At 67.6% G+C, this 56716-nt stretch carries 58 protein-coding genes and 1 tRNA gene (2 of these 59 cut by a window edge); 43 read left to right on the plus strand and 16 right to left on the minus strand.

Annotated elements, in window-relative coordinates:
- From ACZY0X_RS11555 to ACZY0X_RS11575, 5 genes are all read left to right on the plus strand, one after another.
- On the plus strand, nt 1-1388 hold the 3' portion of the coding sequence (locus tag ACZY0X_RS11555) for a sensor histidine kinase (protein WP_463770402.1). Its footprint begins 304 nt before the window's first position; only the last 1388 of its 1692 coding nucleotides appear in the window; its start codon lies off the left edge, out of view; its stop codon occupies nt 1386-1388.
- 50 nt (nt 1389-1438) lie between these two features.
- Nucleotides 1439-3361, plus strand: coding sequence for an ArnT family glycosyltransferase (locus tag ACZY0X_RS11560; RefSeq protein WP_463770646.1), 1923 nt, complete (start codon nt 1439-1441; stop codon nt 3359-3361).
- A 62-nt stretch (nt 3362-3423) separates the two neighbouring features.
- Entirely contained in the window at nt 3424-4671 is a 1248-nt protein-coding gene (locus ACZY0X_RS11565; RefSeq protein WP_463770404.1) for a bifunctional glycosyltransferase family 2/GtrA family protein, read from the plus strand.
- A 17-nt stretch (nt 4672-4688) separates the two neighbouring features.
- Nucleotides 4689-6611 (plus strand): ArnT family glycosyltransferase, encoded by a 1923-nt coding sequence (locus ACZY0X_RS11570; RefSeq protein ID WP_463770406.1) that lies wholly within the window; start codon nt 4689-4691, stop codon nt 6609-6611.
- A 53-nt stretch (nt 6612-6664) separates the two neighbouring features.
- Nucleotides 6665-7165 (plus strand): beta-class carbonic anhydrase, encoded by a 501-nt coding sequence (locus ACZY0X_RS11575; protein ID WP_463770408.1) that lies wholly within the window; start codon nt 6665-6667, stop codon nt 7163-7165.
- 48 nt (nt 7166-7213) lie between these two features.
- Here ACZY0X_RS11575 and ACZY0X_RS11580 read toward each other — a convergent pair whose 3' ends face one another.
- Nucleotides 7214-7627 (minus strand): PaaI family thioesterase, encoded by a 414-nt coding sequence (locus ACZY0X_RS11580; RefSeq protein WP_463770410.1) that lies wholly within the window; start codon nt 7625-7627, stop codon nt 7214-7216.
- Nucleotides 7628-7791: 164 nt separating this feature from the next.
- On the opposite strand from ACZY0X_RS11580, the gene cysD reads away from it, so the two are divergent.
- The 5 genes from cysD to ACZY0X_RS11605 all read left to right on the plus strand — a co-directional run bounded on the left by cysD (nt 7792) and on the right by ACZY0X_RS11605 (nt 12726).
- On the plus strand, nt 7792-8718 hold the full coding sequence (cysD, locus tag ACZY0X_RS11585; RefSeq protein ID WP_463770412.1) for a sulfate adenylyltransferase subunit CysD: 927 nt from the start codon (nt 7792-7794) through the stop codon (nt 8716-8718).
- A complete protein-coding gene (gene cysN / locus ACZY0X_RS11590; protein ID WP_463770414.1) occupies nt 8718-10568 on the plus strand; it encodes a sulfate adenylyltransferase subunit CysN in 1851 nt (616 codons plus the stop codon). The genes cysD and cysN overlap by 1 nt, the downstream gene beginning before the upstream one ends.
- On the plus strand, nt 10565-11314 hold the full coding sequence (locus tag ACZY0X_RS11595) for a 3'(2'),5'-bisphosphate nucleotidase CysQ (RefSeq protein ID WP_463770416.1): 750 nt from the start codon (nt 10565-10567) through the stop codon (nt 11312-11314). The genes cysN and ACZY0X_RS11595 overlap by 4 nt, the downstream gene beginning before the upstream one ends.
- 96 nt (nt 11315-11410) lie before the next feature.
- Nucleotides 11411-11776, plus strand: a complete 366-nt coding sequence (locus ACZY0X_RS11600) for a BlaI/MecI/CopY family transcriptional regulator (protein ID WP_463770418.1) — start codon at nt 11411-11413, stop codon at nt 11774-11776.
- A complete protein-coding gene (locus ACZY0X_RS11605) occupies nt 11773-12726 on the plus strand; it encodes a M56 family metallopeptidase (RefSeq protein ID WP_463770420.1) in 954 nt (317 codons plus the stop codon). Before ACZY0X_RS11600 ends, ACZY0X_RS11605 begins: the two co-directional genes overlap by 4 nt.
- Here ACZY0X_RS11605 and ACZY0X_RS11610 read toward each other — a convergent pair.
- The gene (locus tag ACZY0X_RS11610) at nt 12706-13146 is read right to left on the minus strand and encodes a hypothetical protein (RefSeq protein ID WP_463770422.1); all 441 of its coding nucleotides are present in this window, start codon (nt 13144-13146) and stop codon (nt 12706-12708) included. The two genes, ACZY0X_RS11605 and ACZY0X_RS11610, sit on opposite strands and share 21 nt — an antisense overlap.
- Nucleotides 13147-13326: 180 nt before the next feature.
- Between ACZY0X_RS11610 and ACZY0X_RS11615 the strand changes: the two genes are divergently transcribed.
- The 3 genes from ACZY0X_RS11615 to ACZY0X_RS11625 are packed head-to-tail and all read left to right on the plus strand — an operon-like array spanning nt 13327 to nt 15543.
- Nucleotides 13327-14091: a DsbA family protein gene (locus tag ACZY0X_RS11615; protein ID WP_463770424.1), complete on the plus strand. Its 765-nt coding sequence runs from the start codon at nt 13327-13329 to the stop codon at nt 14089-14091.
- Nucleotides 14088-14936 carry a cytochrome c biogenesis CcdA family protein gene (locus ACZY0X_RS11620; RefSeq protein ID WP_463770425.1) on the plus strand — a complete coding sequence of 283 codons (849 nt, stop codon included), beginning with the start codon at nt 14088-14090 and terminating at the stop codon, nt 14934-14936. Before ACZY0X_RS11615 ends, ACZY0X_RS11620 begins: the two co-directional genes overlap by 4 nt.
- Nucleotides 14937-14946: 10 nt before the next feature.
- Nucleotides 14947-15543 (plus strand): isochorismatase family protein, encoded by a 597-nt coding sequence (locus ACZY0X_RS11625; protein ID WP_463770427.1) that lies wholly within the window; start codon nt 14947-14949, stop codon nt 15541-15543.
- A gap of 28 nt (nt 15544-15571) precedes the next feature.
- Here the strand turns inward: ACZY0X_RS11625 and ACZY0X_RS11630 are convergent, their stop codons facing one another.
- The 3 genes from ACZY0X_RS11630 to ACZY0X_RS11640 form a co-directional block, all read right to left on the minus strand.
- The gene (locus ACZY0X_RS11630; protein ID WP_463770429.1) at nt 15572-16801 is read right to left on the minus strand and encodes an NRAMP family divalent metal transporter; all 1230 of its coding nucleotides are present in this window, start codon (nt 16799-16801) and stop codon (nt 15572-15574) included.
- 5 nt (nt 16802-16806) lie between these two features.
- Nucleotides 16807-17643, minus strand: coding sequence for a magnesium transporter (locus tag ACZY0X_RS11635; protein ID WP_463770431.1), 837 nt, complete (start codon nt 17641-17643; stop codon nt 16807-16809).
- A 68-nt stretch (nt 17644-17711) separates the two neighbouring features.
- Nucleotides 17712-18080, minus strand: coding sequence for a SpoIIAA family protein (locus ACZY0X_RS11640; RefSeq protein WP_463770433.1), 369 nt, complete (start codon nt 18078-18080; stop codon nt 17712-17714).
- A 121-nt stretch (nt 18081-18201) separates the two neighbouring features.
- Here ACZY0X_RS11640 and ACZY0X_RS11645 point away from each other — a divergent pair, with 121 nt between their 5' ends.
- Entirely contained in the window at nt 18202-18855 is a 654-nt protein-coding gene (locus tag ACZY0X_RS11645) for a pyridoxamine 5'-phosphate oxidase family protein (RefSeq protein WP_463770435.1), read from the plus strand.
- Nucleotides 18856-18906: 51 nt separating this feature from the next.
- A complete protein-coding gene (locus tag ACZY0X_RS11650) occupies nt 18907-19377 on the plus strand; it encodes an Rrf2 family transcriptional regulator (protein WP_463770437.1) in 471 nt (156 codons plus the stop codon).
- On the opposite strand, the gene ACZY0X_RS11655 is transcribed toward ACZY0X_RS11650, so the two are convergent.
- Entirely contained in the window at nt 19374-19994 is a 621-nt protein-coding gene (locus ACZY0X_RS11655) for a TetR/AcrR family transcriptional regulator (RefSeq protein ID WP_463770439.1), read from the minus strand. The two genes, ACZY0X_RS11650 and ACZY0X_RS11655, sit on opposite strands and share 4 nt — an antisense overlap.
- Nucleotides 19995-20071: 77 nt before the next feature.
- Here ACZY0X_RS11655 and ACZY0X_RS11660 point away from each other — a divergent pair, with 77 nt between their 5' ends.
- Entirely contained in the window at nt 20072-20974 is a 903-nt protein-coding gene (locus tag ACZY0X_RS11660) for an alpha/beta fold hydrolase (protein WP_463770441.1), read from the plus strand.
- On the plus strand, nt 20961-21617 hold the full coding sequence (locus tag ACZY0X_RS11665) for a maleylpyruvate isomerase family mycothiol-dependent enzyme (RefSeq protein WP_463770443.1): 657 nt from the start codon (nt 20961-20963) through the stop codon (nt 21615-21617). Before ACZY0X_RS11660 ends, ACZY0X_RS11665 begins: the two co-directional genes overlap by 14 nt.
- Here the strand turns inward: ACZY0X_RS11665 and ACZY0X_RS11670 are convergent.
- Nucleotides 21589-21978: a VOC family protein gene (locus tag ACZY0X_RS11670; RefSeq protein WP_463770445.1), complete on the minus strand. Its 390-nt coding sequence runs from the start codon at nt 21976-21978 to the stop codon at nt 21589-21591. The two genes, ACZY0X_RS11665 and ACZY0X_RS11670, sit on opposite strands and share 29 nt — an antisense overlap.
- Nucleotides 21979-22033: 55 nt before the next feature.
- Between ACZY0X_RS11670 and ACZY0X_RS11675 the strand changes: the two genes are divergently transcribed.
- Nucleotides 22034-23056 carry a nitronate monooxygenase gene (locus ACZY0X_RS11675; RefSeq protein WP_463770447.1) on the plus strand — a complete coding sequence of 341 codons (1023 nt, stop codon included), beginning with the start codon at nt 22034-22036 and terminating at the stop codon, nt 23054-23056.
- Between the two features lie 17 nt (nt 23057-23073).
- Here the strand turns inward: ACZY0X_RS11675 and ACZY0X_RS11680 are convergent, their stop codons facing one another.
- From ACZY0X_RS11680 to ACZY0X_RS11690, 3 genes are read right to left on the minus strand one after another with little or no spacing between them, the layout of a single operon-like run.
- Complete coding sequence (locus ACZY0X_RS11680) at nt 23074-23988, minus strand: DUF4097 family beta strand repeat-containing protein (RefSeq protein ID WP_463770449.1); 915 nt, start codon at nt 23986-23988, stop codon at nt 23074-23076.
- A 21-nt stretch (nt 23989-24009) separates the two neighbouring features.
- Nucleotides 24010-24654, minus strand: coding sequence for a response regulator transcription factor (locus ACZY0X_RS11685; protein WP_463770451.1), 645 nt, complete (start codon nt 24652-24654; stop codon nt 24010-24012).
- The gene (locus tag ACZY0X_RS11690; RefSeq protein WP_463770453.1) at nt 24642-25955 is read right to left on the minus strand and encodes a sensor histidine kinase; all 1314 of its coding nucleotides are present in this window, start codon (nt 25953-25955) and stop codon (nt 24642-24644) included. Before ACZY0X_RS11690 ends, ACZY0X_RS11685 begins: the two co-directional genes overlap by 13 nt.
- A gap of 152 nt (nt 25956-26107) precedes the next feature.
- Between ACZY0X_RS11690 and ACZY0X_RS11695 the strand changes: the two genes are divergently transcribed.
- Nucleotides 26108-26533, plus strand: a complete 426-nt coding sequence (locus tag ACZY0X_RS11695; RefSeq protein ID WP_463770455.1) for a DoxX family protein — start codon at nt 26108-26110, stop codon at nt 26531-26533.
- Nucleotide 26534: 1 nt separating this feature from the next.
- Here ACZY0X_RS11695 and ACZY0X_RS11700 read toward each other — a convergent pair whose 3' ends face one another.
- Nucleotides 26535-26948, minus strand: coding sequence for a VOC family protein (locus ACZY0X_RS11700; protein WP_463770457.1), 414 nt, complete (start codon nt 26946-26948; stop codon nt 26535-26537).
- Between the two features lie 64 nt (nt 26949-27012).
- On the opposite strand from ACZY0X_RS11700, the gene ACZY0X_RS11705 reads away from it, so the two are divergent.
- Nucleotides 27013-27894 carry an LLM class flavin-dependent oxidoreductase gene (locus tag ACZY0X_RS11705; RefSeq protein ID WP_463770647.1) on the plus strand — a complete coding sequence of 294 codons (882 nt, stop codon included), beginning with the start codon at nt 27013-27015 and terminating at the stop codon, nt 27892-27894.
- Nucleotides 27895-27906: 12 nt separating this feature from the next.
- Here the strand turns inward: ACZY0X_RS11705 and ACZY0X_RS11710 are convergent, their stop codons facing one another.
- Nucleotides 27907-29409, minus strand: coding sequence for a PucR family transcriptional regulator (locus ACZY0X_RS11710; RefSeq protein ID WP_463770459.1), 1503 nt, complete (start codon nt 29407-29409; stop codon nt 27907-27909).
- 143 nt (nt 29410-29552) lie between these two features.
- Here ACZY0X_RS11710 and ACZY0X_RS11715 point away from each other — a divergent pair, with 143 nt between their 5' ends.
- The 4 genes from ACZY0X_RS11715 to ACZY0X_RS11730 all read left to right on the plus strand — a co-directional run bounded on the left by ACZY0X_RS11715 (nt 29553) and on the right by ACZY0X_RS11730 (nt 34256).
- Nucleotides 29553-30914, plus strand: a complete 1362-nt coding sequence (locus ACZY0X_RS11715; RefSeq protein ID WP_463770461.1) for an MFS transporter — start codon at nt 29553-29555, stop codon at nt 30912-30914.
- Nucleotides 30915-30966: 52 nt separating this feature from the next.
- Nucleotides 30967-31980 carry an agmatinase gene (gene speB / locus ACZY0X_RS11720; RefSeq protein WP_463770463.1) on the plus strand — a complete coding sequence of 338 codons (1014 nt, stop codon included), beginning with the start codon at nt 30967-30969 and terminating at the stop codon, nt 31978-31980.
- A gap of 105 nt (nt 31981-32085) precedes the next feature.
- Nucleotides 32086-32934: a cutinase family protein gene (locus ACZY0X_RS11725; RefSeq protein WP_463770465.1), complete on the plus strand. Its 849-nt coding sequence runs from the start codon at nt 32086-32088 to the stop codon at nt 32932-32934.
- A gap of 74 nt (nt 32935-33008) precedes the next feature.
- Entirely contained in the window at nt 33009-34256 is a 1248-nt protein-coding gene (locus ACZY0X_RS11730) for a hypothetical protein (protein ID WP_463770467.1), read from the plus strand.
- An 11-nt stretch (nt 34257-34267) separates the two neighbouring features.
- Here ACZY0X_RS11730 and ACZY0X_RS11735 read toward each other — a convergent pair whose 3' ends face one another.
- Complete coding sequence (locus ACZY0X_RS11735) at nt 34268-35107, minus strand: thioesterase family protein (RefSeq protein ID WP_463770469.1); 840 nt, start codon at nt 35105-35107, stop codon at nt 34268-34270.
- A gap of 78 nt (nt 35108-35185) precedes the next feature.
- Nucleotides 35186-35258 (minus strand) — tRNA-Arg (locus ACZY0X_RS11740).
- 149 nt (nt 35259-35407) lie between these two features.
- Between ACZY0X_RS11740 and argS the strand changes: the two genes are divergently transcribed.
- The 6 genes from argS to rho all read left to right on the plus strand — a co-directional run bounded on the left by argS (nt 35408) and on the right by rho (nt 44287).
- Nucleotides 35408-37060 carry an arginine--tRNA ligase gene (argS, locus tag ACZY0X_RS11745; RefSeq protein ID WP_463770471.1) on the plus strand — a complete coding sequence of 551 codons (1653 nt, stop codon included), beginning with the start codon at nt 35408-35410 and terminating at the stop codon, nt 37058-37060.
- Between the two features lie 80 nt (nt 37061-37140).
- Nucleotides 37141-38481, plus strand: a complete 1341-nt coding sequence (gene lysA / locus ACZY0X_RS11750; RefSeq protein WP_463770649.1) for a diaminopimelate decarboxylase — start codon at nt 37141-37143, stop codon at nt 38479-38481.
- Nucleotides 38478-39794 (plus strand): homoserine dehydrogenase, encoded by a 1317-nt coding sequence (locus ACZY0X_RS11755; RefSeq protein WP_463770473.1) that lies wholly within the window; start codon nt 38478-38480, stop codon nt 39792-39794. The genes lysA and ACZY0X_RS11755 overlap by 4 nt, the downstream gene beginning before the upstream one ends.
- Nucleotides 39791-40861 carry a threonine synthase gene (gene thrC / locus ACZY0X_RS11760; RefSeq protein WP_463770475.1) on the plus strand — a complete coding sequence of 357 codons (1071 nt, stop codon included), beginning with the start codon at nt 39791-39793 and terminating at the stop codon, nt 40859-40861. The genes ACZY0X_RS11755 and thrC overlap by 4 nt, the downstream gene beginning before the upstream one ends.
- Nucleotides 40862-40876: 15 nt before the next feature.
- A complete protein-coding gene (thrB, locus tag ACZY0X_RS11765; RefSeq protein ID WP_463770477.1) occupies nt 40877-41821 on the plus strand; it encodes a homoserine kinase in 945 nt (314 codons plus the stop codon).
- Nucleotides 41822-42121: 300 nt separating this feature from the next.
- Nucleotides 42122-44287: a transcription termination factor Rho gene (gene rho, locus ACZY0X_RS11770; RefSeq protein ID WP_463770479.1), complete on the plus strand. Its 2166-nt coding sequence runs from the start codon at nt 42122-42124 to the stop codon at nt 44285-44287.
- A gap of 67 nt (nt 44288-44354) precedes the next feature.
- Here the strand turns inward: rho and ACZY0X_RS11775 are convergent, their stop codons facing one another.
- On the minus strand, nt 44355-44963 hold the full coding sequence (locus ACZY0X_RS11775) for a TetR/AcrR family transcriptional regulator (protein WP_463770481.1): 609 nt from the start codon (nt 44961-44963) through the stop codon (nt 44355-44357).
- 138 nt (nt 44964-45101) lie between these two features.
- Between ACZY0X_RS11775 and fadD1 the strand changes: the two genes are divergently transcribed.
- Nucleotides 45102-46700: a fatty-acid--CoA ligase FadD1 gene (gene fadD1, locus ACZY0X_RS11780; protein ID WP_463770483.1), complete on the plus strand. Its 1599-nt coding sequence runs from the start codon at nt 45102-45104 to the stop codon at nt 46698-46700.
- Here the strand turns inward: fadD1 and ACZY0X_RS11785 are convergent.
- The gene (locus ACZY0X_RS11785; RefSeq protein ID WP_463770485.1) at nt 46681-47115 is read right to left on the minus strand and encodes a MarR family winged helix-turn-helix transcriptional regulator; all 435 of its coding nucleotides are present in this window, start codon (nt 47113-47115) and stop codon (nt 46681-46683) included. The genes fadD1 and ACZY0X_RS11785 overlap by 20 nt on opposite strands.
- 69 nt (nt 47116-47184) lie before the next feature.
- On the opposite strand from ACZY0X_RS11785, the gene ACZY0X_RS11790 reads away from it, so the two are divergent.
- The 12 genes from ACZY0X_RS11790 to atpA all read left to right on the plus strand — a co-directional run.
- Nucleotides 47185-47817 (plus strand): maleylpyruvate isomerase family mycothiol-dependent enzyme, encoded by a 633-nt coding sequence (locus ACZY0X_RS11790; protein WP_463770487.1) that lies wholly within the window; start codon nt 47185-47187, stop codon nt 47815-47817.
- Nucleotides 47818-47971: 154 nt separating this feature from the next.
- Nucleotides 47972-48229, plus strand: a complete 258-nt coding sequence (gene rpmE, locus ACZY0X_RS11795) for a 50S ribosomal protein L31 (RefSeq protein WP_463770489.1) — start codon at nt 47972-47974, stop codon at nt 48227-48229.
- Between the two features lie 76 nt (nt 48230-48305).
- Complete coding sequence (prfA, locus tag ACZY0X_RS11800) at nt 48306-49379, plus strand: peptide chain release factor 1 (protein ID WP_463770491.1); 1074 nt, start codon at nt 48306-48308, stop codon at nt 49377-49379.
- Nucleotides 49380-49395: 16 nt separating this feature from the next.
- A complete protein-coding gene (gene prmC / locus ACZY0X_RS11805) occupies nt 49396-50244 on the plus strand; it encodes a peptide chain release factor N(5)-glutamine methyltransferase (RefSeq protein WP_463770493.1) in 849 nt (282 codons plus the stop codon).
- 13 nt (nt 50245-50257) lie between these two features.
- The gene (locus ACZY0X_RS11810) at nt 50258-50911 is read left to right on the plus strand and encodes an L-threonylcarbamoyladenylate synthase (RefSeq protein ID WP_463770495.1); all 654 of its coding nucleotides are present in this window, start codon (nt 50258-50260) and stop codon (nt 50909-50911) included.
- A gap of 32 nt (nt 50912-50943) precedes the next feature.
- Nucleotides 50944-52146, plus strand: coding sequence for a glycosyltransferase family 4 protein (locus ACZY0X_RS11815; RefSeq protein ID WP_463770497.1), 1203 nt, complete (start codon nt 50944-50946; stop codon nt 52144-52146).
- A 245-nt stretch (nt 52147-52391) separates the two neighbouring features.
- Nucleotides 52392-52838 carry an ATP synthase subunit I gene (locus ACZY0X_RS11820; protein WP_463770499.1) on the plus strand — a complete coding sequence of 149 codons (447 nt, stop codon included), beginning with the start codon at nt 52392-52394 and terminating at the stop codon, nt 52836-52838.
- Between the two features lie 22 nt (nt 52839-52860).
- Complete coding sequence (atpB, locus tag ACZY0X_RS11825; RefSeq protein WP_241403998.1) at nt 52861-53631, plus strand: F0F1 ATP synthase subunit A; 771 nt, start codon at nt 52861-52863, stop codon at nt 53629-53631.
- 74 nt (nt 53632-53705) lie between these two features.
- A complete protein-coding gene (locus tag ACZY0X_RS11830) occupies nt 53706-53960 on the plus strand; it encodes a F0F1 ATP synthase subunit C (protein WP_163924093.1) in 255 nt (84 codons plus the stop codon).
- A gap of 9 nt (nt 53961-53969) precedes the next feature.
- Nucleotides 53970-54470, plus strand: a complete 501-nt coding sequence (locus tag ACZY0X_RS11835; protein ID WP_463770501.1) for a F0F1 ATP synthase subunit B — start codon at nt 53970-53972, stop codon at nt 54468-54470.
- Nucleotides 54471-55805 (plus strand): F0F1 ATP synthase subunit B/delta, encoded by a 1335-nt coding sequence (locus ACZY0X_RS11840; RefSeq protein WP_463770503.1) that lies wholly within the window; start codon nt 54471-54473, stop codon nt 55803-55805.
- Between the two features lie 47 nt (nt 55806-55852).
- On the plus strand, nt 55853-56716 hold the 5' portion of the coding sequence (atpA, locus tag ACZY0X_RS11845) for a F0F1 ATP synthase subunit alpha (protein WP_463770505.1). Its footprint extends 783 nt past the window's final position; 864 of the gene's 1647 nt are visible here — the first part of the coding sequence; the start codon lies at nt 55853-55855; its stop codon lies beyond the right edge, outside the window.

Raw genomic sequence — 56716 nt, forward strand, 5'->3', positions numbered from 1 at the left:
CTGAAGGCGAACCCCCGCACTCCGGACCGTCCGGCCGGCGGGTCGTGATCATGCCGGTGGGACCCGACGCCACGATCCCGTTCCGTGAGCGCTTCGACCCGGAGACGGGTCCCGGCCCCGGATTCCTCAACGCGCCGGGTCAGGCGGCCCGGACCGTCGGCGCGGTCATCTCGCCGGACGGATCGGTGGACGCCGGTGTGATCACCGCCGACGGCAGCCGCGCGGAGATCAGCGCCGCGGCCGCCGCCCAACTCGCGACGGTGGCACCCGACCGCAGACCGGAGACCATCGACCTCGATGGACTCGGTCGCTACCGGGTCATCGGGCTGCACTCGCACCGCGGCGGACAGGCAATCGTGACGGGACTGCCCACCGCCGTCGTCGATGACACGCTGCTGTGGGTGCTCGGCATGTTCTGTGTGGTCGCCGCCATCGCCCTGCTCGCCGCGACCGTCGCGGGGATGCTGGTCATCCGGCGCCAACTCGCCCCGCTGTCGCGGGTTTCCGCCGCGGCACGCGAGGTCGCCGACCTCGAACTGGACCGCGGGGAGGTGCGACTGCCGACACCGATCGTGCGGGTCGACCCGGCGGGCGCGCACACCGAGGTGGGGCAGCTCGGCTCGGCGTTGAACCGGATGCTCGACCGCATCGCCGGCGCACTGTCGGCGCGGCACGCCAGCGAGACCAGGATCCGGCAGTTCGTCGCCGACGCCAGTCACGAACTGCGCACCCCGCTGGCGGCGATCCGCGGCTACACCGAACTCGCGCAACGCAAGCGCGATCAGCTGCCCGAGGACGTCGCCCACGCGATGAGCCGCGTCGAGTCCGAGACGCAGCGCATGACACAGCTGGTCGAGGACATGCTGCTGCTGGCGCGCCTCGACGCCGGCCGGCCCCTGGAACGCGAGACCGTCGACCTGTCGCGACTGGTGGTGGACACCGTGAGCGACGCGCACATCGCCGGGCCCGACCACGCCTGGTCGCTAGACCTTCCCGAGGAGCCCGTCGTGGTGGTCGGCGACGAGGCGCGCCTGCACCAGGTACTGGGCAACCTGCTCGCCAACGCCAGGACGCACACGCCCGCGGGAACGACCGTGACGACCTCACTGGCCACCACCGGCGACGGTGCGGTGCTGAGGGTCGCCGACAATGGCCCGGGGATCCCGGCGACACTGCGGCCGGAGGTCTTCGAGCGGTTCGCGCGTGGAGACTCATCGAGGTCGCGGCGCGACGGCAGCACCGGTCTCGGCCTGGCCATCGTCGCCGCGGTGGTGAAGGCACACGACGGCACCATCGACGTGACGAGTGAGCCGGGCAGTACGGAGTTCGTGGTGTACCTGCCCGACGGTTCACAGCGCAACCACAGCGCGAACAAATCTGGCGCCTAGCCACCTGCCGCACACTCGAACGGGTGACTGCCGTACTCCCGCGCGCGCCGATGCTCCCGAGCGACAAGGGATCCTGCGGCCCGTCGCGCTCGGTTGTCGCGCACCGCATCGGATTCTGGCTCCTGCTGACTATCACCGCCGTGCTCTACCTGTGGAACCTGTCGGCCAGCGGCTGGGCGAATGCGTTCTACTCCGCCGCGGCACAGGCGGGCGGCTCCGACTGGACCGCGATGCTGTTCGGCTCCAGCGATGCGGGCAACGCCATCACCGTGGACAAGGCTCCTGCCGCGCTCTGGTTGATGGACGTCTCCGTGCGGCTGTTCGGGCTGAGCTCGTGGAGCGTGCTGGCCCCGCAGGCGGTGGCGGGCGTCGCGGCTGTCGCGGTGCTCTACGCCGCGGTCCGTCACGCCGCTGGACCGAATGCGGCACTGCTGGCGGGTGTGGTGTTCGCGTTCACACCCGTTGCGGCGCTGATGTTCCGGTTCAACAACCCCGATGCGCTGCTGGTGCTACTGCTCGTCGCCGGCGCGTACTGCGTGCAGCGCGCGTGTGAGCCCGACGCCAGCCGCTGGTGGATGGTCGGCGCGGGTGTTGCGGTGGGTTTCGGGTTCCTGGCCAAGATGCTGCAGGCCTTCCTCGTGTTGCCGGCGTTCGCCGCGGCCTATCTGATCGCCGCCTTCGCGCCGTTGCGTGTCCGACTGAGACGGCTGGCTGCCGCGACGGCCGCACTGGTGGTGTCGGGGGGCTGGTATCTGCTGCTCGTCGAACTCTGGCCGGCGTCGTCGCGGCCCTATATCGGCGGCTCACAGCAGAACAGCATTCTCGAACTCGCACTGGGCTACAACGGTTTCGGGCGCATCACCGGTAACGAGACCGGTGGCCTGGGCAATCTCAACTTCGACGTCGGCTGGGACCGCCTGTTCGGCAGCGGTATGGGCGCCTACATCGCCTGGCTGCTGCCGGCGGCGTTGGTGTGCCTGGTCGCGGGACTGCTCCTGACCAGGCGTGAACCCCGCACCAACCCGGCACGCGCAGGCCTGCTGCTGTGGGGTGGCTGGCTGGTGGTCACGGCCCTGGTGTTCAGTTTCGCCAACGGGATCGTGCACGACTACTACACCGTCGCACTCGCACCGGCGATCGGCGCGGTGCTTGGGATCGGCGCAACGATGCTGTGGCGCAACCGATCCGACGTCCGGGCCGCTATGGTCATGGCGGCGACGGTCGCGGGCACCGCCATTCTGGCGGCGGTCCTGCTCGCGCGCCACGACGACTGGCTGCCGTGGTTGCGTGGGGTCATCGCCGCCGGGGGAGTTCTCGCGGCGGTCCTGCTGCTGGTGATCGGTCGGCTACCGCGCCGAGCCGCGACGGCGGTGGGTGCGCTTGCTGTGCTCGTGTGCCTGGCGGGACCGGCTGCGTACGCGGTGGTGACGGCCGCGACCCCGCATACCGGCGCGATACCTTCGGTCGGACCGGCCCGCAGCTTCGGTCACTTCGGTGGCTCTGGTCATTTTGGCGGCCCCGGTGGCCCCCGCGGGATCGGCGGACCTGGTGGGCTCGGTGGACCCGGTGGCGGCAAGGGCGGCGGACTGCTCGCCTCACCCACCCCGGGTGTCGGGCTGACAGCACTGCTGGCCGCCGACGCCGACCAGTACCGCTGGACGGCGGCCGTGGTGGGGTCGAACAATGCGGCCGGCTATCAGCTGGCCGCCGGCGCACCCGTGATGGCGGTGGGCGGCTTCAACGGCACTGACCCCGCGCCGACGCTGGCGGAGTTCCAGCGCTACATCAGCGAGGGAGACGTCCACTACTTCGTGCGCAGCGCGATGATGGGCACCTTCGGCGGCCACACTGCCACCGGCAGTCGCGAGGCCGCCGATATCGCGAAGTGGGTGCAGACCCACTACGCCCCAATGACCCTCGACGGGGTCGTCGTCTACGACCTCACCGCGGCTCCGGCGGTCCGCGCGCCGTGACTCATAGCCGACGCATAGCTTGGTCCCACCGCCTCCACAACGCGGAGTTCGACGATGAGGTCATGACGGACATCGACCTCGCAGACGACCTCGATCAGTTGCCAAGCTTCGGGCTTCGGCCCAACGCGGCACTGCAAGCCACCGCGAACGGCGTGCCCGTGCTCGACGTCGTCATCCCGGTCTACAACGAGCAGGTCGCGCTCGCCGACTCCGTGCGCCGGCTGCACCGCAACCTGACCGACACCTTTCCGTACACGGTGCGCATCACCATCGCCGACAACGCCAGCACCGACGAAACACCGCGCATCGCAGCCGAACTCGCCGAGCAACTCACCGATGTCCGGGTGGTACGCATCGAGCAGAAGGGTCGCGGCCGGGCACTGCACGAGGTGTGGTCGCAGTCGGACGCGGCGGTGCTGGCCTACATGGACGTTGACCTGTCCACCGATCTCGCGGCGCTTGCGCCACTTGTCGCACCACTGATATCCGGCCACTCCGACCTCGCCATCGGAACACGGCTGGGCCGCGGTTCGAGGGTGGTCCGCGGCGCCAAGCGCGAGATCATCTCGCGCTGCTACAACCTGATCCTGCGCTCGACGCTGGCGGCCCGCTTCTCCGATGCCCAGTGCGGCTTCAAAGCCATCCGCGCCGACGTCGCACGCCGACTGCTGCCGCACGTGTCCGACACCGGGTGGTTCTTCGACACCGAACTCCTGGTGCTCGCCGAGCGCAGTGGACTGCGCATCCACGAGGTGCCGGTCGACTGGGTCGACGATCCCGACAGCCGCGTGGACATCGTCAGCACCGCCGTCGCCGATCTAAAGGGGGTGGGGCGGTTGCTGCGAGGATTCGCCAACGGATCCATACCGGTCAATGCCATTGCCGCACAGTTGGGTCCGTCCCGGGCCGCCCCACGCGCGCTGCTGCGGCAGGTGGTCCGGTTCGGTGTCGTCGGCATCGCGTCCACGGTCGCCTATCTGCTGCTGTTCCTCGCCCTGCACGGCTCGATCGGAGCCCAGGCCGCGAACCTGGTGGCCCTGCTCGTCACCGCGGTGGGCAACACGGCCGCCAACCGGCGGTTCACCTTCGGCGTCGGTGGCAACGCCGCACGCCACCACTTCGAGGGCCTGATCGTCTTCGGCATCGCCCTGGCGATCACCAGTGGCACACTGGCGGGTCTGCACGGCTTCGTCGACCAACCCCAGCGCTGGCTCGAACTCACGGTGCTGGTGGCGGCCAATCTGATTGCCACCGCTGTTCGTTTCGTTCTATTGCGGGGCTGGGTGTTTCACCCCCGCCGATCCCGCTGACCTGAGAGACAGAATTCATGACACTCATCGCAGAGGCTGAGCCGCGCGCGCTCACCGAACCGGCCAGACCAGCCGACCCGCGCTGGACCCGTCCCGGCCTGTGGGTCCTGCTCGCGGGTACAGCTGTGCTGTACCTGTGGGGCCTGGGCTCCTCGGGCTGGGCCAACGATTACTACGCCGCCGCCGCGCAGGCGGGGACGCAGGACTGGAAGGCGTGGTTGTTCGGCTCGCTGGACGCGGGTAACGCGATCACCGTCGACAAGCCGCCCGCCGCGCTGTGGCTCATGAGCCTGTCCGGCAGGCTCTTCGGTTTCAACGCCTTCACGATGCTGCTGCCGCAGGCGCTGCTGGGTGTGGCCGCCGTCGCCCTGCTGTACCTGGCGGTCAAGCGGTGCAGTGGCCCGGGCGCGGGTCTCATCGCGGGGCTGGTCCTCGCGGTGACCCCGGTCGCGACGCTGATGTTCCGGTTCAACAACCCCGATGCGCTGCTGGTGCTGCTGCTGGTCGCCGCTGCCTACTGCACCGTGCGGGCCATCGAGAACGGCGGCTACCGCTGGATGGCGCTCGCCGGATCCGTCATCGGCTTCGCCTTCCTCACCAAGATGCTGCAGGCGTTCCTGCCACTTCCTGCCCTCGCACTGGCGTTCCTCATCGCGGCGCCGACCTCGATGTGGAAGCGGTTGGGCGCGTTGCTGATCGGCGGGCTCACCATGGTGGTGTCGGCCGGGTGGTACATCGCGCTGGTCAGCTTCTGGCCGGCCGACTCACGGCCCTACATCGCGGGCTCGACGGACAACAGCCTGCTGCAACTGGCATTCGGCTACAACGGACTGCAGCGCATCGTCGGCGGCGTGGGTCCCGGCGGTGGCGGTGGCCCCGGGCCGGGCGGGGGACCGGGCGGTGGTGGCCCTCCCGGCGGAAATGTCTTCTTCGGTGGCGATCCGGGAATCACCCGGATGTTCGGCCAGTCCTTCGGGGTCGAGGCGTCCTGGCTGCTGCCCGCCGCGCTGATCGGCCTGGCGGCGGTCCTGTTCCTGACGTGGCGCACCCCGCGCACCGATCGGGTCCGGGCCAGCGCGGTGCTCTGGGGCGGTTGGCTGCTGGCCACCGGTGTGGTGTTCAGCTTCATGGACGGCATCGTGCACCCGTATTACGCGGTGGCGCTGGCACCGGCGATCGCTGCGCTGGTCGGCATCTCGGTCGCAGAGTTGGTCCGGCGCAGGCAGCTTTGGCAGGCCCGCGTCGTGCTGGCCGTGATGCTCGCGGTGACCGGCGCGTGGACCTTCGCACTGCTCGGCCGTACCCCCGACTGGTGGCCCATGCTGCGCTGGGTGATCCTGATCGGAGCAGTGGTGCTGGCCGCGGTGCTGGTGCTGGGGTTGCATCGCCTGGGCCGGGCAGCGGGCGTGGTGGCGGTTGCGGCCGCGTTGGTCGGTCTCGGCGGGCCGGTGGCGTTCTCGATCTACAACGCCGCCCAGACGCCCAGCGGGCCGGGCACGATGTCGGGGCCGGCACGCCAGGAGGCATTCGGACCCGGCGGACCCGGCGGACCCGGCGGGCCGGGCGGGCCTGGCCGTTCGCGTGATGACACCGCGCTAGTGGATCTGGTGAAGGGTGTCGACAACCGCTGGGCCGCAGCCGGTATCGGGTCGATGACGGTGAGCGACCTCGAACTGAAGTCCGGTGCGTCGCTCATGGCGATCGGCGGCTTCACGGGCAGCGACCCGTCACCGACCTTGGCTCAGTTCCAGCAGTACGTGTCCGACGGCCAGGTGCGCTACTTCATCGCATCCGACCGGGGCGGCCCGCCCGGGCACCGCGGCGGCACCGCGGCGCAGATCAGTGCATGGGTGGAGCAGAACTTCACCAAGCTCGACGTCGGGGGCACCGCGGTCTATGACCTCGAATCACCACGATTCTCACCATCGCAGAGCGGGTAGCGCTTCACTAGCGTTGGACCCTGGCGTATGCCCTGAGACAGGAGAATCCCGAGATGTCGGTGACCGACGAGTACCTGCGGAACAACGAGGCCTACGCCGCTGAATTCAAGGGGCCGCTACCACTGCCGCCGAGTAAGCACGTCGCGGTGCTGGCCTGCATGGACGCTCGGCTGGACGTGTACCGGGTCCTGGGTCTGGCCGAGGGGGAGGCGCACGTCATCCGCAATGCGGGTGGTGTCGTCACCGATGACGAGATCCGCTCGCTGGCGATCAGTCAGAGGTTGTTGGGCACCAAGGAGATCATCCTCATCCACCACACCGACTGCGGCATGTTGACGTTCACCGACGACGACTTCAAGCGGGCGATTCAGGACGAGACGGGCCTCAAACCGCAGTGGGCCGCCGAGTCGTTCAACGATCTCGACGAGGACGTCCGCCAGTCGCTGCGGCGCATCGAGGCCAGCCCGTTCGTGACCAAGCACGAGTCGCTTCGCGGATTCGTGTTCGACGTCGCCACGGGCAAGCTCAACGAGGTCACCCCCGCCACCCCCTAGCGATTTCGGCGCGCTAACCGTCGCTCAGCGAACGAAAGCGCGCCGAAGTCACCCGATCTTGTAGGTGGCGATGGCCTTGGCGACCAGATCGCCATCGGGCGTCATGATCTCGGCCTCGCAGTTGACCAGCGATCGGCCGCGCCGCAGCACACGGCCGACACCGATCAGGTCGGTCGAACGGGCGGGCGCCATGTAGTCCAGGGCCATCGACACCGTGACGCCGCGGAGGTTATCGGGCGCCTGCGCGCCACACCATGCCGCCGCCATCACGGTGAGATCGGCCAGCGTGGCGATGGCTCCGCCGTGCACCATGTCACCGACCGTGGTGTTCGACGGACTCCACGGCAGCCGCAGGCGCACCTCGCTGTCCTCGAGTCTGTCTGCGATGACGCCCAGCTTGGCGACGAACGGGGACTGGGGGAGGAACTGGGCGATGACCTCGGCGCCGGTGGGAGTGGCCACCCTGACGAGTGTCGTCGGCCAGGGTGCGGAGATTCAATTACCTGCCAGATAATCGCCCTGATCTCAGGGGTTGCCCGCCGGCGTTGACATGTTTCGGCGGCTCAGCGTAGATTCCTGGCCATGCGTGTAATGCTGGCCAACTCGACCAACTTAAAGAGGAAGTCGTGACGACTCAGGAACTGGACACCTCCGCCGGAAAGTACGAGCTGAGCCACCTGCGCTCGCTCGAGGCCGAGGCCATCCACATCATCCGTGAGGTCGCCGCGGAGTTCGAGAAGCCGGTGCTGCTGTTCTCCGGTGGCAAGGACTCCATCGTGATGCTGCATCTGGCGCTCAAGGCGTTCCGGCCGGGCCGGCTGCCGTTCCCGGTGATGCACGTCGACACCGGCCACAACTTCGACGAGGTACTCCAGGTCCGCGACGAGTTGGTCGCCGAATCCGGTATCCGCCTCGTCGTGGCCAAGGTGCAGGACGATATCGACGCGGGCCGCGTTGTCGAGACCATCCCGTCGCGTAACCCGATGCAGACGTTCACACTGCTGCGCGCCATCCGCGAGAACAAGTTCGACGCGGCATTCGGCGGTGCCCGCCGCGACGAGGAGAAGGCCCGCGCCAAGGAGCGGGTGTTCAGCTTCCGCGACGAGTTCGGTCAGTGGGACCCCAAGGCGCAGCGCCCCGAGCTGTGGAACCTCTACAACGGGCGACACCACAAGGGTGAGCACATCCGGGCGTTCCCGATCTCGAACTGGACCGAGTTCGACATCTGGTCCTACATCGGCGCCGAGAAGATCAAGCTGCCGTCGATCTACTACGCGCACCAGCGCAAGGTGTTCGAGCGCGACGGCATGCTGCTGGCCGTGCACAAGTACCTGCAGCCCCGCAAGGACGAGGAGATCGTCGAGAAGACGGTTCGCTTCCGCACCGTCGGCGACGTCACCTGCACCGGCTGCGTGGAGTCGCTGGCGGGCACGGTGTCCGAGGTGATCGCCGAGACCGCCGTGTCGCGGCTGACCGAGCGCGGCGCAACCCGTGCCGATGACCGGATCTCCGAGGCAGGCATGGAAGACCGCAAGCGAGAGGGCTACTTCTGATGGCGACGTTATTGCGACTCGCGACCGCCGGATCGGTCGACGACGGCAAGTCGACGCTCATCGGGCGACTGCTGTTCGACTCCAAGGCCGTCATGGAGGACCAGCTGGCCTCGGTCGAGCGCACGTCGAAGGAGCGTGGGCACGACTACACCGACCTGGCTCTGGTCACCGACGGCCTGCGCGCCGAACGGGAACAGGGCATCACGATCGATGTCGCCTACCGCTACTTCGCCACGGCCAAGCGGAAATTCATCATCGCCGACACCCCGGGCCACGTGCAGTACACCCGCAACATGGTCACGGGAGCGTCGACGGCGCAGTTGGTGATCGTCCTCGTCGACGCCCGCCACGGGCTGCTGGAGCAGTCGCGGCGGCACGCGTTCCTGGCGTCGCTGCTCGGCATCCAGCACATCGTGCTGGCCGTGAACAAGATGGACCTCGTCGACTGGAGCCAGGAGGTCTTCGAGAAGATCCGCGACGACTTCCACGAGTTCGCCGCACGCCTCGACATCCACGACGTGACGACCATTCCGCTGTCGGCGCTCAACGGCGACAACGTGGTCACGAAGTCGGATGTGGCGCCCTGGTACGAGGGCCCGGCACTGCTGAACCACCTCGAAGAGGTCTACATCGCCGGTGACCGCAACCTGGTCGACGTGCGCTTCCCGGTGCAATACGTGATCCGTCCACAGACCCGCGAGCACGCCGACCACCGCAGCTACGCGGGCACGATCGCCAGCGGCGTCATGCGGACCGGCGACGAGGTCGTGGTGCTGCCCGCCGGTAAGACCAGCCAGATCACCGCGATCGAGGGCCCCACGGGTCCCCTCACCGAGGCATTCGCATCGATGGCGGTGTCGATAAGCCTCGCCGACGACATCGACATCTCGCGTGGCGACATGATCGCGCGGCCCAACAACCAGCCGCACGTCACGCAGGACTTCGACGCGACGGTGTGTTGGATGGCCGACGAGTCCGCACTCGAACCGGGCCGCGACTACATCATCAAGCAGACGACGCGGACCACCCGCGCCAGAGTGACGGCGCTCGACTACCGGCTCGACGTCAACACGCTGCACCGCGACAAGAGCGCAACGGCGTTGAAGATCAACGAACTTGGCCGCGTCACGCTGCGCACCCAGGTGCCGCTGCTACTCGACGAGTACTCCCGCAACGCGGCGATCGGATCGTTCATCCTGATCGACCCGGACACCAACGGCACGGTCGCCGCGGGCATGGTCCGCGACACCACGCCCGCCGCGACACGCACCGCGAGCCCCAATGCCGTCAGGCATCAGAACCTGGTCACGGCCGAGGACCGGCTGTCACGGGGATCCACGATCTGGTTCACCGGACTGTCGGGTTCTGGCAAGTCGTCGGTGGCGATGCTCGTCGAGCAGAAGCTGCTCGAAAGTGGCCGTCCCGCATACGTGCTCGATGGTGACAACCTGCGGCACGGGCTCAACGCCGATCTTGGCTTCTCGATGGCCGATCGGGCCGAGAACCTGCGGCGGCTGGCGCACATCGCCACGCTGCTCGCCGATTCCGGACAGATCGTGCTGGTGCCCGCCATCAGCCCGCTGGAGGAGCATCGGGCTCTGGCCCGCAAGGTGCACGCCGATCAGGGCTACGACTTCTACGAGGTGTTCTGCGACACCCCGCTGGAGGATTGTGAGCGTCGAGATCCCAAGGGGCTCTACGCCAAGGCACGCGCGGGTGAGATCACGCACTTCACCGGTATCGACAGCCCGTACCAGCGTCCGAAGAATCCGGACCTGCGGCTGACCTGCGATCAGCAGGTTGACGACCTCGCCCAGCAGGTCATCGACATGATTGACGCGAAGCGGTGACCGAGTCCGATCATCAGTTGGCGGCGCGGCTCGCCACCGAGGCCGGTGAACTCCTGCTCGGTGTGCGCGCCGAACTCGCGGACGCCGATGCCAAGGAGCGGAAGGCGGCGGGGGACAAGCGATCCCACGACTTCCTGATGGCGGCGTTGGCCGCCGAGCGTCCCGGTGACGCGGTGCTGTCGGAGGAGGGTGCCGACGACCGCATCCGGCTGACGTCGGAACGGGTGTGGATCGTCGACCCGCTCGATGGCACCCGGGAGTTCTCGGAACTGGGCCGCGAGGACTGGGCCGTGCACGTGGCGCTGTGGGTGCGCGACGGCGATCACGGTGAGCTCGTCGCCGGTGCCGTCGCACTGCCCGCGCAGGGTGTCACGCCGGCCACACCCGACGTGGCGCTACCGCCTCCCGCACCGGCCACGCCGCGGGTCGTGGTGTCCCGCACTCGGCCACCGGAGGTCGCACTGGCAGTGCGCGACGCGCTCGGTGGAACGCTCGTGGAGATGGGCTCCGCGGGAGCCAAGGTCGCAGCGGTGGTGCAGGGCCTCGCCGACGTCTACGTGCACGCGGGCGGGCAGTACGAGTGGGACTCGGCGGCACCCGTGGCCGTCGCCCGTGCCGCCGGGCTGTTCACGTCGCGCATCGACGGCTCGCCGCTGCGCTACAACCAGTCCGACGTGCTGCTTCCCGACCTCATCGTGTGCCGGCCAGAGCTGGCCGACGCCGTGCTGGCCGTCACCACTCGCTGAGGCCTTCGCCTCACCCACGCCGATCTACTGTCGAACTACGTAGACTGTCGCTCTAAGGCGCGCGGCAGCGCATGGGTCCGGTCAGGGAGGCGCACGGTGGCGTTCGGCGAGTTGGAGACGGTCATCATGGACCTTCTCTGGGCACGCGATGACCCCGCGACGGTGCGCGATCTTCACACCGAACTCGCCAGCCGCCGCCAAATCGCCTACACCACCGTGATGTCGACGATGAACAACCTGCACCACAAGGGCTGGCTGACACGCAGCCGCACCGGACTGGCGTACGCCTACTGGCCGTCGATGAGCCGTGAGGAGCACTCCGCGGCATTGATGCGTGCGGCGCTGGAATCCGGTGGGGACGCCGATCTGGTGCTGTCGTTCTTCATCGATCAGATGGGTGAGGTCGAGTCGGCCAAGCTGCGGGAGGCCGTGCAGCGCGCCGCCCAGAGGCCGGCCCCGTGAACGCCGCGTCCCTGATGTTCGGCTGCGCCCTGCTCGTCACATGGGGCGCACCCGCCGTCATCGAACGTCTTGCGTCCTCGGGGATCAGTCCGCGCTGGGGTGTGACAGCGTGGCTCACTGCTGTCGGTGCCGCGCTGGCGTCGTGGCTTGCCGTCATCGTCCTCGCCGGCGGTGCGGCGATCCGGAGCCTCGCCACGGGGTCGCAGTTGACGATCTGCGGTAAGCCCGTCCACGCCATCGGTCCCGTCGACCTGCCCGCACCGCTGACCACAGTGCTGGTCGGCGGTTTCGCGGCGCTGGGAATGGTCGTCTACCTGCTCACCGTCTACCGAGTGGGCGCCGCCGCACGCCGCGGCCGCGCAGGCAACCGCGAGCACGCGTCCGCGGCCCGCATCCTCGGCCAGCCCGTGATCGCGGGCGGCACCGCGGTGATCATCACCGCGGCCCAACCGGCTGCCTACTGCGTGGCGGCGGGGCGGCGCGACACCATCGTGCTGACCAGCGCTGCCATGGATCGGTTGGACGACGCGGGGGTCGCCGCCGTCATCGCCCACGAGAACGCGCACCTCCGCGGCCACCACCCGCTGATCACCGCCGTGCTGTCCGCACTCGCCGACGCGCTGCCGCGGTTCACGGTGCTGACTGCCGCGGCACGCGCGGTTCCGCCGCTGTTGGAGATGTGCGCCGACGACACCGCCGTTGGCGTGCACGGTCGCGGCGCCCTGCTCGACAGTCTGGTGGCTCTCGCCTGCGCGCCGGCGGCCTCGCGGGTGGCGCCGGAGGGAGTGCTACAGGCCGCGGCGGTGGCCGTCGTCGCGCGCGTGACACGACTGGTCACACCCGCCTCGGCACGCCACCGCTGGCGCGAACGCACCGCGCTGTCGGCGATCATCGGTGTCACCGCGGCGATGCCGGCACTGGCGATCCTGCTATGTGACGTGCTCGGCTGATCGGACCTCGGTGCCGCAGTCGCCGGACGCGCAGGGTCGGCGACGCCATCGCAGGACGACGAGAGCGAACAGCAGCGCAACCGACACCCCGGCCAGGACGGGCTGCAGGGGCGCCCAGAGCCCGAGAGCGCCAGAGGTGCCGATCGCGAGTAGCACGAGTTTGTTGCAGACCGGGCACCCCACGGCGAAGGTCGTCAATGCCAAACCTGAGGCCAGCGCTCCGCCGTTGCGCCCAGGCCCCGCGATCCCGAACCACGCGGCCGTCAGCACGCCGGTCGCGATCAGCACCGGGTACTCCCACCAACGAACCGGCACCTCCCTGCTGAACCACGGCGTGTCGATGATGTCAGTGGGTATCGCCATCACCACCACGGCCAGCACTCCGAAAAATGCCGCCCGCACAAGCCGATTCGCCGTCATAACTTGCATCATAGGACTCCCATGGGCTAGACAGAGATGTACCTACGTATCTACTACGTAGGTACATAGATGTCCAGCGGTGTCTCGATTAGCAAGCTGCGTGGCCGAAGCAAATGCATTGCTCCCAAAGCCTTTCGCGTTGCGTCGAAGAGCCAACACCATGCCAAAGGAGGCACCCACATGCCGCAGACGCCACCGATCACCAAGCCGCGCCGACGCGACCTGACGCTGCTGGGCCTGGCCGTCCTCGTGGCTGTCGGCCTTGTGGTGCTACTTGTCGTTCGGCAGGGCGGCAGCGACCCCGAGGCGTCTCCATCGCCCACGTCGGCCACGAGCGCGCCCAGTGCCGCGGAGGCCTCAGCGACAGCCCCGATCGGGCCGTTGGGTGACCTCGCCCGCCGGCAGGCCGATGACCCGATGGCTCTGGGCTCGCCGACCGCGCCCGTCGTCCTCATCGAGTTCGCCGATTTTCGCTGCCCGTTCTGTGCTCAGTTCGGCCGTGACACCAAACCGGTCCTGATCGACCGCTACGTCGACAAGGGGGTGCTGCGGATCGAATGGCGTGACATGCCCATCTTCGGTCCGGAGTCCATGTCCGCGGCGCGGGCAGCCCGCGCCGCCGCTGCGCAGGGTCGGTTCTGGGAGTTCGTCACTGCCGTTTACGACAAGGCGCCAGCACGCGGGCGCGCCACCTTGACTACCGAAGCGCTGCGCGGGTTCGCCGAGACCGCAGGGGTGCCCGACCTATCCCGCTTCGACGTCGACGCCGCCTCTCTCGCGTTCGACGACGCCATCAACGCAGACCTGCAGGTGGCCCAGGCCCTGGGAATTCCCTCGACACCGGCGTTCTCGCTCAACGGCGAGCCCGTCCTTGGCGCCCAGCCCACCGACGTCTTCACCGCGATGATCGACAACCTCGCTGCCGGCGAGCCCGCCAACTCGTGACTCAGATCGGGATCCTCGGCGCGTTTCTGGGCGGCCTGCTCGCGATCGTGAGTCCCTGCTCAGCGCTGCTGCTGCCGTCGTTCTTCGCCTTCGCGTTCACCGGATGGCGCAGCCTGCTGGCACGAACCGGAATCTTCTACCTCGGCATGGCGGCCGTCCTGGTGCCACTCGGCGCGGGTGTGGGTGCCATCGGCTCGGCGATCACGGCCTACCGCTCCGAGACGACGTTCGTGGCCGCACTGGTCATCATCGGGCTCGGCGTGCTGATGATGTTGGGCAAGGGCTTCACCATCGGCGGTGCGCAAAGGGCCGCCGGCTCGGTCCGCATCGGCACGCCGCTGTCGGTATTCGCCCTCGGCACCGTCTACGGGTTGGCCGGGTTCTGTTCCGGCCCGCTGCTTGGCGCGGTGTTGACCGTCGCCGTCGCTGGCGGTGACCCTGGTTACGGCGCACTGCTGATGGCCCTGTACGCAGCCGGGATGACCGTCCCGCTTGGGATTCTGGCGCTGCTGTGGGACAGGTGGCAGCTCGGCAGCAGGCAGTGGCTGCGGGGCAGGCCATTGCGCTTTGGTCCGATCCACACCCACAGCACGTCGTTGATATCCGGGCTGATCTTCGTCGGCATCGGCGTGCTGTTCCTCAGCACCGCCGGCACCGCGAACCTCGGCGGCCTGGTCACAGCCGACACCGAGGTCGCCATTCAGGGCTGGCTTGCCGATATCACCGGCCACACGAGCAATCTCGTTGTCGCCCTGGCGGTGACGCTGATCATCATCGCCGTCTTGCTCGTACGAGTGTTACGTCCCAGGTCGTCAAACACGGCGGCCGGTTCGTCGGCTGACTAGGCTGCGAGGTATGACGAGACCCACTTTGCGCGAACTGACCAGCCTGCCCAGTCAGCCCGCAGCGCTGGCCGACTCGACACTGATCCTCATCGACTGTCAGAACACCTACACCCAGGGCGTGATGGAACTTGACGGTGTGGCGGCCGCCCTCGACGAGGCCGCCGCACTGCTGGACCGCGCGCGCTCGGCGGGCATCCCCGTCATCCACATCCAGCACAATGGTGGGCCCGGCTCGCCGTACGACATCGAGGCCGAGATCGGCGCGATCGTCGGTGTGGTGGCACCCCGCGAGGGTGAGGCCGTGGTGGTCAAGCAGTACCCGAACTCATTTGTGGAGACCGACCTCGATGACCGGCTCAAGGCGCTCGGCGCACGCAATCTGGTTCTGGCCGGGTTCATGACGCACATGTGCGTGAACTCCACGGCCCGCGGTGCGTTCAACCTCGGCTATGCGCCGACGGTCCCCGCCGCGGCGACGGCCACCCGTACGCTTCCCGACGTCAGTGGGAACCCGGTGCCCGCGGCGGTCATGCAGGCCGCCAGCCTGGCCGCGATCGCCGACCTCTTCGCCGTCGTGGTGCCCGGCGGCTCGGCCATCCCGGACTGAAACCGTGATGCCGCCGCGCACGGCTTGGTCAACTGGTCAACGTCGTCACCGCCAGCGCACCGACACATGCCAGAACTACCGCGGTGACCAGTGCATGGGTAGCCGTCCCGGCACGACTCAGCGTGAACTCGCCCATCAGATCGGCGTCGCGAGCGAGGCCGATCATGACGAACAGCAACGGAATCAACAGCACGGCGTTAAGGACCTGGGTGCCGACAAGGATCGTCACCAACGGAGCACCCGGAATCATCACGATGAGGGCACCGGCCACGGTCACCAGCGCGAACGTCAGGTAGAAGGTCTTGGCCTCACGATAGGGGTCATCGAGAGCGGCCTCCACGCCGGCGAACTCGCACACCGAATAGGCGGTGGACAGCGGCAGGATGGACGCCGCCAGAACCGCTGCGCCGATCAGGCCGACGGCGAACAGCGTCGAGGCCGCTTGCCCGGCGAGTGGTTGTAGCGCCGTCGCGGCGTCGGCGGCGTCGCTGATCGACCGGCCGTCGCGGTGCAGTGTGGCGGCACACGCCACCACCACGAAGAAGCCGATCACACCTGTCAGCACGGCCCCCGTCACGACGTCGATGCGCTCCATGGTCAGGTCCTCGGTGCGCAGTTTCTTATCGACGGCATAGGACTGGATGAAGGACAGTCCCCACGGGGCGAGCGTGGTGCCTACGGTGGCGGTGACGATGGCGATGGCGTCGCTGTTGACGGGCATCGTCGGGATCACCAAGCCCTCCGCGGCGGCGCCCCAGTCGGGGTGCGCAAGGATGCCTGACGCGATATAGGCGAGGAACACCGTCGACAGCAACAGCAGTAGATGCTCGATTCGGTGGAAACTGCCGCGCAGCACCAGCAATGAGACGATGAGTGCGGCCGCGGGAACGCTCAGGTGGCGGTTGATCCCGAATAGTTCGAAACCGGCTGCGATGCCGGCGAATTCGGCGCACGTCGTGCCAACATTGGCCACCACGAGTGAGGCGAGGACTGCGGCACCCCATCGCACGCCATAGCGTTGGCGCACCAGGCCGATCAGTCCCTGACCGGTGACGACCCCCATACGTGCCGCCAGCGCGTGGAACATCACCAGCGCGACGGTCGATAGCAGCAACACCCACAACAGCTGGTAGCCGTAGTCGGCTCCGAGCACTGAATACGTCGTGATGCCGGCGGGATCGTCGTCGGACAGGCCCGCGAGCAGGCCGGGGCCCAACACCGTCAGCAGCGCGCCGAGCTTCAGGGCGCGGCCCCTCACCGGATTCATCCCCCCGGTTCGTGGCGGCGGCGCGGCCAGACGCGTGACCGCAGCAGGGGGCGGGCAACCCGCGGGTCGGCAAGGCGACCGCGCCAATGTCTGGCATGGTGTTCGGGCATGGCCGAGAGTATTTCTGCCGCATGGGTTTCGGGCATCGCGTGCAGCACCCGCATGCCGACGGCCCCAGGACTGGCACGGATCACGTCGGCGGCCAGCCGGGGTTCCTTCGCGGCAAGGACTTCGGCGGCGGCTTCCGTACCGAGTCGGGCGATGAGAATCGCCAGACCACGTGCATCAAGAAGGTGCACGGCTGAGCGTGGCGTGGCGAGCTGCACGGCGTGCCCGCGAGCTGACGTCAGGTGCAGTTCATCCCATGCGACCGCATCGCCGCGCAGTCTTGCGCCGAGCGCATCGAAGCCGAGTCGTCGTAGTACTGCACCGAAGCCGATCTCGGCACCAACGAGTTCGACACGGCCGTCGGAACGACGGGCAAGCAGTACGTCGGCGACACGGGCCACACGCTGACCGGCGATGTCGACGATCTGCGTGTCGAGAACGTCACGGACCAGCAGGATTTCGTCGGCGTCGAGTTCCTCGGAAATCGAGGTGACCGTGCGCGCAGTCCTGTCCGACGTCAGGTGGATCTGTTTGTGGTGATTGGATTCGATGGTCACCCACGGTAGGAGCACGTCGCGCTGGCCCCTGCGCTGCACAACAATCCGATTGACCAGGGACACACCGTCGTGCTCGCCGAGCGTCACGGTCAGATCGGCGAGGCGACCCAGCACTAGACCGTCTGGGCTGCGCACTTCCTGGCCGATCATGCGGCTGAGCAACAGCACGTTTGAACTATGCCGCACCACGGGCCGGAAGGTGGCCGTCCCGCTGATGAGCGATGACGTTCCGGCGCTCAGCCCGCGGCCCACTCCTTGGCGCGGTCGAGATCGTCGATACCGAACACGGCCAGTTCGCCAGGGACCATCCACGCCAGTGCATGCAGCGTGTGGCTGACCCACTCCTTGTCGGAGACGACCGCGATTCGCTTGAAGGCCGAGTGGTGCTGGAAGAGCGCGCCGAAGCCCAGCTTCAGATCCTCGGCCAACCCGCCCGGCCCAAAGCCCTCGTAATCGGAGGCTATGACCTCCACGATCCTGATCTCGCCGGTGCCAAGGCTCTCCTCCATGGCCGGCCTGAACGCGCGTAGGTCGTCCCCGGCCAACCGGCCGGATACCCGGATGCCGGTCACGCCATCCGGCATGTCGGGCAGAATCTCAATCATCTCAAAACCCTAGTCCGGTGACCGAGGGTGTCGCACAGAACTGCGGCAGCGGACGAGATGCATTTGTGGGCGGGATCGAGCAGGATCGATCGATGGGCACAGTGAACTGCGAACCGATTCGATGACTCAACCCTCGACGCGTGTCACGCGGCTCGACGAGTTGCAGACCACCTCCCGCGCCAGCCTCGACGAGCTGCTCGCCAGCACGCCACTGGCCACCGTCGCCCTGGTGCGTGACGGACATCCCGTCGTCTTCCCGACCGGGTTCGCGCGTGTCGCAGACGATCTCGTCATCCACGGCTCCACAGGTTCGCCGTGGCTGCGGGCACTGGCCGCAGGTGCGCCCGCGGCGGTGTCGGTCACAACGCTGGACGGTGTCGTGGTGGCGCGTAGTGCGTTCGAGTCGTCGTTCCGCTACCGCAGCGCCGTCTTGTTCGGTGTCTTCGAGCCGGTACCCGCGGCCGACCACGTCGCCTACCTCGAGGCGCTCACCGATGCGTTCATCCCCGGCCGCGTCGCCGAGCTTCGGGCCAGCAACCGCAAGGAACTCGCGGCGACACTGGCGCTGCGGATGCCGATCGCCGAGGACAACTGGTCGCTGAAGGTCAGCGATGGTTGGCCCGATGACCCCGACGAGGACGTCGCGGGCGACGCATGGGCCGGGGTGGTGCCGATGACGGTCGGCTACGGGGCGCCACAGGCGGCACCCGATCTCACCCCGGGAATCGCCGTGCCGGCCTCGATTCGTGCGATGACAGAGCGGCCAAACCGGTAGCGAGGTCCGCGCCTGCCCGATTCGTGGCCCCGCGGTGGCACAATGCGCAGCATGCGGATGTCGGCCAAGGCGGAGTATGCCGTTCGGGCGATGGTCCAGCTTGCGACCGTCGACGCCGACGCGCTGGTCAAGACCGACGATCTGGCCAAGGCGCAGGGCATCCCGGCGCAGTTCCTGGTCGACATCCTGACCGCACTGCGCACGGACCGGCTGGTCCGCAGCCACCGTGGCCGTGACGGCGGGTACGAACTGGCGCGGCCGGCCGCTGAGATCAGCATCGCCGACGTGCTGCGCTGCATCGACGGCCCGCTGGCCAGCGTGCGCGACATCGGACTGGGCGACCTGCCGTACTCGGGACCCACGGCCGCACTGACCGACGTGTGGCGCGCGTTGCGCGCCAGCATGCGGTCGGTGCTGGAGGAGACCAGCCTGGCCGACGTCGCGACGGGTTCGCTACCCGCGCACGTCGCCCAGATGGCGGGTGCCTACATCGATCAGGAGGAGAAGCGCGGGCACGCCTAACGGGCCCGCGCCGCGATCCCATCGATCAACATCCGTAGGCCACCGTCGAAGTCGTCTGCGACCGGAGTCTGCATCGCGACCTTCGACAGCGCCTCGATATGAGGGAAGGCGCCGCCGGCGACAGCCCCGATGCGGCCGGCCGCCTCCGAGGCGCCGCCCGTCAACGGTCCCGCGAGTTCGGCCTGCGCCGCGCCGGTGACCAGGCCGAGCACCGCGTGAAATGCCGACAACCGGTCGCGGTCGTCCAGGCCCGCGCGGACTAGGGCCTCCACCAGCGCGTCGGCGATCGCGAATCCGGTCGCCGAGGCCATTCGGCGGGTGAGCACCAGCGGTATCGCCGCGGGGTGGGCCCGCACGCCGCGCCACATCGTGGTCGCGACGGCGTGCACGTCGTGCCGCCAGTCGTCAGTCGGGTCGGGGACGGCGATATCGGCCACGACCGCGGCGACGACGAGTTCCTCGAGACCCTCCTTGTCGGCGACGTAGTTGTACATCGTCATGGGGCCGGTGCCCAGTGCCGAGGCGAGCGACCGCATCGACAGCGCGCCAAGCCCCGACTCGTCGACGATCCGCAGAGCGGCCGCCGCGATCGCATCCCTGCTGAACCGTGCCCGCAACGTTCACTCCTTGACAAGTACGTCGTACCTATTGCAGCCTAGCTCATACGTACGCCGTACCTATAAAAGGAGATTTCATGGCTGAGACGAGCGAGACGCAGCGCATCGACATCCGCTCCCGCGGCACCCGCTGCGCGGCCTGGCTGACCCTGCCGGTCGGTACGGGCCCGCATCCCGGCGTTGTGCTCGTCCACGGACTGGGGGCGACACACGACATGATGCTGCGCCAGTATGAGCAGCACTTCGCCGCGTCGGGAATCGCGACCCTGGCCTTCGACTATCGACACACCGGGGAGTCTGACGGTCAACCGCGCCAACGTATCTCGATGACACGGCAACGTCAGGACGTGCACTCCGCGCTGGACGTCCTCAAGCGGTACCCCGACGTCGACGCGTCGCGGTTGGGTCTCTGGGGCACAAGCCTCGGCGGCATGCACGTCGTGCGGGTGGCCGCCGAGCGGTCGGACGTCTCCGTCGCCGTCGTGCAGTGCCCGATCGTGCACGGGCCGGGCGCCGCAGGCAGCCTCGGTGTGCGCGGACCACTGCGGTTGACCCCGGCCGTCGTCGAGGACGCGGTGCGGGGCCTGTTGCGGTGCGGGCGTCGTTACATCCCGATCGTCGGGGCACCCGGCACGCTCGCGATGGTCACCGCGCGGGGAGCCGAATCCGGCTGGAACTCAACCGTGGAGCGCGGTGGGCGGTTCGACAACCGCATCGCCGCGGCGGATGCGGTCCCGATGGTCGCGACCTCGGCGTTGCGGCATGCCCGCAAGGTGGCGGCGCCACTGCTGGTGTGCGTGTGCGACCGGGAGAACCTGATGGATCCGCGGTACGCGGCGACCGTCGCGCGCCACGCGCCGCGCGGTGTCGCCCGCCACTACGACTCGGATCACTTCGCGATCTACCACCCGCCGTTGGTCGCCGGTGTCCTCGCAGACCAGACCGCCTTCCTCGCCGAGCATCTCCGTGTCAACGCGTGACCTGCTGCGCGGCAACGACATACGCTTCCAGTGCGTCGCCGCCACCTTGACCGACGAGGAGTGGGCGGCGTCGAGCCTGTGCTCGGCATGGACCAACCACGAGGTGCTCGCGCACCTGGTCATCGGTTACGGTTCCGGGCCCGGGAGCGTTGTCGCGGGCATGTATCGCCACCGTTCGTTCGACGGCGCCAACGCCGAGCTGTCGCGGGCACTGGCGGCGCGGCGGACTCCCTCGCAGTTGTTGGACGACTTCGTCGGATTCACTCACCGGCCGGCCGGTATGGGCCGCTACTTCCCGCGCGCCCTGCTGCTCGGCGACCACGTCACCCACGAACTCGACATCCTGTTCGCCCTCGAGCGAGAGCCGACAATCTCGCCCGCCGCGCTGATCGCGGTGCTGAACACGCAGGTGTCACTGCCTAATCCGTTCGTACCCGCATTCCGCAACAGTCGCGGACTGCGCATCTGTGCCACCGACGTGGAGTGGGCGCACGGAGAGCGGGGGCCCGCGGTGCACGGCCGGGCCGCCGATCTGGTCTCCGTGCTGGGGCACCGGCCGCGGGCGCTCCGTCGCCTGCACGGTGACGGGGTGACAGTGCTCGCCGAGCGGGTGCTCAGCCGCCAGAGCCGTACGGCCGGGTGATGATCTCCAGGTAGTGCCCGGATGGATCCTGGAAGTACACGCCGCGACCACCGTCGTTGTGGTTGATCTCACCGGGGTGCTGGCCACGCGGGTCGGCCCAATGCTGCAGTTCCCGCTCGCGAATGCGGCCGTAGATGTGGTCGAACTCGGCCTCGGACACCAGGAATGCGTAGTGCTGCGGATGGATCTCCGCGTCCGCCGGGGCCTGGGCGTAGTCGAGGCTGGCACCATGATCGATGGTCACCGCCAGGAACGGCCCGAATTCCTTTGCGTCGGGTAGTCCGAACATCTCGGTGAAGAACGTCGCGGACTCCGTGCGGTCGCGCGCTGCGACGATGGTGTGGTTGAAGGTGATTGCCATATCAATCCAGTGAACCACCGCCCACGGGGCGGTCACAAGGTTGCAGGATGAAGTCATGCACAACGACGTTCTCGACCTGCGATCGTTGGCGGTCCCCGTGATCGCCGCACCGATGGCCGGTGGTCCCAGCACGCCCGAACTCGCCGCGGCCGCAACCAATGCCGGTGGCCTGGGTTTCCTGGCTGCCGGGTACCTCACCGCCGAGGCGCTCGCCGAACGGATCGCCGCCGCACGCGCCCTGACATCGGGACCCCTTGGGGTGAACCTGTTCGTGCCACAGGTCAGCGTCGCGGTCCACGACGCGATCCACCGCTACGCGGCGACCCTCGACGATGAGGCCAGCCGGTATCACGCCACGCTCGGCGAGCCCCGCTACGACGACGACCACTGGGCGGCCAAGCTCGAGGTCGTGATGGACCTGCGGCCCGACGTGGTGTCGTTCACCTTCGGGCTGCCCGACGCCGCGCAGTGCAGTCGGCTGCGGGCGCTGGGCATCGCGACCGTCGCGACGGTGACCACGCTCGCCGAGGGCGAGGCGGCGGTCGCCCGCGGTGTCGACGTGCTCGCCGCGCAGGGGCCCAACGCGGGCGGGCACCGCGGCACGCTCGATGCCGTCGCGACGCCGCCGACGCAGCCGCTCGACCAACTGCTGCACGCCACCACGATCGGCCTGGGTGTGCCCGTCATCGCGGCGGGCGGCCTCATGACCGCTGTCGACGTCGCCGATGTGCTCGCGTACGGCGCGGTGGCCGCGCAACTGGGAACGGCGTTCCTGTTGGCCGACGAGGCGGGCAGCAGTCCGGTGCACCGTGCCGCCCTGCAGGACCCGCAGTTCGGTGAAACCGCTGTCACGCGCTGCTTCTCGGGCCGCTACGCGCGCGGGCTGCGCAACCGCTTCATCGACGAGCACGATGCGGCCGCCCCGTTCGGGTATCCCGAGATCCACTATCTGACCAGTCCGCTGCGCGCCGCGGCGGTCCGGGCGGGAGACCCGCACGGGGTCAACGTGTGGGCGGGCACCGGGTTCCGCAAGGCCAAGGCAGCCCCTGCCGCCGACATCATCGCGTCGGTGGCCTGAGTGCTGACCTGACCGGCTCAGCGGTGCCGTCCGGCTCCGGCTCCCTCGATGACCACGTCGCCCTCGTCGGACCGGGCCGTGATCTGAGCCGCCGCCCGCGCGGGGTCGGTGGTCTCCGGAACCCGCACCCGGGCGGAATCGCCCGACGCGCGGACCAGGTATGGCCCGGGGTTCGGCAGTGAGATCGCGATGTCACCGGTGCGGGTGGACGCCTCGACGGTGCGCGGCGGGGCCTCCTTGAAGTCGACCGATATCTCGCCGTCGACGGACTCGGCCGCGAATGACTCGCTCACCGAGATGGGGTCGCGGGTGAGGACGGTGCCGTCCTGGCCCGTGACATCAATGCGCCGCGCCGAGCCGCTGAGGATCACCGCCCCGTAGGTGTTGCTCGCGACCAGACTGTCGAGGTCGGCCTGCACCAGCAGCACGCCCTTGTCCTGCGTTGTGGTGACCGACAATCGGCGCGCCATCTCGGGCGGCAGGGTCACGGTGATCTCACCGGCCCGGCCCCATCCCATGAACTCGGGTGTCACACCGTTGACGGTGATCCTGGTCGTCTGCGCGTCCTGGTCCACCTGCAGGGTGCGCTCACCCGAGCGGGCGGACTTCAGCAGACGCATCGAGACCCGCGGCTCGCGCGCGTCGCGGTCGGTCGTCAGCCGTAGTGCAGCGGGAACGTCGCCCGTGTCGATGACGAGTGACCGGGTGTCGGAGGCGAACGCCGTCTCGTCGGCTACCACCCGGAACGTGCTGACACCCCAGGCGGTTGCGCCGAGCGACAGGACGGTGCCGACCACCACGACGGAGGCGGCGATGACGAGGAACACGCGCACGGCGGTCCGGCCGCCCGGCGTCAGGGGTGGGGGTGCGGCCGAGGCGGGCGGCGCGGCAGCCGGGGGAGGCGGGGGAGGCGGGGGAGCGATGATCGTCACGGTGAAATACCTTTCAGCGATTCAGGATTCGAGGTAGCGCAGAACGGCGAGCACACGGCGGTTCTCGCTGTCGTCGGGCGCGAGATCGAGCTTGGCGAAGATCGAGGCGATGTGCTTCTCGGCCGACCCGACCGACACGTGCAGGGCCGCGGCGATCGCCGAGTTCGTCCGGCCCTCCGAGATCAACTGCAGGACCTCGGTTTCCCGCGGGGTGAGTGCGTCGAGTGCCGAGCGGCGGCGTGACCGGACCAGGATCTGTGACACCACCTCGGGGTCGAGCACTGTGCCACCGCTGCCGACGACCTCGACGGCGTCGAGAAACGCGGGCACGTCGGCGACCCTGTCCTTGAGCAGATAGCCGAAACCCCTGGTGTCCGAGGCGATCAGGTCGGTGGCGTAGCGCTCCTCGACGTAGTGCGACAGCACCAGTACCGGTGACTCGGGGTTTTGGGAGCGCAGGAGCGCCGCGGCCCGGATGCCCTCGTCGGTGAACGTCGGGGGCATCCGGACGTCGACGATCGCCAGGTCCGGCCGGAGTTCGTTGACGATGTTGAGCAGGTTGGTCGCATCGGACACGCCGGCGACCACGTCGTGGCCCGAGTCGGTCAGGATCCGCTCGATGCCGGCCCGCAGCAGCGCGGAGTCCTCGGCGATCACGATGCGCATGGCAGGACCGCCGTCACGATCGTCGGGCCGGTGACCGGGCTGGACACCGAGAATGTGCCGCGTGCGGCGCGCACTCGATCGCCAAGACCGCGCAGACCCGTCGCGTCGTCGGGGGCGGGCGCCTCGGCGCCTCCGACACCGTCGTCGAACACCGACACGTACAGGGTCTGGGCGGGTTCATCGAGCCGTACCGTCACCACGGCCTGACTGGCCTGTGCGTGCTTGGCGACGTTGGTCAGGGCCTCGGCGACGACGAAGTACGCCACGGACTCGACCTCCTCGGGCAGTCGCCGTGGCAGGTAGACGTTCAGCGTGGTCGGCACCCCCGAGGTCTGCATGCGCTGCACGACCGACGACAGCGCGGCATCCAGACCGCGGTCGGCCAGGATGGTCGGCGCGATGCCACGAACCACATTGCGCAACTCCACCAGCGCGCTCTTGGCGTCGTCGTGCGCCTCACCGATGAGGGCGCGCGCCTGCGGCAGGTCGGTGTCGAGCTTGGTCTGGGCCAGCCCGATCGTCATGGCAAGAGAGACGAGGCGGGGCTGCACACTGTCATGCAGATCGCGCTCGATGCGATTGCGCTCGGACTGCGCCGAGGACACGGCGCCGGCGCGGGCGTCGGTGAGCGCGTTGACCTCGTACTGCAGAGCCTCGGTCGGCGAGGCGGGGAGCAGCCACCGATCGATCGACGCGTCCACGGCGGGGGCGAACACCACAATCGCCGCGGCCGCGGCCAGCGCGACGATGGCCAGTACCCAGGCCAGCGGCGGTGACAGGAAGGACAGTCCGGCGGCCTCGTCGCTATTGCCGATCGCGGTGGCGACGGCGGGCCCTGCGAAGGCGAACACCACCAGGACCAGGGCGATACCGGTGGCCAGCAGGTCATAGATCATGCGGAGGTAGTGGTGCGCGAAGGCCTTCCAGAACCGTGCGCTGCTGATGTCCAGCCACAGCTGGTGGCACCAGCCCTGAAAGCCGTTGTGGTGCGACAGCTTGCGCGCAGGCACGGGGATGCCCAGGCCGAACACCGCCTCGCTGCGCACGCGTTCGACCCAGTCGACGCCGCGGATCAGGTAGACGAACACGACCGCCGCCACCACGAAGCCGATGATCGACGGGATCGAGGAGAAGCCGATGACCATGATCGCCAACGGAATCCAGAACCAGACGACACCGATCGCGGCGCCGGTGATCATCGACGCCGACGGCACCAGACCGATGGGACGGCCGGGTTTCGCGGTGTCGATGGTCGCCGGTGGGCCGGCGAGCGTGTCGGGGGGTGTGGTGACTGCAACCATGCCTTCAACCTATGGATGATCCGGCAGATGCAACACCGCGATCGCCCGAGAACTCTGCGGGGGTTAACCCCCGCAGCGGGCGCACGATGAGTTTTCGTGGCGGATCCGGTCTGCCCCAGTATCCGATCCGCCACTCACGCAGGAGAGCACATATGAGCGCCACCATCGACAGCACCGCAGCCTCCACCAGTTCGGCCCCACGGACCATCGCCAACAAGGTCGGTATCGCGATCAGCGTGCTGGTCGGCGCCTTCCTGGTGTTCGACGTCATCGGCAAGCTGATGATGCCGACCCAGGTGGAGGCGGGAGTCGAGGATCTCGGGTTCCCCATCGGCCAGGCGCTGGTGATGGGACTCGTGCTGGGCGTGTGCGTGCTCACCTATGCGGTTCCGCGCACGGCTGTCCTCGGTGCGCTGGGCATCACCGCGTATCTCGGTGGCGCCGTGACCGCGAACATGCGCATCGAGGCGCCGCTGTTCAGCCACACGCTGTTCGCCGTCTACCTCGGCGTGCTGATGTGGATCGGGCTGGTGCTGCGGCGTCCGGAACTGCTGCGCGTCGCCGGCCTGCGTCGCTGAGTCACTTGCGCGCGATCAGTTCCAGCGCAATGCCGTCGGGATCGCGGAACTCCAGGATGTACCCGTGGCCGATCTCCTTGATCGGCTCGCGGGTCACATTCAGTTCGTCCAGAAGTGCTGCGGCAGAGACCAGTTCATCCCGGCTGCCGACGTGCAGGCACAGGTGGTCCAGGCCCACCCGGTTCTCGTCGAATCGATCGTCGGCGACGGGGCGCAGGCCGAGCAGGAACTCGCCGGTGTTGTAGAGGACGCCGCCGAACAGGAAGCTCAGCTGCTCACGCGTGGCGTCATCGGCGTCCTCGGGCATCTCGACCGCGACGGGCCACCCGAACACGGATTCGTAGAACTGTCGCGACCGCGCGATATCGGTGACGGTGAGCCGAATGTGTGCGATGGAGTTCGCGGTGATTGCCATGGGAATCATCGTGCCAGGCCCCGGTGGGCGCACGGCGTGCCAGAATCCCGTTGTGCAAATCGGGATGACGATGCCGGTAATGGAGCCGAACCTCGACGCGGCGATGCTGCGGTCCTGGGCGCGGGTGATCGACGACGGACCGTTCTCGTCGCTGTGCTGGGGCGAGCGGATGTGTTTCGACAATCCCGACTCGCTGACCCTGCTTGGCGCCTTGGCGGCGTGGACCGACCGGGTCCGGCTGGTGACCACCGTCATCGTGCCGCAACTGCACGACCCGGTGATGCTGGCCAAGGCCCTGGCGACCGGCGACATGATCAGCGGTGGCCGCCTCACCGTCGGGATCGGGGTGGGCGGCCGGCACGAGGACTACCACGCCGTCGGCGCCGATCCCTCGACCCAGACGATGCGGGGTATGGCCGAGCGGGTCGCGATCATGAAGCGAGTGTGGGCGGGGGAGAAGGTCACCGAATCCGTGCTGCCGGTCGGTCCGCCGCCCGTGCAGGCTGGGGGGCCCTCGCTCATGGTCGGAACCATCGGCCCCAAGACCGTGCGCAGCGCGGCGGCGTGGGCCGATGGCGTGGCAGGCACCATCCTCGATCTCGACCCCGCCAAGCAGAACGAACTGTTCGACGTGGCCAGGGAGTCGTGGGCGGCCCTGGGTAAGCCGACGCCGCATCTCGCGACGTCGTTCTGGTTTGCCATCGGCGAGGGTGAGCAGCCGCGGGCGCAGGTGCACCGCCATCTGCTCCGCTACATGAACTGGATTCCCGAGGAGTTCGTCGACGCCATCGCGCCGACCACCGGATGGGCCGGGACCGATGAGGAACTCATTGAGGTGCTGCGGGGGTTCGAGGCGATTGGCACCGACGAGGTGCATCTCATCCCGACGAGCTCGGACATCGACCAGGTGCGACGGGTCGCCGAGGTGGTCAAGGAGTTCGCCTAGGGTCGCATGTCGTCATTGGGCGTCGAGGAGTTCGGCTGCACGCAAAGCGGTCCACAGTTCGACGAGAGCCTCCGTGTCGGCAGGGTCGAGTCCCGTGAGTTGGGCGATGCGCTTTACCCGGTACAGCACGGTCTGGCGATGGACGTGCAGAGCCTCGGCGGTGGTCTGCCACGACCGGCGATTTCGCAGGAAGGCATCCAGCGTCGTCACGAGATCGGATTGGTGCTCAGCGTCGTAGCGCCGCAGCGGCTCGAGTACCCGGTCCACCAGCGCGCGCGCTTCATCGACATCCGACAGCCCGATCCAATGCGACTCGCGTCCGTAGTGGGAGAGCACAGTTTCACGGCGCTTGGCCAAAGACAGCGCCCAGGTGGCCTCCCGGATCGCATCCTGAAATCGCGTCAACGAGTTCAGGCGCTGGCTCACGCCGATGCGTGCTGAACTTCCCAGTGATCGGGTGAGCACCCCTTCCCATCGCCCGTCACCGGACACAAGGGCATACAGCAGGCCCTCCTTGAGGGTGATGAAATAGGGAATCGAGTTGCGCCACAGCGCATTATGAACCGTCAATGCCCGGCTTTCATCGCCGCTACTAGCTGCGACCAGGACAGCATCAGTGGCCTGCAGGCCGGCGTCGCTCAGCGCGCGGCTCACCGATTCCGGGTCCACGCGATTCTCGAGCAGGCTCGCGAGCAGGGTAGCCCCGTCCCGACGGGTGTGTTCGAGTACCAGGAGCGTTTCGGACAGCTCCAGACTGACGACGGTTGCTGCGTGTTGGAGCTGGATGGGATCAACCCGGGAGTCGGACGTGATCACGACCAGCGCAGCCCCGGGGTGTCGTTGGATATCGGTGAGTAGCGCGGCGCGGCCGTCGGCAGCGGGCAATCCAAAGGCGCCGGCGGACACATTCGTGGAACTAGCCGACAACTCGGCTACTGCGTTCTTGGTGATCATGTCCAGTGGCGCGCTGCCGGGGAACCAGGGCTCGCCGGTCTCGCGGTCGCACACGTAGAGCTGGCAGCCCAGTTCCCGGGCCAACGACTCGAACAACTGCGCTGACGGGGTGCTCGCGGCAATGTGGCGGCGCACCAGATCGTAGATCCGGACCGTACGGGTCAAGCGCGTGGACTGGTCCAGCAAGGTGGCCTCAGCCACTGCTCGCGAGATCGCCACGAACGGCAACGGGTAACGGATCTGCAACACCGGGAGGCCAAGTCGATCGCTTGCCCGGATGAACCGCCGCGTCAGCGGAGGGCAGTACATTTGCTCGCCGATGGCCAGGCCCGACGCGCCTACCTCGTTGAGCTTCTCCGCCAGAAGCTCTTGTCCGCCAGCTGTTTTGGGGAACGACAGTCCGTTTGTCATCAGTAGCTCGCCACCGGTGATCCACCGCCACGGCTCCGGTAGGTCGGAGGTGTGCGTCCAGGAGATGGTTCGCTGGGCACCAGTCTCGCCGGCGAGGAATTCGAGGCCGAGGTGGGGGACATCGGCAAGCTCACCGACCGTGATCGCCATGAAGACCTCCTGCACTGTTTATACGTTCGCTCAACTGGGTCGCGCGCTATTTGAGCGATTGTCACTCGACAATGACCGTAGGCGCCAACCAATCTGTGTGTCACCTCACATCGAGCATCGAGGCCAGTCCTACAGGGGAGCCCATGTCACAAGCCAGCCATCTCATCGACGATGCACCGATCACCGCCTTTCATAGAAAACTCACGCTGTATTCGTCGGGTGGTCCATTCATCGACGGCTATGCGCTGTCGATCATCGGCGTCGCTCTGATCACGCTGCAACCGGCAATGAACCTGTCCACCACGGAGATCGGTTTGGTCGGTGCGTCCAGCCTGATCGGCATCTTCGTCGGTGGCGGGCTGTTCGGCTATCTCACCGACCGCATCGGCCGGCACATCATGTACATCGCGGATCTGCTTGCGCTGGCCGTCTTCTCGATCTTGTCGGCCTTTGCCGAGGAGCCGTGGCAAATCATCGCACTGCGGTTCCTTCTCGGTGTCGCCATCGGTGCCGACTATCCGATCGCCACGTCGCTGCTCGCGGAGTTCCTGCCACGCAAACAACGCGGGCGGTATCTCGGAGCGATGTTCGTGGTGTGGGCCGTCGGTGCCGCCGCCGCGTACGTCGTCGGATACGCGCTCAGGGACTTTGGCCCAGACGCCTGGCGGTTGCTCCTGGCCAGTCCGGCGGTTTTCGCCATCATCACATTGCTGGCCCGCTTGGGCACACCGGAGTCGCCTCGCTGGCTGCTGAGCAAGGGGCGCATCTCGGAAGCCGACGCGTCGATCAAACGCGCGTTCGGAGAACAGTTCTCGGTCAAGGACCTGCCAGAGGAGAAGGTCGCCACCACATCGTTCCTGACGGTGTTCAAACCGCCCTATCTGAAGCGAACCATCTTCGTCAGCGTCTTCTGGACTGTGCAGGTTATCCCGCTTTTCGCGGTGTACACGTTCGCGCCGGAGCTTATGGAATCCTTCGGCCTGGAGGGCGATTCGAACCTCTACGGGGGATCGCTCATCATCGCGATTCTCTTTGTGGTCGGCGGCATCCCGGGGTTGTGGCTGGTCGAGCGAATCGGCCGCCGCGCGTTGCTGATCGGATCCTTCGCGATCATTGCCATCGCGCTGGCAATACCCGCTGTCATCCCTGGCGTGCCGGCAACGGTGTTCTTCCTGGCGCTCGCCGTGTTCGCGGTAGCCTCCGGCGCCTCCAGCTTCTTGGAAGTCGTCTACCCCAACGAGTTGTTCCCCACCGAGGTGCGCGCGACGGCCGTGGGTGTGGGCACCGCGATGAGTCGGATCGGGTCGGCGGCGGGTACCTACCTGATGCCGATGGCGCTGGTGGCGATGGGCCCCGGCGGTGCACTGGGAATCGGTGCGGCCGTCACGGTGGTCGGCTTGCTGGTCGCCATCTTCATGGCACCCGAGACGCGTGGCGTGGCGTTGACGGAGTGCGCGACCACCGATGACGACACCGCCCCTGAGGAAAGCGTGCGTCTCACGTGACGCGGCGCCCAACAAGTCCCCTTCTTTCAACAACCAACGTCAGGAGTGCTGCATGACCGACAACAATCAGTTCGTGGGTGCGCTACCCGCGACCCAGGTTCCGCGCTATGCGGGCAAGGGCACCTTCGCTCGGATCGCCGACATTCACGAGGTCAGTGATTACGACATCGCCATCCTGGGCGTGCCGTTCGACGGTGGCACGTCCTATCGTCCGGGTGCTCGGTTCGGCCCCATGGCGGTGCGGCAAGCGGCGCGCACGCTGCGGCCGGGGTTCCACGTCGAATTGGGTGTCGCCCCATTGGAGTCGATGCAAATCGTCGACGCCGGTGATGTGTCGGTGACACCGTACGACATCGCCGAAGCATGCCAGCAGATCCAGAACCATGTGAGTGACGTACTCGGGGGAGGTGACCGCCGGATCGTCTCGATCGGTGGTGATCACACCATCGCGCTGCCGAACCTACGTGCGCTGCACGCCGAGCACGGACCGGTGGCGTTGGTGCACTTCGATGCTCATCTGGACACCTGGGACACCTATTTCAACGCGCCGGTCACTCACGGCACGATCTTCCGCCGCGCGTTCGAAGAGGGATTGCTCGTTGAGGATCATTCGATCCACATTGGGATCCGCGGACCGATCTACGACCAGGCCGACTTGAGCGACGACGCAGGCATGGGATTCAAGATCATTCGGGCCGGCGACCTTGACGTCATCGGCATCGAAGCTGCGGTCGACGTCGTACGTCGCCGGGTGGGTGACACGCCGGTCTATCTGTCGATCGACATCGATGTGCTGGACCCGGCGTTCGCGCCTGGCACCGGAACGCCTGAGTCCGGGGGACTCAGCGCGCGGGAACTGCTGCGCATGCTCCGCCAGTTGAGCGGGCTCAACCTGGTGGGAGCCGATGTCGTCGAGGTGGCACCGGCCTACGATCACGCCGAGATCACCAGTGTCGCAGCGGCAACCGTGGTGTTCGACCTGGTCTCGCTCATGGTGGCCGGCGCGCGCACCACTTCCGCTGCCACAGCGAATGGACCTGTCGCAGATGGGGCGTCTTCAACCTAGCGCTGGCTGGGCGGGTCAGTGGACCCATGGAGCTGTTGAACAGGTAGCGCCCGACGTTGTTGCTGGCGGTGTAACAGACGGCGGCCCGAGGGCGACGAACAAGTCGTGATCCGTCGTCTGTGCCTGCTCATCAGCCTCATCGGCCTGGCGCTCGCCGGCCTTGCCACCGGAACCGCCGCCGCCGCTCCCGCGTGCCCCGACTTCCACTGGATGGGTGCCGCGGGCTCCGGGCAGCGTGACGGTGCCAAACTCGCCGCGAACGGCGGCATGGGCGATGTGGTCTATCAGTCGTATCAGCAGCTGCAGGGTGCGCTGGCCCAGAACGGCCAGACGATCACGGCCGAGGCCATCGAGTACCCCGCCGCACCCGTGCCGGTTGAGGGCGGCCTTGGCGGCTGGATGGGCTTCATGGACAGCGTGGACGTCGGAACCGATGCCACCGAGGAGCAGTTCGCCGCCTTCACCGAGCAGTGCCCGACTTCCAAGGTCATTCTGGCGGGCTACTCGCAGGGCGCCATGGTCATCCACCGCAACCTCTATGACCTGGCCGACAACCCGCAGGTGGCGGCCGCGCTGCTGATCGCCGACGGCGACCGCCTGCCCGTCGACACCACCATCGCCATGGGGTCGGCGGCCGCGACGGCAGGCGTCGGCCACGGGGTGGCCCAGGAGCACTCGTTCCTGGCCGGGACCAACACCTCGATGCTGCCGCCCGAGATCGGCGCCCGCACGATCAGTGTCTGCGACGTCGGTGATCCGGTCTGCGACTACGACCCCGACACCAGCACGCTGTCACCCGCTGAACTCGCCGTGCACACCGCCTACGCACCGGCGGTCAGCGGCCAGCACGCCTGGGGGACGCCTCTCTACTACCTGGTGTCCAGCCAGGTGACGTCCAGCCCGGCCGCTGCTGACGAGCAGGTCCACATGACCGCGGCGCACGCCGGCCGCTGAGCCCCAACGCATCGGCGTGAACCCATCGCGCCGCCAATTCGTGTTACCTGTGTCACGTCGACCCAGGGGGCACCGTGCTGAAACGAAACCGCCGGTATGTAAGCGCCGCGACCAGGGGGATTGCCGTTGTCGGCATCGCCGCCATGGTCGCGCTACCGCTGGCTCCTGGAGTTGAGGCCCAGTCGCCGCCGACCCTGACGCCGACCGTCACGCAGGATGTCCGACTCGCGGCCACAACGGTTCCGCCCGGCGGGCTCATCACCAGCTTCCTGGGTAATCAGGTCACGTACTGCTCGATCATCTGCCCACTTCTCGTCGACACCGCCGTGACGGCGATCGCCACGACACTGCAGACACCGGGTGTTCTCTTCACCGCATTGCAGTCGGGTGACCTGTGGAAGGCGATCGGCATCACCGCGGCATCGGTGACCGGGCCCGTCAATGCCGCGGCGCAGGCGACCATTCTCGCCGACGGCTCGCTGGTGGCACCGAGGGCGCTGAACGCGTTCGAGGTGGCTGTGGTCGGGTTGATGAACATCGTCCCCGGCGCGCTCGGCGGGCTACCCGGGATCGTCACGGCCACCCAGACCGCCCGCCAGGACACCTTCACCGCGCTCAACCTGCCGATCGTGCCCAATCCCACGCCAACAGTCATGCCCCGCGGTGTCCTGCAGGTTGCCGTGGTCGGGGCCATCGATGTGGTCGGGGCGATCATCTTCCCGGCCTTCAACCACGTCCTGTCCGCCGTGTTCGCGGTCCCCGATGCCGTAGCTCAGGAACTGGCCGTGACCGGTGATCCGGTGCGAGCGCTCGCCGCGGGTTTCAACACCGCTGCCAGGGAGCTGAGCGCTGCAGGCACCGACATCGCGGATGCGGTGGTGACCGCGGTCAACAATGTGCGCGCGGAGATCGAGCAGTCGCATCCGGCGAACCGGGTGGCGCCGCCGCAGCAGCGGAGTCCGGTCACGACGACAGCGCCGGACCCCATAAAGCCGAACCCTGTGGCGGTCGAACCGTCGCGCCGCTCGGTCACGACGACCAAACTCGCCGACGACGAGTTCGGCGGCACTCACCGGTCGCGCGACGCGACGCCCGGGTCACGCGACGTGATGTCGCAGCTTCGAGACACCGCGCGCGACGTCGTTGGGAAGCTCTCCGCAAGGCCTGACTATGCCGTGTCGGGCCGGCCGGACATCTCAGCGGCGACTGTCACGGACACGGACACCAAGGCGGATCGCAAGGCCGACGGCGTCGACCGTTCACCGCGGGCAGAGTCATCACACAAGGGTGCGGACAGGGCGGGGTCGCCCCACGGTGCGTGACCTCATATCGGTCAGCTCAGACCGATATGCGACGGCGGTCGGAACGCATCGGCGGGTTGACCAAGTGCTACGGCGATACTGCTGCCGATCGGGCCGTGTTCATCGAACAGGGTCGCCGCACCCGAGGCGATGCCCGCGTCGCCGTGGTGGGCCTGCGCGGCCAGCCCGATGTGGTCACCGATCGGCAATCGGCTCAGCGATATCGTGAAGTCGGCGTTGATGTAGCGCAGACCCCCTGTGCCCCAATGGGTCAACGCGCTGGTGACATCGCCGGCCAGGGCGACCCGCGTGAACGGCGTCATCTCCACGTCCGCGATCAGCGGCCGGACCTCGCGCACCCAGGCGAACTTCTGGAAGCCCTCCTGCTCCCACTCGACAGATGTCCCGCCCAGTGTCCCCACGGCACCGGTGCTGCCGTACGCCCACAGCAGGAACGGCATGGTGGGCTCGGGGGCCACAGAGTCGTCGGGCAACGGTGGCATGGTCACCGGCTGCGACCACACCTGACCTTCGGGGTGCTCGCTGCGGCGCAGCAACACCGCACTCGCCCGTGACACCACGTTGTCGCGTTGCAGAATCTCCGCGTCGACGACTTTGATGCGTTTGCCCTCGCGGCGGACGGTCGTGCGGATCTGGACGGGCTCCATGAACGTGGGACGCAGCAGGTCCACTGTCAGCCGGGCGGGTTGCAGCTGCGCGTCCGCCTGCTCGCGCTCGATGGCCCAGCCCAACAGGCCGCCGACGATATGACCGCTGACGGTGGCACCCCACGGACCCTGGGCCATCGGGCCCGGGACGAAACGGTCTCCGTCGACGATGAAGAAGGGTTCCGGTTCGTCGGCAGTGCTCATTGGGCTCACGATAGGCGAGCGCGACCGAGCGGTCGGATTCGACCGCATTGGCTGGTGACAGCCAATTTCTGAGGTGGGTGCCCCCGGCAGGAATCGAACCTGCGGCCTTCTGCTCCGGAGGCAGACGCTCTATCCCCTGAGCTACGGGGGCGCAAGCAACATGTGCTGCGCCGGTTGGGCCTCGATAGCCTAACGCATCGCCCGGGCCACATTCACGTCCCTGCCACCGGCCCGGCCAGCGACCCGTCGACCGGAAACCGATTCGGGACGTGAGCACCCCAGACCATAGGATGGTCCCTCGTGACCCCCGCCGATCTGGCCGAGCTGCTCAAGACCACTGCCGCGGCCGTTCTGGCCGAGCGCGGCCTCGATGCCGCCGCCCTGCCGGCGACCGTGACGGTGGAGCGTCCACGCAACCCCGAGCACGGCGACTACGCCACCAACCTGGCGCTGCAGCTGGGCAAGAAGGTCGGCACCAACCCCCGTGAGTTCGCCGGGTGGCTGGCCACCGCGCTCGCCGACGCCGAGGGCATCGCGGGTGCCGACGTCGCGGGCCCCGGATTCGTCAACTTGCGGATCGAGGCGTCCGCGCAGGGCGTCGTCGTCGCCAACGTCATCGAGGCGGGCGCCACCTACGGCCACTCCGCAGATCTCGCCGGGAAGCGGGTCAACCTCGAGTTCGTCTCGGCCAATCCGACCGGTCCGATTCACATCGGTGGCACCCGCTGGGCCGCGGTCGGTGACGCGCTGGGCCGGCTGCTGAGCACGCAGGGCGCAGAGGTGGTCCGCGAGTACTACTTCAACGACCACGGCGCTCAGATCGACCGCTTCACCAACTCGCTGATCGCCGCCGCCAAGGGCGAGCCGACACCCGAGGACGGCTACGCGGGCGCCTACATCGGTGACATCGCCGCCCAGGTTCTCGCGAAGGCGCCCGATGCGCTCAGCCAGTCGGATGAGCAGCAGCGCGAGACCTTCCGTGAAATCGGCGTCGACCTGATGTTCACCCACATCAAGGAGTCGCTGCACGAGTTCGGCACCGACTTCGACGTCTACACCCACGAAGACTCGATGCATACGTCCGGCCGCGTCGATCAGGCCATCGCCAAGCTGCGGGAGACCGGCAGCATCTACGAGAAGGACGGTGCGACGTGGTTGCGCACCACCGACTTCGGTGACGACAAGGACCGTGTCGTCATCAAGAGTGATGGTCAACCCGCCTACATCGCAGGCGATCTCGCGTACTTCCTGGACAAGCGCCAACGTGGATTCGACCTGTGCATCTACATGCTGGGCGCCGACCACCACGGCTACATCGCGCGGCTGAAGGCGGCCGCGGCGGCACTGGGCGATGACCCCGACACCGTCGAGGTGCTCATCGGGCAGATGGTCAACCTGGTGCGCGACGGCCAGCCGCTGCGGATGAGCAAGCGGGCAGGCACCGTCATCACGCTCGACGACTTGGTCGAGGCCATCGGCGTGGACGCCGCGCGGTATGTGCTCATTCGCAGCTCGGTCGACAGCCCCATCGACATCGACCTGGCGCTGTGGTCCAGCGCGTCGAGTGAGAACCCGGTCTACTACGTGCAGTACGCGCACGCCCGGCTCTCGGCGCTGGCGCGCAGCGCCGTCGAACTCGGCCTCTCGCCAGCCACCTCGCACCTGGATCTGCTCGATCACGACCGCGAGGGCACGCTGATGCGGACCATCGGTGAGTTTCCCCGAGTGCTGAACACCGCTGTGTCCCTTCGTGAACCGCATCGGGTGTGCCGCTACCTGGAAGACCTGGCCGGTGACTACCACCGGTTCTACGATTCCTGCCGGGTACTGCCGCAGGGAGACGAAGAGCCCGGCGATCTGCACGCCGCGCGGCTGGCCCTGTGCGCGGCGACGCGACAGGTCATCGCCAACGGCCTGCAGATCCTGGGCGTGAGCGCACCGGAGCGTATGTGATGGCACATCCAGCTGGACCGCGGCACGCGGAGGACAAGCACCACGGCGGTGCCCCCGCGCGGCCGGTGTCGGTCACCGAGATGCTGACGATCGCCCCGCACGTGTGGCCGCGCAATGCTGTTCGCGGCGCCAACGGAGAGGTGTCCATCGCGGGAGTGCCGGTCAGCACCTTGGCCGCCGACTACGGCACGCCGCTCTTCGTCATCGATGAGGCTGACTTCCGCAGCCGTTGCCGGGACATCGCCGCGGCCTTCGGCGGCGGCGAGCACGTGCGCTACGCCGCCAAGGCGTTCCTGTGCTCCGAGATCGCTCGCTGGGTCGACGAGGAAGGCCTGTCGCTCGACGTCGCCACTGGCGGCGAACTCGCTGTGGCACTGCACGCGGGATTCCCGCCGGACCGGATTGCGTTGCACGGCAACAACAAGTCGGTCGCCGAACTCACCACCGCGGTGAAGGTCGGCGTCGAACACGTCGTGCTGGACTCCGTCACCGAGATCGAGCGGCTCGACGCGATCGCCGGCGAGGCGGGCATCGTCCAGGATGTCCTGGTGCGCGTCACCGTCGGCGTCGAGGCGCACACCCACGAGTTCATCTCGACCGCGCACGAGGACCAGAAGTTCGGACTCTCGTTGGCCAGTGGCGCCGCGATGGACGCCGTCCGAATGGTCTTCGCCACCGAGAACCTGCGTCTCGTCGGCCTGCACAGCCACATCGGTTCGCAGATCTTCGACGTCGCCGGTTTCGAGATCGCCGCCCACCGGGTGATCGGCCTGCTGAAGGACGTGGTCGCCGAGTTCGGTGTCGAGAAGACCGCGCAGATGTCGATCGTCGACCTCGGCGGTGGCCTGGGTATCTCGTATCTGCCACAGGACGATCCGCCGCCGATGTCCGAACTCGCCTCGAAGCTCTGGGCGATCGTTCGCAGCGAGTCCGCGGCCGTGGGACTGCCAACGCCGCAGCTCGTCGTGGAACCGGGCCGCGCCATCGCGGGCCCCGGCACCATCACGCTCTACGAGGTGGGCACCGTCAAGGACGTCGCGATCAGCGCCACGGCGCACCGTCGCTACGTCAGCGTCGACGGCGGCATGAGCGACAACATCCGTACCTCGCTGTACGACGCCGAGTATGACGCCCGGTTGGTGTCTCGCCTAAGCGATGCGCCGCCGACGCTGGCCCGCATCGTCGGAAAGCACTGCGAGAGTGGCGACATCATCGTTCGCGACACCTGGGTGTCCGACGACATCACCCCTGGCGACCTTGTCGGGGTCGCCGCCACCGGCGCGTACTGCTACTCGATGTCCAGCCGGTACAACATGCTCGGACGGCCCGCTGTCGTGGCCGTGCGGGACGGCGTCGCACGGCTCATCCTGCGGCGCGAGACCACCGACGATCTGCTGAGCCTGGAGGTAACGAACAAGTGAGCAAATCCATTGGCGTGGCAGTCCTCGGACTGGGCAACGTCGGCAGTGAAGTGGTGCGGATCATCGAGGACAGCGCGGCGGATCTCGCCGCGCGCATCGGAGCGCCACTGGAACTGCGCGGTATCGGAGTGCGACGGGTGGCCGCCGACCGCGGCGTGCCCGTCGAGATGCTCACCGACGATATCGACGCACTGGTGTCACGCGATGACGTCGACATCGTGGTGGAGCTGATGGGACCGGTCGAACCGGCTCGCAAGGCCATCCTCACCGCGCTCGAGCACGGCAAGTCGGTCGTCACCGCCAACAAGGCACTGATGGCCCAGTCCACGGGCGAACTGGCCCAGGCCGCCGAGAACGCCAGGGTGGACCTGTACTTCGAGGCCGCGGTCGCGGGCGCCATCCCCGTGATCCGCCCGCTCACGCAGTCGCTCGCCGGTGACACGGTGCTGCGGGTGGCCGGAATCGTCAACGGCACCACCAACTACATCCTCTCGGCGATGAACGACACCGGTGCCGATTACGCGTCCGCGCTTGCCGACGCCAGTGCGCTCGGTTACGCCGAGGCCGACCCGACCGCCGACGTCGAGGGCTACGACGCCGCGGCCAAGGCCGCGATCCTTGCGTCCATCGCTTTCCACACTCGGGTCACCGCCGATGACGTGTACCGCGAGGGCATCACGAAGGTCTCCGCCGAGGACTTCGAGTCCGCCAAGGCGCTCGGCTGCAACATCAAGCTGCTCGCCATCTGCGAGCGGATCACCACCGGCAAGGGCAAGCAACGGGTTTCGGCCCGGGTCTACCCCGCGCTGGTGCCGTTGGACCATCCGCTGGCCACGGTCAATGGCGCGTTCAATGCCGTGGTGGTCGAGGCGGAGGCGGCCGGTCGGCTCATGTTCTACGGCCAGGGTGCCGGCGGTGCGCCCACGGCCTCGGCAGTGATGGGCGACCTGGTGATGGCTGCCCGCAACAGAGTGCAGGGTGGTCGTGGACCGCGGGAGTCCAAGTACGCCAAGCTGCCGATCGCATCCATCGGCGTGATCCCCACTCGCTACTACGTGAACATGAACGTCAAGGACCGTCCCGGCGTGCTGTCGGCTGTGGCAGCGGAATTCAGCAAGCGCGAGGTCAGCATTGCCGAGGTGCGCCAGGAGGGCATCGGCGACGAGGGCGGTGGCCCGACGGGCGCCCGCATCGTTGTCGTCACCCACCAGGCGACCGACGCAGCGCTGTCGGAGACAGTTGCGGCGCTGGCCGATCTCGACGTCGTGCAGACCATCAACAGCGTGCTTCGCATGGAAGGAACAACCGCATGAGTGCCGTGCACACACCGTGGCCCGGCCTGATCGCCGCGTACCGCGACCGGCTGCCCGTCGCCGACGACTGGACGCCCATCACGCTGCTGGAGGGCGGCACGCCGCTGATCCACGCCAAGCGCCTGTCCGAACAGACCGGCTGCACAGTGCATTTGAAGGTCGAGGGGCTCAACCCCACCGGCTCGTTCAAAGACCGCGGCATGACGATGGCGGTCACCGACGCGCTCGCGCGCGGGCAGAAGGCCGTGCTGTGTGCCTCCACCGGTAACACCTCGGCATCGGCAGCCGCATACGCCGCGCGGGCGGGCATCACGTGTGCCGTGCTCATTCCGCAGGGCAAGATCGCGATGGGCAAGCTCGCGCAGGCCGTCATGCACGGCGCCAAGATCATCCAGATCGACGGCAACTTCGATGACTGTCTGGAACTGGCCCGCAAGATGACCGCGGACTTCCCGACCATCGCACTGGTCAACTCGGTCAACCCGGTCCGCATCGAGGGACAGAAGACCGCCGCCTTCGAGATCGTCGACGCGCTCGGCACGGCTCCCGACGTACACGCCCTGCCCGTCGGCAACGCGGGCAACATCACCGCGTACTGGAGGGGCTACTCGGAGTACCACCGCGACGGACTGTCCGACCGGCTGCCGCGGATGCTCGGCACACAGGCGGCGGGCGCGGCACCACTGGTGTACGGCGCGCCGGTGAGTAACCCCGAGACCATCGCCACGGCCATCCGGATCGGCTCGCCCGCGTCATGGAACTCCGCGGTCGAGGCCCAGCAGCAGTCCAACGGTCGGTTCCTGGCGGCCACGGACGAGGAGATCCTCGCTGCCTACCACCTGGTGGCACGCACCGAGGGTGTGTTCGTCGAACCGGCGTCGGCGGCCAGCATCGCGGGCCTGCTGAAGTCGGTTGAGGATGGCTGGGTCAAGCCCGGCTCCACCGTTGTCTGCACCGTCACGGGCAACGGCCTCAAGGATCCCGACACCGCGCTCAAGGGCATGCCCGACGTGACGGCGGTCCCCGTCGATCCGGTCGCCGTGGTCGAGCAACTCGGTCTGGCCTAGCAGCGGGGAATCTCAGTGACACAGATCCTTCCTGCTGGCCTGTCGGCGAATTCCGTGGTGGCCGCATCGAGTGCCAACCTCGGTCCCGGGTTTGACAGTCTCGGTCTGGCTTTGAGTCTTTACGACGAGATCGATGTCGAGACAATCGAATCCGGCCTGATCGTCGAGGTTGAGGGGGAGGGTGCCGGTCAGGTGCCCCTGGATTCGTCGCATCTCGTGGTTCGCGCCATCGAGCGCGGCCTGCAGGCCGGTGGTGTGAGCGTGACTGGTCTGAAAGTCCGCTGCCGCAACGACATTCCCCACTCGCGTGGCCTCGGCTCGTCAGCTGCTGCCGTGGTCGGTGGCCTGGCCGTCGCCAATGGGCTAGTGGCGCAGTCTGATTCGACGCCGCTGACTGCGGTTGAGCTGATTCAGCTGTCCTCTGAGTTCGAAGGACACCCGGACAATGCCGCTGCCGCCGTCCTGGGCGGGGCCGTGGTGTCCTGGACCGATACCGACGGCTCGGCGCCTCGGTATGCCGCGGCTCCGCTGCGGGTGCACCCCGACATCAGGCTCTTCTCGATAATTCCCCAGGTCCGCTCGTCGACCGCCGAAACCAGGGTCCTGCTGCCCGAGAATGTCAGCCACGCCGACGCGAGCTTCAATGTGAGCCGTGTCGCGCTGCTCGTTGTGGCGCTGACCGAGCGCCCCGATCTGCTGTTGGAGGCCACGGCGGACCGCCTGCACCAGCCTGCGCGGGCCGCGGCGATGCCCCCGTCCGCGGAATACATCGCGATCCTTCGGCGTTATGGCATTGCAGCGGTGCTATCCGGGGCAGGACCTGCGGTTATCGCACTCTTAACGGAGTCTGAACTTCCGTCGGAGGCCCTCGAATACGGCGCCGCGAACGGGTTCACCGTTACGGAGATGTCAGTCGGTCAGGGTGTCCGTTGGACATCCGGTGTGGCGATCAATCGTTGACATGGCGCCACGGTCGAGTTGACAGGAGTCACACGCGAATCAGTGGCGATTCTTGCGTCCCACTGCAATGCGGGTTATTCTCGCTTTCGTCCAGCAATCGCAGCGGCTCTGCCTGCGTCGACACTAGGACGACCACTCTTCTCCTTTGGTTTCAACCCGTGTACTGACGATTTCCCGCGATGCGGGGAGTCCAGGCGATCACCGTTGCAAAGGCGATGGTAGAACCTCGACATTCAGCGTTTTGGCTGGATGCGAAGAACCCTCGCAGACTCAGATCAGCGAGGGAAGGAAAGGAAATCCGTGACTGATACGGACCTCTTCACGGCCGGTGGCAGCGACAACGTCGCATTGCCCGAGACCGTGGTCTCACAAGCCCCCGAGCCTGCTTCGGCCCCTGCGCCGAAGTCCGCTCCCTCGGAGGCATCCGCGGCGGCGGCACCGCCCGCGGCGAGCGCGCCGTCGACCAGTGGTCGTACGGGCGCGCTGACTTCGATGGTGCTTCCTGATCTGCGCGCGATGGCCAATGAGCTGGGCGTCAAGGGTTCGTCGGGGATGCGTAAGGGTGAACTGATTGCAGCGATCCGCGAGCACCGCGGCGACAGCAATGGGCGCACCAAGGAGGCGAAAGCCACCGAGCAGCCGGTCGAGCCGGCCAAGGACCAGGCCGGTGCAGACGCTGGCACCGACGCGCCCGCCGAGCAGGCGGCCCCGCCGCGGCGCGAGCGTCGTGGCTCATCGCGTCGTACCGGTGCTCCCGCCGCTGAGGCAGCTGCCGCCGAGGTTGTGGCCACCGAGTCTGACACCCCCGAGCCCAAGTCCGAGCCCAAGGCGGAAGCGCAGTCCGAGCCCAAGGTGCAGGACAAGCGCGAGGCCAAGTCGGAGGACAAGGCCGAGGTCACAGCTGAGGCCAAGTCCGCGACCAAGGACGAGAACAAGGCTGATGGCTCTGCCCAGTCCGCGACCGGCGCAGAGGGCAACGAGTCGCGCCGCGGTCAGGGCAACCGTGAGGACCAGGGCGACCGGAACTCCGGAAACACCGGCGGCAACCGCGGCAACCGCGGCAACGATGGCGGCAACCGGCGCAACAACAGCAACAACAACGACAACAACGATGACGGCGGCAACCGGCGCAACAACGACTCCGGCAACCGCGGCAATAACACCAACGATGACGACGATGACGGCGAAGGCCGCCAGGGTCGGCGGGGTCGCAGGTTCCGGGATCGCAAGCGCCGCGGCGAGCGTGGTGGCGGCGAAGGCGGCGGTGGCGACCGCGAGACCGAGCTGCGCGAGGACGACGTCGTCCAGCCGGTTGCCGGCATCCTCGACGTCCTCGACAACTACGCGTTCGTGCGTACCTCGGGCTACCTGGCCGGGCCGAACGACGTGTACGTGTCGATGAACATGGTCCGCAAGAACGGCCTGCGTCGCGGTGACGCGGTCACCGGTGCGGTCCGGGTGCCCCGCGAGAGTGAGAGCAACAGCACCGACCGCGGAAGCCAGAACCCGCGGCAGAAGTTCAACCCGTTGGTCCGGCTGGACACCATCAACGGCGGACCGGTTGAGAATGCGCGCAACCGTCCCGACTTCAACAAGCTGACGCCGCTGTACCCGAACCAGCGCCTGCGTCTGGAGACCACGCCCGAGAAGCTGACGACTCGCGTGATCGACCTGATCATGCCGATCGGCAAGGGCCAGCGCGCACTGATCGTGTCACCGCCCAAGGCCGGTAAGACGACGATCATGCAGGACATCGCCAACGCGATCACCGTGAACAACCCCGAGTGCCACCTCATGGTGGTGCTGGTCGACGAGCGACCTGAAGAGGTCACCGACATGCAGCGTTCGGTGAAGGGTGAGGTCATCGCCTCGACCTTCGACCGCCCGCCGTCAGACCACACACAGGCGGCCGAACTGGCCATCGAGCGCGCCAAGCGCCTGGTGGAGCAGGGCAAGGACGTCGTCGTGCTGTTGGACTCGATCACCCGTCTCGGTCGCGCGTACAACAACGCGTCGCCGGCCTCGGGCCGCATCCTGTCCGGTGGTGTGGACTCCACCGCGCTGTACCCGCCCAAGCGGTTCCTCGGCGCGGCCCGCAACATCGAGTTCGGTGGATCGCTGACGATCATCGCCACCGCGATGGTCGAGACCGGCTCCACCGGTGACACCGTGATCTTCGAGGAGTTCAAGGGCACCGGCAACGCCGAACTCAAGCTCGATCGCAAGATCTCCGAGCGTCGCGTGTTCCCGGCGGTCGACGTCAACCCCTCGGGTACCCGCAAGGACGAGTTGCTGCTCTCCGCCGATGAATTCGGTGTTGTGCACAAGCTGCGTAGGGTGCTCTCCGGGCTGGACAGCCATCAGGCCATCGACCTGCTGATGAGCCAGCTGCGGAAGACGAAGACCAACTACGAGTTCCTGGTGCAGGTCTCCAAGACCACACCGGCGAACATGGACAACGACTGACCAGTACGCGCTAGACGTAAATCCCCTGATTCCTCGCGAATCAGGGGATTTTGCGTTGTTCGGCCAGTTAGGCCTCGGGGTCGGCCCGCAGCCCCGGTAGTACGTAGCGGCGGACGTGCGTCAGCACCGCGGCGGGATCGCTTGCGTCGAAGTGCAGTCCTGGCACGGTGGTCAGCGACAGGATGGCGCGCGCGACCCACTCGGCGGCCTCGTCGACCAAGACGTCGGGATGGACCTCGCCGGCGTCACGCGCCGCCACCAGGTAGGGCTTCCAGAACTCGGCGAGATCGGGCACCAGCCCGTGCACGCCAGCGCCCGCGCAGGCCGTGAACTCCTCGGGTTCTGAGACCCGCAGCTTCATCAGCAGTGTGCCCGGATCGTCGTAGGCGGTGCGGGCGTGGCTGATTCCCGCCGCGATGCGCTGGTCGAGGCCCTCGATCTGCTCGAGCATCGCATGCGACTCGGACCAGTACGCGTCGTTGAGGCGGACCAGCGCGGCGCCGAGCAGCGTCATCTTGTCCGGGAAGTGGCGGTAGAGCCACCCCCGTGAGACGCCGGCGACCTCGGCGACCTCGGACACCGTCGTCGACCGAATGCCCTTGGCGCGCAGACATGTCTCGGCCGCGTCGATCAATCTCTCGCGGACACTGGTGGCCGAAGACGTCGTGCTGGTCAACTGCGACTCCTGGTCATTTGGCAGCGGGGGATGCTTAACGGATGCATTCTGCCAATGGCCCAGACGGTACCGTGTGAGCACCCGAAGGTGGTAGACACTTTTATGATTCTGTTCACTAGTCGATAGGGGCGCCTGGGGATGACCGACACGTTGCAGCAGTTGCTTCGCACGCGCGCCGACGCAGACACGACGGCAGTCAAGTACGGCGACCGCAGCTGGACGTGGCGCGAACACCTCAGTGCGGCATCTGCGCAGGCGGCAGCATTGATCGACGCTGCCGACCTGACGCGGCCCATGCACGTCGGGGTCCTGATGGGCAACACGCCGGACATGCTCACCGCCCTGGCCGCGGCGGGCCTGGGGGGATACGTGCTCTGTGGCCTCAACACCACCCGCCGCGGTGAAGGCCTGGCCCGCGACATCGCCCGGGTGGGCTGCCAGGTCGTGCTCACCGACGCAGAGCACCGGCATCTCCTCGACGACGTCGAGATGCCCGACGTCACGCTCATCGACGTGTCGACCCCGGCATGGGACGACGCGGTCGCGTCCGCGCCGGCCCTGGTACCGCATCGCGAGGTCACGGCCGACGACACGTTCATGATGATCTTCACCTCGGGCACTAGTGGCGAGCCCAAGGCCGTTCAGGTGGCGCATTCCATCGTGCTGTTCTCCGCCGCCGCGCTGGTGCAGCGTTACGGACTGACTGAGGCTGACACCTGCTACCTGGCCATGCCGCTGTTCCACTCGAACGGGGTGTACGCGGGGTGGGGCGTTGCGCTCAGTTCGGGCGCGGCCATGGCTCCGGCACGGTTCTCCGCATCCGGGTTCCTCCCGGACATCCGCCGCTACGGCGCGACGTACATGAACTACGTCGGCAAGCCGCTGGCCTACGTCCTGGCCACCGCTGAGCAACCCGACGATCATGACAACACCCTGCGGGTGGCGTTCGGCAACGAGGCCGCCGACCGTGACATCGACGAGTTCAGCCGACGGTTCGGCTGCAGCGTGTGGGACGGCTTCGGCTCGACGGAACTGGCGATCATCATCACCCGCTCCGAGGGCACACCGGCCGGCAGTGTCGGCCAGGGCTTCCCGGGAGTGGCGATCTACAACCCGGAGACCGTTGAGGAGTGCCCGGTCGCAGAATTTGATGACACCGGAGCCCTGATCAACGCCGAGGCCGCCACCGGTGAGCTGGTGAACACCAACGGCAGCGGGATGTTCCGCGGCTACCACAACGACCAGGGCGCCACCGATGAACGGCTGCGGCATGGCATGTACTGGTCGGGCGATCTGGCCTACCGCGATGCCGATGGTTGGATCTACCTGGCCGGCCGTACCGCGGACTGGATGCGGGTTGACGGGGAGAACATCACCGCCGCGCCGATTGAACGAATCCTGTTGCGGCAGCCGGTGATCAGCAGGGTGGCGGTCTATCCGGTGCCAGACGAGTTCGTCGGCGACCAGGTGATGGCGGCCATCGTGCTGCGCGACGGCGCTGAGCTGGAGCCGGGGGAGTTCGCCGAGTTCCTCGCTGCCCAGCGCGACCTGTCGCCCAAGTCCTGTCCGCGGTACGTCTGGGTCGCCGACGATCTGCCCAGCACGGCGACCAACAAGATCCTCAAGCGGGAACTGGTCGCGCTCGGTACCGAGCCCGCCGGCCGTGTGCTCTGGATGCGCGACGGCAAGACCTTCCATGCGCTTGGTGAGCCGGCGGTCACTGGAACGGATCGGTGACTTCCCGCAGCGACATCAGCATGTCCCGGAGGTGTCCGTAGGCCTCCGGCCCGACATGGGAACGCCACTCGGCCTCAACCTTTGCGACTTCTGCCGCCGCCGCGGCGCGGAGCCTTTCGCCTCTGGCACTGAGCATGACCAGGCGGGCCCTGGCGTCGGCAGGATCGGGCCTGCGCACCACGTAGCCGCTGCGTTCGAGATCTTGCATCAGGGCGCCAGCGGTCTGCTTGGTCACTCCTGCCTGCTCGGCGAGGTCGGTGATCCTGATTCCGTCCGAACCCACCCGCTGCGCGATGCGACACTGCGCCACCGTCAGGTCGTCGAACCCCGCCTCTTGGAGCGCCTCCATGATCTGGGCCTCGGCGGCGCGATGCGCGATAAACAGCAGCGATGCGGTGCTGGGCGGGTCGGTCACACCGTTGACTTTAGTACGGATCCCTGTCTATATTTCGTCAGGAAACCTTACTAATCGGGGGAGGGCGGTATGGACACCGACGAAGCGTGGCGCCACATCGATCAGCAGCGAGCCGACCTCGCCGACTTCCTCGAGACGCTCAGCGCTGACGAATGGTCGACGCCGTCACTGTGCGCCGGCTGGAGTGTCCGGGACGTCGCCGTGCACGTCACCCACTCCGCGGAGAGTTGGTCGCGGATGGCGTGGCAGGTCGTGCGCTCGGGATTCCGCTTCAACGAGACGGTGGCTCGAGCGGCCCGTGAGGACGCCAGTACGCCGCGGGAGGTCGTCGCGACGCTCCGAGGGATGGTTGGCGGCCGACGACGGCCACCGGGCACCGCCGTCGTCGACCCGCTGATGGATGTCCTGGTGCACGGTCAGGACATCGCCCGCCCGCTCGGGCGCGCCAGGTCCATGCCGACAGATGCCGCTCTGGTCGCCGGCGAGCGGGTGTGGACGATGGGGTTCCCGTTCCACGCGAGGAAGCGCTTTCGCGGGCTGGCGTTCACCGCCGTTGACGCGCCGTTCGCCGTCGGTGTGGGGCAGGCCGTGTCCGGTCCCATAAGCGACATCCTGCTGGTGCTGGCGGGGAGGTCCGCGGGTCTGGCGGGGTTGTCCGGTGACACCGCAGCTGTCGCCCGGGCGCTCGACGGCGGCCGCTGATCGGGCAGGAATAGCCGCCGGTGGGCCAGCGTTTATGACTCTGACGGCTGACCTGGCATAATGGGCCGTCGCCCCTCGGTTCCGGTTCACGTCTGATGACCAACAGGTCAGAACCTCAGGCGACCCGGCGACCAACGATCACAGAGGACCAGAGATGAAATCGGGTATTCACCCCAATTACGTAGAGACCACCGTGGTTTGTGGCTGTGGTAACAGCTTCCAGACCCGTAGCACCAAGGAGAGCGGCCACATCGTGGTCGAGGTCTGCTCCCAGTGCCACCCCTTCTACACCGGCAAGCAGAAGATCCTCGACAGCGGTGGCCGCGTGGCGCGCTTCGAGAAGCGCTACGGCAAGCGCCCCGGGGCGACTGCAGATGCGACCGCCGGCGAGACGGCCGCGTCCGACAACTAGCTGCATCCCCGGCGCCCGATCTGTCGCATTCGCGTCAGCCCGGGCGCCGGTCTGCGTTTCGGGGAAGGAGGCCAATGTGAGCGACCACGCACCAAGGGTCGAGGCACTGCTGGCTGAACACGGCGACCTCGAGCGTCAGTTGTCTGACCCCGGCTTGCACGCCGACGCGGCAGCAGCCAAGCGGGTCGGCCGCCGGTTCGCCCAGATATCGCCGATCGTCTCGACGTACCGCAAGCTCGAGACGGCTAAGGGCGACCTCGAGGCGGCCCGCGAGTTGGCCGCCGACGACGACTCCTTCGCCGCGGAGATCCCCGATCTCGAGGCCAGCGTCGACGCGCTTGGCACCCAGCTCGCGGACCTGTTGGCGCCGCGCGATCCGCACGACGCCGACGACGTCGTCCTTGAACTGAAGTCGGGCGAGGGCGGCGAGGAGTCCGCATTGTTCGCCGCCGACCTCGCGCGCATGTACATCAGGTACGCCGAGCGGCACGGCTGGACCGTGACGGTGCTCGACGAGAACACCTCCGACCTCGGCGGTTACAAGGACGCGACCCTGACCATCGCCAGCAAGGGCGACTCGGCAGACGGTGTGTGGGCGCGCCTGAAGTTCGAGGGCGGCGTGCATCGCGTCCAGCGAGTCCCCGTCACCGAGTCGCAGGGGCGCGTGCACACGTCGGCCGCCGGAGTCCTCGTGTACCCGGAACCGGAGGACGTGGCCGAGGTTCAGATCGACGAGTCCGATCTCCGCATCGACGTCTACCGCTCCTCGGGCAAGGGCGGCCAGGGCGTCAACACCACCGACTCCGCGGTGCGCATCACCCACCTGCCCACCGGCATCGTCGTGACCTGCCAGAACGAGCGCTCGCAGCTGCAGAACAAGGCGCGCGCCATGGTCGTGCTCGCTGCCCGGCTGCAGGCCCTCGCCGAGGAGCAGGCCCAGGCCGACGCCTCGGCCGACCGGGCCAGCCAGATTCGCACGGTCGACCGCAGCGAGCGGATCCGGACCTACAACTACCCCGAGAACCGGATCGCCGACCACCGGATCAACTTCAAGGCGCACAACCTTGACCAGGTCCTCGACGGCGACCTCGACCCGTTGTTCGACGCGCTCGCCGCCGCCGACAAGCAGGCCAGGCTGCAGCAGGCATGATCTGCCGCAGGTCAGCGTGACGGTGGCCCCGCGGCTGCGCCAGATCATCGGCGAGGCCACCGCGACACTCGCCGCCGCGGGTGTCGACAGTGCAGCGGCCGACGCCGAGTACCTCGCCGCGCATGTGGCCGGTGTCGACCGCGGACGGCTGTTCATGCTCGCACCCGACGAGGAATTCCTTGCCCGCTATCGCGACCTCATCGAAGCGAGGGCACGGCGGATACCACTGCAACACCTCACCGGGACCGCGGCCTTCGGTCCGGTCAATCTGTCCGTGGGCCCCGGCGTCTTCATTCCCCGGCCCGAGACCGAGTCGCTGCTCGAATGGGCTCTGGCACAGCCACTTCCGGACCAGCCGGTGATCGTCGATCTCTGCACGGGTTCCGCCGCGCTGGCCGTCGCGCTGGCACGGGCTCGGCCGCGGGCGACCGTCATGGCGGTGGACGACTCGGCCGCGGCTCTGGCCTTCGCGCGACGAAATGTGGCGGGCACGCAGGTCGAGCTGCTCGAGGCTGACGTCACCGCTGACGGGCTGCTTGCCGACCTCGAGGGACGCGTCGATCTGATCGTCGCCAACCCGCCCTACATCCCGCTGGGTGCGGAACTGGAACCTGAAGTCGCTCATCACGATCCGGAGCACGCGCTGTTCGGCGGGCCCGACGGCATGGTCGTCATAGAGCCCCTCGTGGCGCACGCGGTGCGGCTGCTGCGGCGGGGGAGTGGACACATCGGGGTCGAGCACGACGACACCACCGCGCCCGCGACCGTCGCCGTCTTCGACCAGACCGCGGCGTTCGACGACATCACCTCGCGCCGCGACCTGGCGGGCCGACCCCGGTTCGTCACGGCGACCCGCAGAGGGTGAGAAGCTAGAACTTATGTCAGAGACGTTCGACTGCTCGGATGCCGACCAGCGCCCGACCGGCATCTCGTCGGCGGTTAGCGCGCTCAAGGACGGTCGGCTGGTCGTGATGCCGACCGACACCGTCTACGGCATCGGCGCCGACGCATTCAATGGCACCGCGGTGGCGTCGCTGCTCGCGGCGAAGGGGAGGGGCCGGGACATGCCCGTCCCCGTGCTCGTCGGGTCCTGGCACACCATCGACGGACTGGTGTACTCGGTGCCCACCGCGGCCCGTGAACTCATTCGGGCGTTCTGGCCGGGCGCGCTGAGCCTGGTGGTTCGGCAGGCGCCGTCGCTGCAATGGGATCTCGGGGACGCTCACGGCACCGTGATGCTGCGGATGCCGCTGCACCCCGTGGCGATCGAACTGCTCCGCGAGGTGGGCCCGATGGCGGTGTCGAGCGCCAACAAGTCCGGCAACCCCGCCGCGGTCACCGCCGCCGATGCGCGTGAACAACTCGGCGACCTGGTCGGGGTGTACCTCGAGGCCGGACCCTCTGCACAGGGCGCGGCGTCCACCATCGTCGACCTCACCGGTGCCACGCCCCGCGTGCTGCGCGAGGGGCCCGTCACCTCGGCCGCCATCGCCGACGTGCTCGGTGTCGAGGCCGAGACGCTCGCGGTCTGACCGACTCAGTGGTTTCCAGTACGGTTCAGCAGGTGGTGCGCGACCCGGTCCAATTGGCTGACGGACTGCTCGCCCTGTCCGATCGCGGGGCGGGTGTTCCCCTCCGCGAACTCGCCCTCGTCGGGCTGACCGCCGCCATCATCACCTACTTCGCCACGGGGTGGGTCCGTGCGCTCGCCACCCGCTGGGGCGCCGTCGCCTATCCGCGTGAGCGTGACGTTCATGTGGCGCCGACCCCGCGCATGGGCGGATTGGCGATGTACATCGGCGTGGTGGCCGCGGTCCTGCTGGCATCGCAACTGCCCGCGTTGACACGGGGATTCGTGTACTCGTCGGGGATGCCCGCCGTCGTGGTGGCGGGCGGCCTGATCATGGCGATCGGCCTGATCGACGATCGGTGGGGTCTGGATGCGCTGACGAAGTTCGCCGGCCAGATCACCGCGGCCAGCGTGCTGGTCACCATGGGAGTCGCATGGAGCGTGCTGTACATCCCGTTCGGCGGCGTCGGCACCATCGTGCTCGACCAGGTGACCTCGATCCTGCTGACGCTGGCGCTGACGGTGTCGATCGTCAACGCGATGAACTTCGTCGACGGTTTGGACGGTCTGGCGGCCGGACTTGGCCTCATCACCGCCGCCGCGATCTGCATCTTCTCGGTCGGCCTTCTCCGCGACCACGGCGGCGACGTGCTCTTCTACCCGCCTGCCGTCATCTCGGTGGTGCTCGCGGGCGCGTGCCTCGGCTTCCTGCCGCACAACTTCCACCGGGCCCGGATCTTCATGGGCGACTCCGGGTCGATGCTCATCGGTCTGATGCTCGCGGCGGCGTCGACGACCGCAGCAGGTCCGATATCGCAGAACGCCTACGGCGCGCGTGACGTCTTCGCGCTGATGTCACCGTTCCTTCTGGTCATCGCGGTGATGTTCGTGCCCGCGCTCGACATGTTGCTGGCGATCGTGCGCCGGACCAGGGCGGGGCGCAGCCCGTTCAGTCCCGACAAGATGCACCTGCATCACCGGCTGCTGCAGATCGGGCACTCGCACCGGCGGGTGGTCCTGCTGATCTACATGTGGGTGGGCATCGTGGCGCTGGGGGCCGCCAGCACGATCTTCTTCGACCCGCGCTACACCGGCGCCGTCATGCTGGCCGCGATTCTGGTCGCGATCATCATCACTCTGATACCGCTCCTGCGGGGCCGCGAAGACGAGCCAGAGGCCGTGTACGACGAAAAGTAGTAGGCCCCGTTTAGGGCCGCCTACCATGTGTTACCCTTCTGCCAGAACCCGAAAAACCTCGCGGGTTGCCGGCCCGGCCCATCGGTTCGCAAGACCGATCGGCGCCGAAACACGACCGACAAAGGGAGCTACCCCTTGGGTGATTCCACCGCGCCAGCCGCCCTTCGATACAGTCGTCGGGCACGCACCGGAACAATGCTGTTCAAAGCGGACCCCGCAGGGATCCGCAGGAGTGAGGTGAAGCAGTGACGACACCAGCGCAAGATGCGCCGTTGGTGTTCCCGTCGGTGGCCTTCAGGCCGGTCCGACTGCTCATCGTCTGCGCGGCACTCACCGGTCTCGCCGTTCTGGCTGCCGGCTTCATCGGGAACGTCTTCTTCGGTGTGTTCTTCGGCGCGGGGCTCGGCCTCGGTTTGCTCAATGCTCTGATGGTGCGTCGCGCGGTGGAGTCGATCACCGCCGAGGATCACCCTCTCAAGAAGAAGATGGCGCTGAACTCGGCGACCCGTCTGCTTGTCATCACGGCGGTCGCAATGACCGCCGCTTTCGTCTTCAGGGCACACGGCGGTATCGCAGTGCTCTTCGGGCTGGCGATCTTCCAGGCACTGCTGGTGATGAGCACCAGCATCCCGGTGCTCAAGAAGATCCGCAGCGAGGGACTGAACGTGGTCGACACGGAATCGAAGGATTGAGCTGACCTCTATGACTGGGACCATGACGCAGACCGTGCTCGCCGCGGAGGAGGGTGGCGCGGCCATCCACGTCGGGCACCACACGATGGTGTTCCAACTGTTCGGCATGACGTTCAACGGTGACACCATCATGGCCACCGCGATCACCGCGCTGGTCGTCATCGGCCTGGCCTTCTTCCTGAAGTCCAAGGTCACCTCGACCGGTGTGCCCAGCGGTGTCCAGCTCTTCTGGGAGACGCTGACCATCCAGATGCGCCAGCAGATCGAGGGCTCGATCGGCATGAAGGTCGCGCCGTTCGTGCTGCCGCTGGCCGTCACGATCTTCGTGTTCATCCTGGTCTCGAACTGGCTGTCGGTCCTGCCGCTCCAGTACGGCGGCGCCGACGGTGCCGCTGGGGAGCTCTACAAGCCGCCTGCCTCCGATATCAACTTCGTGCTGGCGCTCGCGCTCTTCGTGTTCGTCGCCTACCACGCCGCGGGGATCTGGCGACGGGGCATCATCGGGCACCCGATCAAGGTCATCAAGGGGCACGTCCCGTTCCTCGCACCGATCAACATCGTCGAGGAGATCGCGAAGCCCATCTCGCTCGCACTGCGACTCTTCGGCAATATCTTCGCCGGCGGCATCCTGGTGGCCCTGATCGCGATGTTCCCCTGGTACGTCCAGTGGGCGCCCAACGCTATCTGGAAGACGTTCGACCTCTTCGTCGGTTTGATCCAGGCATTCATCTTCTCGCTGCTGACGATCCTCTACTTCAGCCAGTCCATGGAACTGGATGAGGAGCACCACTAGAAGCTTGCACCACCGAAGGTCAATGAACTCTGGCGGCAATGCCACCAGTTACCAAGGAGGATAAAGGAATGGAAATCGATCCAAACGCGATCATCACGGCCGGCGCTCTGATCGGCGGTGGATTGATCATGGGTGGCGGCGCTATCGGCGCTGGCATCGGTGACGGCATCGCGGGTAACGCGCTGATCTCCGGCATCGCCCGGCAGCCCGAGGCGCAGGGCCGGCTGTTCACGCCGTTCTTCATCACCGTCGGTCTGGTCGAGGCCGCGTACTTCATCAACCTGGCCTTCATGGCGCTGTTCGTCTTCGCCACGCCGGGCCTGCAGTAGTCCGTCGGCATGGGTGAACTGACCGTAGCCATCCTCGCGGCCGAAGAAGGTGGGGGGCAGAGCAACTTCCTGATCCCCAACGGCACCTTCTTCGCCGTGCTGCTCATCTTCATCATCACGCTCGGCGTGATTGCGAAATGGGTTGTGCCACCGGTCAGCAAGGTCCTCGCAGAACGCGAGGCAATGCTGGCCAAGACCGCCGCGGACAACCGCAAGTCGGCTGAACAGGTCGCAGCGGCGCAAGCCGACTTCGACGAGGCGATGTCCGGTGCACGCACCGAGGCGTCGAGCATCCGCGACGAGGCACGCGCTGCGGGCAGGCAAGTCATCGACCAGAAGCGGGCTGCGGCCAGCGGTGAGGTCGCGGACACCGTGCGGCAGGCGGACCAGAAGTTGTCCGAGCAGCGCTCGACGACCGAGTCCGAACTGCAGTCGTCGGTGGATGGGTTGGCGGCCACGTTGGCCAGCCGCATCCTCGGCGTTGACGTGAAATCAGGCGGGAGCCAGTAGATGTCGACATTCATCGGCCAGCTGATCGGGTTCGCGGTCATCGCCTTCATCTTGATGAAGTGGGTTGTGCCGCCCGTGCGGGCCCTGATGCAGAAGCAGCAGGAGGCTGTGCGCGTCGCACTGGCCGAGAGCGCCGAGGCGGAGCGCAAGCTCGCTGACGCGGATGCCATGCACGCCAAGGCTCTTGAGGACGCCAAGGCCCAGTCGGGGAAGGTCACCGACGAGGCCAAGCAGGACTCGGAGCGCATCGCGGCCCAACTGCAGGAGCAGGCGGGCGCCGACGCTGAGCGCATCAAGGCTCAGGGTGTGCAGCAGGTGCAGTTGATGCGCCAGCAGCTCATCCGGCAGTTGCGGGCGGGCCTGGGTGTGGAGTCCGTACAGAAGGCCGACGAACTGGTCCGCGCTCACGTGGCGGACCCGGCTGCTCAGGCGGCCACTGTCGACCGGTTCCTCGACGAGATCGAGCAGATGGCGCCCTCCGCGGTGTCCATCGAGACGGGGGCCTCAGCTCGGCTGCGCGCCGCCAGCCGCGATGCGATGGTCGCTCTCACCGAGGACTTCGACCGTGTCGCAGGTGGTCTCGACACCGACGGACTCACCAAGCTGGCCGACGAACTCGCGTCCGTCGCCAAGCTGCTCGTCAGCGAGCCCGTGCTCGCCAAGCACCTCGCAGAGCCAACCGAAGATGCCGCCCCCAAGGCGCGCCTCGTCGACTCCCTGCTCTCCGGCAAGATCGGCGACCAGGCACTGAGCATTGTGCGCACTGCTGCAACGCAGCGGTGGTCGGCTGAGTCGGATCTGGTCGACGGTGTCGAGCACACGGCGCGGCTGGCACTGCTGAAGCGTGCCGAGGTCGCAGGCGAGGTGGACGAGGTGGAGGACCAGCTCTTCCGTTTCGGACGCGTGCTGGACGCCGAACCGCGTCTCGTCGCACTGCTGAGCGACTACTCCACACCGGTCGACGGCCGGATTGCTCTGCTCGACAAGGTTGTTGGCGGTGCCGGTGCGAACAGCACCGCGGTGGCACTCCTGGAGCAGACGGTCACGCTGTTGCGCGGTGAGCGCGCCGACGAGGCCGTCATCGACCTCGCCGAACTCGCCGTAGCGCGTCGAGGCGAAGTGGTCGCGCAGGTCAACGCGGCGGCAGAGTTGACGGACGCGCAGCGGACGCGACTGACCGAGGTGCTCTCGCGCATCTACGGCCACCCGGTGTCCATCCAGCTCAACGTCGATCCCGAACTGCTCGGTGGACTCTCGATCGCCGTCGGCGACGAGGTCATCGACGGATCCATCGCCTCGCGGTTGGCGGCTGCTCAGACCAGCCTGCCGGACTGACCCACAAGACTTATCACCCAGCGACAAAAGGTAGGAAGACGAAGAACATGGCAGAGTTGACAATCTCCGCTGCTGACATCGAAGGCGCTGTCGAGGAGTACGTATCCTCGTTTTCCGCCGACACCGAGCGCGAAGAGATCGGCACAGTCATCGACGCCGGTGACGGCATCGCACACGTCGAGGGCCTGCCCTCGGTCATGACCAACGAACTCCTCGAGTTCCCCGGTGGTGTGCTCGGTGTCGCACTGAACCTCGACGAGCACAGCGTCGGTGTCGTGATCCTGGGTGAGTTCGAGAAGATTGCCGAGGGCCAGCAGGTCAAGCGCACCGGGGAGGTGCTCTCCGTACCCGTCGGTGACGCGTTCCTCGGCCGTGTCGTCAACCCGCTCGGTGAACCGATCGACGCCCAGGGTGACATCGAGTCCGACACCCGCCGCGTCCTCGAGCTGCAGGCACCGTCGGTGGTCGAGCGCCAGGGCGTCAGCGAGCCGCTGCAGACCGGCATCAAGGCCATCGACAGCCAGACGCCGATAGGCCGTGGACAGCGCCAGCTGATCATCGGTGACCGCAAGACCGGCAAGACCGCGGTCTGCGTCGACACGATCCTCAACCAGCGTGAGGCGTGGGAGACCGGCGACCCGAACCAGCAGGTGCGCTGTGTGTACGTCGCGATCGGCCAGAAGGGCACCACGATCGCCAGCGTCAAGCGCGCCCTCGAAGAGGGTGGCGCGATGGAGTACACCACCATCGTCGCGGCCCCCGCGTCGGACTCGGCCGGCTTCAAGTGGCTCGCGCCCTACACGGGTTCGGCCATTGGCCAGCAGTGGATGTACGACGGCAAGCACGTGCTGATCGTGTTCGACGACCTCACCAAGCAGGCCGAGGCCTACCGCGCGATCTCGCTGCTGCTG

Source organism: Mycobacterium sp. IDUB_39 (assembly GCF_055419205.1).

Bases quoted from the DNA above. Each gene is read 5' to 3' on its own strand.
- ACZY0X_RS11560 (WP_463770646.1), top strand. From the start codon at position 1,439: ATGCTCCCGAGCGACAAGGGATCCTGCGGCCCGTCGCGCTCGGTTGTC.
- ACZY0X_RS11565 (WP_463770404.1), top strand. From the start codon at position 3,424: ATGACGGACATCGACCTCGCAGACGACCTCGATCAGTTGCCAAGCTTC.
- ACZY0X_RS11570 (WP_463770406.1), top strand. From the start codon at position 4,689: ATGACACTCATCGCAGAGGCTGAGCCGCGCGCGCTCACCGAACCGGCC.
- ACZY0X_RS11575 (WP_463770408.1), top strand. From the start codon at position 6,665: ATGTCGGTGACCGACGAGTACCTGCGGAACAACGAGGCCTACGCCGCT.
- cysN (WP_463770414.1), top strand. From the start codon at position 8,718: ATGGCGACGTTATTGCGACTCGCGACCGCCGGATCGGTCGACGACGGC.
- ACZY0X_RS11610 (WP_463770422.1), bottom strand. From the start codon at position 13,146: ATGACGGCGAATCGGCTTGTGCGGGCGGCATTTTTCGGAGTGCTGGCC.
- ACZY0X_RS11615 (WP_463770424.1), top strand. From the start codon at position 13,327: ATGCCGCAGACGCCACCGATCACCAAGCCGCGCCGACGCGACCTGACG.
- ACZY0X_RS11625 (WP_463770427.1), top strand. From the start codon at position 14,947: ATGACGAGACCCACTTTGCGCGAACTGACCAGCCTGCCCAGTCAGCCC.
- ACZY0X_RS11640 (WP_463770433.1), bottom strand. From the start codon at position 18,080: ATGATTGAGATTCTGCCCGACATGCCGGATGGCGTGACCGGCATCCGG.
- ACZY0X_RS11645 (WP_463770435.1), top strand. From the start codon at position 18,202: ATGACTCAACCCTCGACGCGTGTCACGCGGCTCGACGAGTTGCAGACC.
- ACZY0X_RS11650 (WP_463770437.1), top strand. From the start codon at position 18,907: ATGCGGATGTCGGCCAAGGCGGAGTATGCCGTTCGGGCGATGGTCCAG.
- ACZY0X_RS11660 (WP_463770441.1), top strand. From the start codon at position 20,072: ATGGCTGAGACGAGCGAGACGCAGCGCATCGACATCCGCTCCCGCGGC.
- ACZY0X_RS11670 (WP_463770445.1), bottom strand. From the start codon at position 21,978: ATGGCAATCACCTTCAACCACACCATCGTCGCAGCGCGCGACCGCACG.
- ACZY0X_RS11675 (WP_463770447.1), top strand. From the start codon at position 22,034: ATGCACAACGACGTTCTCGACCTGCGATCGTTGGCGGTCCCCGTGATC.
- ACZY0X_RS11685 (WP_463770451.1), bottom strand. From the start codon at position 24,654: ATGCGCATCGTGATCGCCGAGGACTCCGCGCTGCTGCGGGCCGGCATC.
- ACZY0X_RS11690 (WP_463770453.1), bottom strand. From the start codon at position 25,955: ATGGTTGCAGTCACCACACCCCCCGACACGCTCGCCGGCCCACCGGCG.
- ACZY0X_RS11695 (WP_463770455.1), top strand. From the start codon at position 26,108: ATGAGCGCCACCATCGACAGCACCGCAGCCTCCACCAGTTCGGCCCCA.
- ACZY0X_RS11700 (WP_463770457.1), bottom strand. From the start codon at position 26,948: ATGGCAATCACCGCGAACTCCATCGCACACATTCGGCTCACCGTCACC.
- ACZY0X_RS11705 (WP_463770647.1), top strand. From the start codon at position 27,013: ATGACGATGCCGGTAATGGAGCCGAACCTCGACGCGGCGATGCTGCGG.
- ACZY0X_RS11710 (WP_463770459.1), bottom strand. From the start codon at position 29,409: ATGGCGATCACGGTCGGTGAGCTTGCCGATGTCCCCCACCTCGGCCTC.
- ACZY0X_RS11715 (WP_463770461.1), top strand. From the start codon at position 29,553: ATGTCACAAGCCAGCCATCTCATCGACGATGCACCGATCACCGCCTTT.
- speB (WP_463770463.1), top strand. From the start codon at position 30,967: ATGACCGACAACAATCAGTTCGTGGGTGCGCTACCCGCGACCCAGGTT.
- ACZY0X_RS11735 (WP_463770469.1), bottom strand. From the start codon at position 35,107: ATGAGCACTGCCGACGAACCGGAACCCTTCTTCATCGTCGACGGAGAC.
- lysA (WP_463770649.1), top strand. From the start codon at position 37,141: ATGCTGACGATCGCCCCGCACGTGTGGCCGCGCAATGCTGTTCGCGGC.
- thrC (WP_463770475.1), top strand. From the start codon at position 39,791: ATGAGTGCCGTGCACACACCGTGGCCCGGCCTGATCGCCGCGTACCGC.
- fadD1 (WP_463770483.1), top strand. From the start codon at position 45,102: ATGACCGACACGTTGCAGCAGTTGCTTCGCACGCGCGCCGACGCAGAC.
- ACZY0X_RS11790 (WP_463770487.1), top strand. From the start codon at position 47,185: ATGGACACCGACGAAGCGTGGCGCCACATCGATCAGCAGCGAGCCGAC.
- rpmE (WP_463770489.1), top strand. From the start codon at position 47,972: ATGAAATCGGGTATTCACCCCAATTACGTAGAGACCACCGTGGTTTGT.
- ACZY0X_RS11810 (WP_463770495.1), top strand. From the start codon at position 50,258: ATGTCAGAGACGTTCGACTGCTCGGATGCCGACCAGCGCCCGACCGGC.
- atpB (WP_241403998.1), top strand. From the start codon at position 52,861: ATGACGCAGACCGTGCTCGCCGCGGAGGAGGGTGGCGCGGCCATCCAC.
- ACZY0X_RS11835 (WP_463770501.1), top strand. From the start codon at position 53,970: ATGGGTGAACTGACCGTAGCCATCCTCGCGGCCGAAGAAGGTGGGGGG.
- ACZY0X_RS11840 (WP_463770503.1), top strand. From the start codon at position 54,471: ATGTCGACATTCATCGGCCAGCTGATCGGGTTCGCGGTCATCGCCTTC.